Source organism: Pantoea sp. Fr-CA_6, assembly GCF_024520895.1.
Taxonomy (GTDB): domain Bacteria; phylum Pseudomonadota; class Gammaproteobacteria; order Enterobacterales; family Enterobacteriaceae; genus Pantoea; species Pantoea agglomerans.
The window spans coordinates 1-46,703 of sequence record NZ_JALNPO010000019.1; the positions used below are offsets into that span (position 1 = coordinate 1).

40 protein-coding genes and 1 other annotated feature are annotated in these 46,703 nt (G+C 57.8%); of the genes, 19 read left to right on the forward strand and 21 right to left on the reverse strand.

The features are described from left to right. Window positions 1–222: 222 nt before the first annotated feature. Window positions 223–1,368 (reverse strand): molecular chaperone DnaJ, encoded by a 1,146-nt coding sequence (dnaJ, locus tag NR201_RS21190; protein ID WP_010253699.1) that lies wholly within the window; start codon window positions 1,366–1,368, stop codon window positions 223–225. Window positions 1,369–1,472: 104 nt separating this feature from the next. After that, entirely contained in the window at window positions 1,473–3,383 is a 1,911-nt protein-coding gene (gene dnaK, locus NR201_RS21195) for a molecular chaperone DnaK (protein WP_010253698.1), read from the reverse strand. Window positions 3,384–3,685: 302 nt separating this feature from the next. Here dnaK and satP point away from each other — a divergent pair, with 302 nt between their 5' ends. Further along, window positions 3,686–4,255 carry an acetate uptake transporter gene (gene satP, locus NR201_RS21200; RefSeq protein WP_256850139.1) on the forward strand — a complete coding sequence of 190 codons (570 nt, stop codon included), beginning with the start codon at window positions 3,686–3,688 and terminating at the stop codon, window positions 4,253–4,255. 51 nt (window positions 4,256–4,306) lie between these two features. On the opposite strand, the gene NR201_RS21205 is transcribed toward satP, so the two are convergent. The 3 genes from NR201_RS21205 to tal form a co-directional block, all read right to left on the reverse strand. Next, a complete protein-coding gene (locus NR201_RS21205; RefSeq protein ID WP_256850140.1) occupies window positions 4,307–5,614 on the reverse strand; it encodes an MFS transporter in 1,308 nt (435 codons plus the stop codon). A gap of 106 nt (window positions 5,615–5,720) precedes the next feature. Further along, a complete protein-coding gene (gene mog, locus NR201_RS21210) occupies window positions 5,721–6,308 on the reverse strand; it encodes a molybdopterin adenylyltransferase (RefSeq protein ID WP_010253692.1) in 588 nt (195 codons plus the stop codon). Window positions 6,309–6,434: 126 nt separating this feature from the next. After that, window positions 6,435–7,388 (reverse strand): transaldolase, encoded by a 954-nt coding sequence (gene tal / locus NR201_RS21215; RefSeq protein WP_013356716.1) that lies wholly within the window; start codon window positions 7,386–7,388, stop codon window positions 6,435–6,437. Window positions 7,389–7,597: 209 nt separating this feature from the next. Here tal and yaaA point away from each other — a divergent pair, with 209 nt between their 5' ends. After that, window positions 7,598–8,371 (forward strand): peroxide stress protein YaaA, encoded by a 774-nt coding sequence (gene yaaA, locus NR201_RS21220; protein WP_050680513.1) that lies wholly within the window; start codon window positions 7,598–7,600, stop codon window positions 8,369–8,371. A 61-nt stretch (window positions 8,372–8,432) separates the two neighbouring features. Here the strand turns inward: yaaA and thrC are convergent, their stop codons facing one another. The 5 genes from thrC to NR201_RS21245 all read right to left on the reverse strand — a co-directional run bounded on the left by thrC (window position 8,433) and on the right by NR201_RS21245 (window position 14,159). Continuing rightward, window positions 8,433–9,716, reverse strand: a complete 1,284-nt coding sequence (gene thrC / locus NR201_RS21225; protein ID WP_033756508.1) for a threonine synthase — start codon at window positions 9,714–9,716, stop codon at window positions 8,433–8,435. Window positions 9,717–9,719: 3 nt separating this feature from the next. Next, window positions 9,720–10,649: a homoserine kinase gene (gene thrB, locus NR201_RS21230; protein ID WP_256850141.1), complete on the reverse strand. Its 930-nt coding sequence runs from the start codon at window positions 10,647–10,649 to the stop codon at window positions 9,720–9,722. A 2-nt stretch (window positions 10,650–10,651) separates the two neighbouring features. Further along, the gene (gene thrA / locus NR201_RS21235) at window positions 10,652–13,114 is read right to left on the reverse strand and encodes a bifunctional aspartate kinase/homoserine dehydrogenase I (RefSeq protein ID WP_061703622.1); all 2,463 of its coding nucleotides are present in this window, start codon (window positions 13,112–13,114) and stop codon (window positions 10,652–10,654) included. 26 nt (window positions 13,115–13,140) lie between these two features. Then, window positions 13,141–13,259, reverse strand: a sequence feature (Thr leader region). Then, window positions 13,198–13,266: a thr operon leader peptide gene (gene thrL, locus NR201_RS21240; RefSeq protein ID WP_071591720.1), complete on the reverse strand. Its 69-nt coding sequence runs from the start codon at window positions 13,264–13,266 to the stop codon at window positions 13,198–13,200. Its footprint overlaps the feature before it by 62 nt. A gap of 188 nt (window positions 13,267–13,454) precedes the next feature. Continuing rightward, on the reverse strand, window positions 13,455–14,159 hold the full coding sequence (locus tag NR201_RS21245; RefSeq protein ID WP_060679437.1) for a tRNA/rRNA methyltransferase: 705 nt from the start codon (window positions 14,157–14,159) through the stop codon (window positions 13,455–13,457). 609 nt (window positions 14,160–14,768) lie between these two features. On the opposite strand from NR201_RS21245, the gene arcA reads away from it, so the two are divergent. Next, complete coding sequence (gene arcA / locus NR201_RS21250) at window positions 14,769–15,485, forward strand: two-component system response regulator ArcA (RefSeq protein WP_010253677.1); 717 nt, start codon at window positions 14,769–14,771, stop codon at window positions 15,483–15,485. A 71-nt stretch (window positions 15,486–15,556) separates the two neighbouring features. Here the strand turns inward: arcA and creA are convergent, their stop codons facing one another. After that, complete coding sequence (gene creA, locus NR201_RS21255) at window positions 15,557–16,030, reverse strand: protein CreA (RefSeq protein WP_010253671.1); 474 nt, start codon at window positions 16,028–16,030, stop codon at window positions 15,557–15,559. 194 nt (window positions 16,031–16,224) lie between these two features. Here creA and robA point away from each other — a divergent pair, with 194 nt between their 5' ends. Beyond that, complete coding sequence (gene robA / locus NR201_RS21260) at window positions 16,225–17,106, forward strand: MDR efflux pump AcrAB transcriptional activator RobA (protein WP_033756504.1); 882 nt, start codon at window positions 16,225–16,227, stop codon at window positions 17,104–17,106. Between the two features lie 42 nt (window positions 17,107–17,148). Here robA and gpmB read toward each other — a convergent pair whose 3' ends face one another. Further along, window positions 17,149–17,796: a 2,3-diphosphoglycerate-dependent phosphoglycerate mutase GpmB gene (gene gpmB, locus NR201_RS21265; protein ID WP_010253664.1), complete on the reverse strand. Its 648-nt coding sequence runs from the start codon at window positions 17,794–17,796 to the stop codon at window positions 17,149–17,151. A 206-nt stretch (window positions 17,797–18,002) separates the two neighbouring features. Between gpmB and yjjX the strand changes: the two genes are divergently transcribed. Then, on the forward strand, window positions 18,003–18,521 hold the full coding sequence (yjjX, locus tag NR201_RS21270; RefSeq protein WP_010253660.1) for an inosine/xanthosine triphosphatase: 519 nt from the start codon (window positions 18,003–18,005) through the stop codon (window positions 18,519–18,521). Here the strand turns inward: yjjX and trpR are convergent, their stop codons facing one another. Together trpR and sltY are read right to left on the reverse strand one after the other, a co-directional pair. Further along, the gene (trpR, locus tag NR201_RS21275) at window positions 18,522–18,839 is read right to left on the reverse strand and encodes a trp operon repressor (protein ID WP_010253656.1); all 318 of its coding nucleotides are present in this window, start codon (window positions 18,837–18,839) and stop codon (window positions 18,522–18,524) included. A 45-nt stretch (window positions 18,840–18,884) separates the two neighbouring features. Beyond that, window positions 18,885–20,804: a murein transglycosylase gene (gene sltY / locus NR201_RS21280; protein WP_033756501.1), complete on the reverse strand. Its 1,920-nt coding sequence runs from the start codon at window positions 20,802–20,804 to the stop codon at window positions 18,885–18,887. A 269-nt stretch (window positions 20,805–21,073) separates the two neighbouring features. Here sltY and atzF point away from each other — a divergent pair, with 269 nt between their 5' ends. The 8 genes from atzF (at window position 21,074) to urtE (ending at window position 32,717) form a co-directional block, all read left to right on the forward strand. Further along, on the forward strand, window positions 21,074–22,870 hold the full coding sequence (atzF, locus tag NR201_RS21285) for an allophanate hydrolase (RefSeq protein ID WP_256850142.1): 1,797 nt from the start codon (window positions 21,074–21,076) through the stop codon (window positions 22,868–22,870). 2 nt (window positions 22,871–22,872) lie between these two features. Beyond that, window positions 22,873–26,490 (forward strand): urea carboxylase, encoded by a 3,618-nt coding sequence (uca, locus tag NR201_RS21290; RefSeq protein ID WP_256850143.1) that lies wholly within the window; start codon window positions 22,873–22,875, stop codon window positions 26,488–26,490. 9 nt (window positions 26,491–26,499) lie between these two features. Continuing rightward, window positions 26,500–27,201, forward strand: coding sequence for a GntR family transcriptional regulator (locus tag NR201_RS21295; protein WP_010671701.1), 702 nt, complete (start codon window positions 26,500–26,502; stop codon window positions 27,199–27,201). 28 nt (window positions 27,202–27,229) lie between these two features. Then, window positions 27,230–28,498 carry an urea ABC transporter substrate-binding protein gene (gene urtA / locus NR201_RS21300; protein WP_031292851.1) on the forward strand — a complete coding sequence of 423 codons (1,269 nt, stop codon included), beginning with the start codon at window positions 27,230–27,232 and terminating at the stop codon, window positions 28,496–28,498. Window positions 28,499–28,590: 92 nt separating this feature from the next. Beyond that, on the forward strand, window positions 28,591–30,156 hold the full coding sequence (gene urtB, locus NR201_RS21305; protein WP_256850144.1) for an urea ABC transporter permease subunit UrtB: 1,566 nt from the start codon (window positions 28,591–28,593) through the stop codon (window positions 30,154–30,156). Then, entirely contained in the window at window positions 30,156–31,229 is a 1,074-nt protein-coding gene (gene urtC, locus NR201_RS21310) for an urea ABC transporter permease subunit UrtC (protein WP_245115561.1), read from the forward strand. Before urtB ends, urtC begins: the two co-directional genes overlap by 1 nt. Beyond that, window positions 31,226–32,017 carry an urea ABC transporter ATP-binding protein UrtD gene (urtD, locus tag NR201_RS21315; RefSeq protein ID WP_256850145.1) on the forward strand — a complete coding sequence of 264 codons (792 nt, stop codon included), beginning with the start codon at window positions 31,226–31,228 and terminating at the stop codon, window positions 32,015–32,017. Before urtC ends, urtD begins: the two co-directional genes overlap by 4 nt. Before the next feature lies 1 nt (window position 32,018). Further along, a complete protein-coding gene (gene urtE, locus NR201_RS21320) occupies window positions 32,019–32,717 on the forward strand; it encodes an urea ABC transporter ATP-binding subunit UrtE (protein WP_010253632.1) in 699 nt (232 codons plus the stop codon). Window positions 32,718–32,724: 7 nt separating this feature from the next. Here urtE and NR201_RS21325 read toward each other — a convergent pair whose 3' ends face one another. Genes NR201_RS21325 through rbsK form a run of 3 tightly spaced genes read right to left on the reverse strand, consistent with a single transcriptional unit; the run spans window position 32,725 to window position 35,987 of the window. Continuing rightward, complete coding sequence (locus NR201_RS21325) at window positions 32,725–33,738, reverse strand: aldose 1-epimerase family protein (RefSeq protein ID WP_062759467.1); 1,014 nt, start codon at window positions 33,736–33,738, stop codon at window positions 32,725–32,727. Continuing rightward, on the reverse strand, window positions 33,735–35,060 hold the full coding sequence (gene fucP, locus NR201_RS21330; protein ID WP_022625375.1) for an L-fucose:H+ symporter permease: 1,326 nt from the start codon (window positions 35,058–35,060) through the stop codon (window positions 33,735–33,737). The genes NR201_RS21325 and fucP overlap by 4 nt, the downstream gene beginning before the upstream one ends. Before the next feature lie 9 nt (window positions 35,061–35,069). Further along, window positions 35,070–35,987, reverse strand: coding sequence for a ribokinase (gene rbsK, locus NR201_RS21335; RefSeq protein ID WP_033787409.1), 918 nt, complete (start codon window positions 35,985–35,987; stop codon window positions 35,070–35,072). Between the two features lie 392 nt (window positions 35,988–36,379). On the opposite strand from rbsK, the gene deoR reads away from it, so the two are divergent. The 4 genes from deoR to NR201_RS21355 all read left to right on the forward strand — a co-directional run bounded on the left by deoR (window position 36,380) and on the right by NR201_RS21355 (window position 39,847). Continuing rightward, on the forward strand, window positions 36,380–37,144 hold the full coding sequence (deoR, locus tag NR201_RS21340) for a DNA-binding transcriptional repressor DeoR (RefSeq protein ID WP_010253621.1): 765 nt from the start codon (window positions 36,380–36,382) through the stop codon (window positions 37,142–37,144). A gap of 191 nt (window positions 37,145–37,335) precedes the next feature. Next, the gene (gene ettA / locus NR201_RS21345; protein ID WP_256850146.1) at window positions 37,336–39,003 is read left to right on the forward strand and encodes an energy-dependent translational throttle protein EttA; all 1,668 of its coding nucleotides are present in this window, start codon (window positions 37,336–37,338) and stop codon (window positions 39,001–39,003) included. Window positions 39,004–39,067: 64 nt separating this feature from the next. Beyond that, window positions 39,068–39,232: a YhfG family protein gene (locus tag NR201_RS21350; RefSeq protein WP_109652447.1), complete on the forward strand. Its 165-nt coding sequence runs from the start codon at window positions 39,068–39,070 to the stop codon at window positions 39,230–39,232. Between the two features lie 12 nt (window positions 39,233–39,244). Next, on the forward strand, window positions 39,245–39,847 hold the full coding sequence (locus tag NR201_RS21355) for a putative adenosine monophosphate-protein transferase Fic (protein WP_033787411.1): 603 nt from the start codon (window positions 39,245–39,247) through the stop codon (window positions 39,845–39,847). Here the strand turns inward: NR201_RS21355 and NR201_RS21360 are convergent. Next, window positions 39,828–40,724, reverse strand: a complete 897-nt coding sequence (locus tag NR201_RS21360; protein ID WP_010253616.1) for a LysR family transcriptional regulator — start codon at window positions 40,722–40,724, stop codon at window positions 39,828–39,830. The genes NR201_RS21355 and NR201_RS21360 overlap by 20 nt on opposite strands. 204 nt (window positions 40,725–40,928) lie before the next feature. Between NR201_RS21360 and NR201_RS21365 the strand changes: the two genes are divergently transcribed. After that, on the forward strand, window positions 40,929–41,930 hold the full coding sequence (locus tag NR201_RS21365; protein WP_187492009.1) for a zinc-binding alcohol dehydrogenase family protein: 1,002 nt from the start codon (window positions 40,929–40,931) through the stop codon (window positions 41,928–41,930). Between the two features lie 45 nt (window positions 41,931–41,975). On the opposite strand, the gene nadR is transcribed toward NR201_RS21365, so the two are convergent. The 3 genes from nadR to serB all read right to left on the reverse strand — a co-directional run bounded on the left by nadR (window position 41,976) and on the right by serB (window position 45,666). Continuing rightward, complete coding sequence (gene nadR / locus NR201_RS21370) at window positions 41,976–43,217, reverse strand: multifunctional transcriptional regulator/nicotinamide-nucleotide adenylyltransferase/ribosylnicotinamide kinase NadR (protein ID WP_010253612.1); 1,242 nt, start codon at window positions 43,215–43,217, stop codon at window positions 41,976–41,978. Between the two features lie 75 nt (window positions 43,218–43,292). Continuing rightward, window positions 43,293–44,675: a DNA repair protein RadA gene (gene radA, locus NR201_RS21375; RefSeq protein ID WP_256850147.1), complete on the reverse strand. Its 1,383-nt coding sequence runs from the start codon at window positions 44,673–44,675 to the stop codon at window positions 43,293–43,295. A 13-nt stretch (window positions 44,676–44,688) separates the two neighbouring features. Next, complete coding sequence (gene serB, locus NR201_RS21380) at window positions 44,689–45,666, reverse strand: phosphoserine phosphatase (protein WP_010253608.1); 978 nt, start codon at window positions 45,664–45,666, stop codon at window positions 44,689–44,691. Window positions 45,667–45,773: 107 nt separating this feature from the next. Between serB and NR201_RS21385 the strand changes: the two genes are divergently transcribed. Then, window positions 45,774–46,424, forward strand: a complete 651-nt coding sequence (locus NR201_RS21385; RefSeq protein ID WP_010253606.1) for a YtjB family periplasmic protein — start codon at window positions 45,774–45,776, stop codon at window positions 46,422–46,424. Window positions 46,425–46,703 lie beyond the last annotated feature (279 nt).

The following is a 46,703-nucleotide window of genomic DNA, read 5'->3' on the forward strand; positions in this document are numbered from 1 at the left end:
CTGAACAGAATGAGTCTGCCAGGAGAGCCCGCAGGACGCGGGCGAAAGGCGGGGCGGCACAGGATGTGCCATCCCCGCCGGTCCGTCAGGCAGAGGAATGAAGTGAAGGAACCGCGCAGCGGCGCGAGGACCGCCAGCCCCTGCGCGGCACCAGACTGCGTTATCACCTGTCGCTTAACTGACTGGCATCAGAGCCGGGGCTCCACTTTTTATCAGGCAGACTTAACGAGTCAGATCATCAAAGAATTTTTTCACGCCGTCGAAAAAGCTCTTTGAGCGTGGGCTGTTATGCTCGCCGCTCGGGCCGCCAAAACTCTCTTCCAGTTCACGCAACAGCGCTTTCTGTTTCTCATTCAGGCTGACCGGTGTTTCCACCACGACACGACACAGCAGATCGCCGACCGCGCCGCCACGCACAGATTTCACGCCACGTCCGCGCATGCGGAACAGCTTGCCGGTCTGAGTTTCTGACGGCACTTTCAGCTTCACGCGACCATCCAGGGTCGGTACTTCAATCTCACCGCCCAGCGCTGCCATCGCAAAGTTGATCGGCACTTCACAGTAAAGATTGTTCTCTTCACGCTCGAAGATCGGGTGTTTCTTCACCGAGACCTGAACGTAGAGATCGCCTGCTGGTGCGCCCTGCTCGCCCGCTTCGCCTTCGCCGCTCAGACGAATGCGATCGCCGGTGTCGACCCCTGCCGGGATTTTCACTGACAGCGTTTTCGACTTCTCAACGCGGCCATGACCATGACAGGCGTTGCACGGATCTTTGATCACCGAGCCGCGACCATGACAGGTCGGACAGGCCTGCTGAACGGTGAAGAAGCCCTGGCGCATCTGCACCTGGCCTGCACCGTGACAGGTTGAACAGGTTTGTGGCTGCGTTCCCGCTTTCGCGCCGCTGCCGTGGCAGACATCACACTCTTCCAGCGTTGGAATGCGGATCTCTTTGGTCACGCCGCGTACCGCTTCTTCCAGCGACAGCTCCATGTTGTAGCGTAAATCGGCGCCACGGGAGGCGCGCTGACGGCGTCCACCACCAAAGATGTCACCGAACACGTCGCCAAAGATATCGCTGAAGTCTGCGCCGCCACCACCAAAGCCGCCGCCGCCGTATCCACCGCCACCCATACCGCCCTGTTCAAAGGCTGCATGACCATATTGATCGTAGGCCGCACGCTTCTGCGCATCGGTCAGGATTTCGTACGCTTCCTTGACCTCTTTGAATTTGGCTTCGGCTTCTTTGTCACCGGGATTACGGTCCGGGTGAAATTTCATTGCCAGGCGTTTGTAAGCCTTTTTGATTTCACGCTCGTCCGCGGATTTGGCGACGCCTAAAATCTCGTAGTAATCACTCTTCGCCATGTTTATTTAGCCCTTAACATGATCGCACGGGCGTGGAGAGATCTCCTACGCCCGTGCTGGTTTCAACGGCTGTCAGGCCAACCGTCGCGCCCGGTCAGGGGCAATTATTTCTTGTTGTCTTTCACTTCTTCGAATTCAGCATCGACAACGTCGTCATCTTTCTTCGCTGACGCGTCACCGGCATCCGCTGCTCCCGCCTGAGACTGCTGGGCTGCTTCCATCAGTTTGCCGGACACTTCCATCAGCGCCTGCATTTTGGCGTCGATTTCCGCTTTGTCTTCGCCTCTCAGCGCAGTTTCCAGCGCGGCCAGAGCGGCTTCGATTGGCGCTTTGTCATCAGCTGACAGTTTGTCGCCCGCTTCTTCCAGCTGCTTACGCGTGCTGTGGGCAATCTGATCGCCCTGGTTACGCGTCTGTACCAGCTCTTCGAACTTGCGGTCAGATTCAGCGTTCGCTTCCGCATCACGCACCATTTTCTGGATCTCTTCATCGCTCAGACCTGAAGAGGCTTTGATGGTGATTTTCTGCTCTTTACCGCTGTTCTTATCTTTCGCCGACACGTGCAGGATACCATCCGCATCGATGTCGAAGGTCACTTCGATCTGCGGCAGACCGCGTGGCGCGTTCTGGATACCGTCGAGGTTGAACTGGCCCAGTGACTTGTTGTCATTGGCGCGCTTACGCTCACCCTGCAGCACGTGAATGGTCACGGCTGACTGGTTATCTTCAGCAGTCGAGAAGACCTGGCTGTGCTTGGTTGGGATAGTGGTGTTCTTGCTGATCAGCGAAGTCATCACACCACCCATGGTTTCGATACCCAGTGACAGCGGGGTAACGTCCAGCAGCAGCACGTCTTTCACGTCGCCACCCAGTACACCACCCTGAACTGCAGCACCGACCGCGACCGCTTCATCCGGGTTCACGTCTTTACGTGGCTCTTTACCGAAGAACTCAGTCACTTTGGCCTGAACCAGTGGCATACGAGTCTGACCACCCACCAGGATAACGTCGTTGATGTCTGAAACAGACAGTCCGGCGTCCTGCAGCGCAACTTTCAGTGGCGCGATTGAGCGAGCAACCAGATCTTCAACCAGTGACTCCAGTTTAGAGCGGGTCACTTTGATGTTCAGGTGTTTAGGACCGGTCGCATCTGCCGTGATGTATGGCAGGTTAACGTCGGTCTGCTGTGCAGAAGAAAGTTCGATTTTCGCTTTCTCTGCCGCTTCTTTCAGACGCTGCATCGCCAGTGGATCGTTGTGCAGATCGATGCCCTGGTCTTTCTTGAATTCAGCAACCAGATAGTTAATCAGGCGGCTATCGAAGTCTTCACCACCCAGGTGGGTATCACCGTTGGTCGCCAGAACTTCAAAGGTTTTTTCGCCGTCAACTTCGTCGATCTCAATGATTGAGATATCGAAGGTACCGCCACCCAGGTCATAAACCGCGATGGTGCGGTTACCCTGGCCTTTATCCAGACCGTATGCCAGTGCAGCAGCAGTCGGTTCGTTAATGATACGTTTGACTTCCAGACCTGCGATACGGCCGGCGTCTTTGGTCGCCTGACGCTGCGCATCGTTGAAGTAAGCCGGTACGGTAATAACCGCTTCAGTCACTGGCTCACCGAGGTAATCTTCGGCGGTCTTTTTCATTTTCTTCAGCACTTCAGCAGAGATCTGCGGTGGTGCCATTCGCTGACCTTTCACTTCCAGCCATGCGTCGCCGTTGTCAGCGCCGGTAATTTTGTACGGCATGATTTTAATATCACGCTGTACTTCTTCGTCCTGGAAGCGACGACCGATCAGACGCTTAATTGCGAACAGGGTATTCTGCGGGTTGGTCACTGCCTGACGTTTAGCCGGTTGACCGACCAGAATTTCGCCATCCTGTGTATACGCAATAATTGAAGGCGTGGTGCGATCGCCCTCGGCATTTTCCAGCACGCGTGCTTTAGTGCCATCCATGATCGCAACACAAGAGTTGGTTGTACCCAGGTCAATACCAATAATCTTACCCATCTAAACATCTCCCACTTAAATTCGTTGCCAATTTGGGTTGTGAACCTTTTATGTGGGCGGGTTGTTTGCATTCAACTGCCAGCACATGCTTTTTTTCCAACGTTCACAACGCTCGATGACAAGTAAATGGGGCCGCTTCGATGCGCATCAAGGGCTAAACCAAAAAAAAATTTTTACCTTTGGCCCTGTCGGGATCAAAGAACGCTGCCACAACGCTGAATATGATGCGTCGCCTTGCTCCCCTCAGGGAGCAGGACGAAATCCGTTTATTACATCAACGATCATTTTACTGCCGAGGAACTATGGCAAATTCAACGCTGGCTAACCCTGCCCCGCTGGGATTAATGGGATTTGGCATGACGACCATTTTGCTGAACCTGCACAACACGGGTCTGTTTGCTATGGACGTGGCGATTTTAGCCATGGGCATTTTTTATGGCGGGATTGCGCAGGTGCTGGCCGGTCTGCTGGAGTTTAAAAAGAACAACACTTTCGGGCTGACCGCCTTTACCTCTTACGGCATGTTCTGGTTAAGCTTTGTGGCGATCCTGCTGTTACCTGAAATGGGACTGGCAAAAGTGCCAGACGAACGTTTCCTGGGGGCCTGGCTGGCACTGTGGGGCATTTTCACGCTGTTTATGTTCGTCGGTACGCTGAAAGGTGCGCGGATGCTGCAGTTTGTTTTCGGCTCGCTCACGCTGCTGTTTCTGCTGCTGGCCGTGGCTCATCTTATGCACCTGCCGGCGCTGGTGGTCTCCGCGGGCTGGGTCGGGATACTCTGTGGTGCCAGCGCCTGCTATCTGGCGATGGGTGAAGTGCTGAACGAAACCTTTGGCCGCACCATTCTGCCGATTGGCGCGAAACCACTCTAAGCCTGCCTTTACGCATAAAAAAGACGCGGAGCCTGGCTCCGCGTCCCCGCATTACAAAGAGTTAATCCCCTGCTGCAGGCCAGGCTCGTGGCTGACATCACGCCGCAGCCAGATCCCCGTCAACAATCCCACCAGCGCCAGCGCCATCACATACCAGCAGGGTGCCATCTCTGAGACGTTCATCAGCAGCGACACAAAGATCGGTGTCAGCCCGCCAAAGATCGCATAGGAGAGGTTGTAGGAAAATGAGAGTCCGGTAAAACGCACTTCTGCCGGAAAGGCGCGCACCATCACAAAGGGCACCACGCCGACGATACCGACGCTGAGACCCGCCACGCCATAAAGCAGGAAGAGCTGCTGTGGATAGAGGGCGGTCAGGTGATAAAACTGCCAGCTACAGATCGCCAGCAGCAGGCTGCCGACACACAGCGTACGACTGGCACCAAAGCGATCGGCCGCGAGTCCGGCAATAATGCAGCCAATGCAGAGCATCACGGTGGCGATGCTGTTGGCCTGCAGGGTCAGCGCGGGCGCGATGCCCTGCTGTTTTTGCAGCCAGACCGGCGACATCAGGATCACCACCACGATGCAGGCGGAGAGCAGCCAGGTCAGCAGCATAGAGATGACAATCGACTTTTTATGCTCTGCCAGCACGGTCTTCAGCGGCAGAGTTTCAACCAGCGCTTTACGCTGCTGCATCTCGATAAACACTGGCGTCTCATGCAGCCAGCGACGCAGGTACATCGCGATCAGCCCGAACACGCCGCCGAGGAAGAACGGGATGCGCCAGCCGCCATCATGGATCGCCTGCTGCGACATTGAGGTATTGATCAGCGTGGCCACCAGCGACCCCAGTAAAATGCCGATAGTCAGCCCGGCCGTCAGCGTGCCGCAGGCGATGCCGATACGTTTATAGGGCACGTGTTCCGCGACAAACACCCAGGCGCCCGGCACTTCACCGCCAATCGCCGCGCCCTGTAACATCCGCATCAGCAGCATCAGCAGTGGCGCAGCAATACCAATCGTCTGCCAGGTGGGTAAAGCGCCCATCATCAGGGTCGGCAGCGCCATCAGCAGAATGCTCAGGCTGAACATCTTTTTGCGCCCGAGCTTATCGCCAAAATGCGCCATCACGATGCCGCCCAGCGGACGAGCCAGATAGCCTGCGGCAAAAATGGCAAACGTCTGCAACTGACGCAGCCATTCCGGGATATCCGAAGGGAAAAAGAGTTCGCCAATCACGGTGGCGAAGAAGACGAAGATGATGAAGTCGTAGAATTCCAGCGCGCCGCCCAGCGCGGCCAGCGCCAGGGTCTTGTAATCCTTACCGGTCAGACGCTGAGTGTGAGTCGGATTCATAATATTCCAGAGGCAAAAGAGATAAGGTTGTAAAGATCTTATTACTATACCGTCAATTTTTTGCCACACCAGCAAGGCTATAGCTTATGCCTGAAATGGGGAATATTTAGTTATTTATCTCACGTATCGCGCTTTTAGGCCGAAATGCTGCTACTACGCTGGAATGCGTTTCGACGTAAGGCCCTTCCAGCAACTGTAAACAATAAGGTACAGATGCAAAGATGCCGTGAACTTTTACGTTGCCCTGCTCATCCTTCAGCCCTTCCAGCGTCTCTTTGATCGACTTCGGCTGACCAGGCAGATTGAGGATCAGCGATTGCTTGCGGATCACCCCGACCTGACGCGACAGAATCGCGGTCGGTACGAACTGCAGGCTGATCTGGCGCATCTGCTCACCAAAACCAGGCATTTCACGATCGGCAACGGCTAAGGTGGCATCGGGCGTGACATCGCGTCGGGCCGGACCGGTGCCGCCAGTGGTTAACACCAGATGGCAAAAACGTTCATCGACCAGTTCGCAAATCGCCTGCTCAATCATCGGCTGCTCGTCGGGCACCAGTCGGGACTCAATCTCAAACGGGCTGCTGATTGCGCTGCCGAGCCAGCTCTCCAGCGCGGGAATACCCTGATCCTGATAAATGCCGTTCGCGGCGCGATCGGAGACCGAGATCAGGCCAATGCGTAATGTATTCATGATTAGCTTCGCTGTGATTTACCGCGGTGCGGTTGGAGTAAAAGGGGAATAGCCGAGAGGATAATATAAAGTGAAAGGGTCGGAAAAGGGAAAACCGTGGCAGCCTGCGCCGCCACGGTCAACAGATTACAGCAGTTCTGCCAGCATCTTCTCAAGTTTGCCCTGATCAACGGCAAAATTGCGGATACCTTCTGCCAGCTTCGCAACCGCCATAGGATCCTGGTTGTGCTGCCACAGGAACTCAGACTCGGTCATGCGGGCCGGACGCGCTTTCACTTCGCCGCTGTAGCTCAGTTTACGCTCCAGGGTGCCTTCGCTCTCAGCCAGCTCTTTCAGTAGCGCAGGAGAAATGGTCAGACGGTCACAGCCAGCCAGCTCGATGATTTCGCCGACGTTACGGAAGCTGGCGCCCATCACCACGGTTTCATAGCCGTGCTGCTTGTAGTAGTTGTAGATTTCAGAAACTGAAACCACGCCTGGATCTTCGTGCGCGGCATACTCTTTCTTGTCGGTGTTGGCTTTGTACCAGTCGAGGATACGGCCAACAAACGGAGAGATCAGGAACACGCCCGCTTCAGCACAGGCACGCGCCTGAGCAAAGGAGAACAGCAGCGTCAGGTTACAGTTGATACCCTCTTTTTCCAGCTGCTCTGCAGCACGGATGCCCTGCCAGGTAGAGGCCAGTTTGATCAGGATGCGGTCGTTGCTGATACCGGCATCATTGTAGAGTTTGATCAGGCTGCGGGCTTTGGCGATGCTGCCTTCAGTGTCGTAAGAGAGACGCGCATCCACTTCCGTCGAGATGCGGCCTGGGATCAGTTTGAGAATTTCCAGACCAATGTTCACGGCCAGCTTGTCAGAAACCAGCTGCAGCTGCTCTTCTTTGTTGCTGCTCTGCTCACGCGCCCAGCCGATCGCTTCATCGATCAGTTTACGGTATTCAGGAATTTGCGCGGCGTTGAGAATCAGAGAAGGGTTGGTGGTGGCGTCTTGTGGCTGATACAGCTTCATGGCTGCAATATCACCGGTGTCGGCGACGACGGTGGTGAGCTGACGCAGGGAGGTAAGTTTGTCCGTCATGTTCTTTTCTCTTAGTTAACTGTCAGTGTGAAAAAAGGCTGTTGCGATAATATCACGCGGCAACGGTGGCGCAAGGTCAGGGAATGCCGTTTACGATAGCGCGAACAAATAGGTGTGATTCGTCATTCTTTGCGGCTTTTTTGGTACACTGCGAAGCCTGATAAGCAGCCAATGCCCTGTTAAACCAGGCATTAACCGAGGAAGCAACTATGTTGATGGTGATCTCTCCCGCCAAGACGCTGGATTATGAAAGCCCGCTGGCGACAACGCGTTTCACCCAGCCTGCGCTGTTAGAAAAGTCACAACAGCTGATTGAAATTGCGCGCGAGCTGTCACCCGCCAGCATCGCCTCGTTAATGGGCATCAGCGATAAACTGGCGCACCTCAATGCCGAGCGCTTCAACAGCTGGCAGCCCGATTTTTCCCCTAAGAATGCCCGTCAGGCGATCCTGGCGTTCAAAGGTGATGTCTACACCGGTTTACAGGCAGAGACCTTCAGCGATCAGGATTTCGATTTTGCTCAGCAGCACCTGCGTATGTTATCAGGCCTGTATGGCGTGCTGCGTCCACTCGATTTAATGCAGCCTTACCGTCTGGAGATGGGCATTCGCCTGGCGAATCCGGCGGGCAAAGATCTCTACACCTTCTGGGGCGATCTCATCACTGAAACGCTGAATGCTGCGCTGGCGGAACAGGGTGATGAGGTGCTGATCAACCTCGCCTCGGACGAATATTTCCGGGCCGTTAAGCCGAAGACGCTGCAGGCAAAGATGATTAAGCCGGTGTTCCTCGACGAAAAGAATGGCAGTTACAAAGTGATTAGCTTCTATGCCAAAAAGGCGCGTGGATTAATGAGTCGCTATGTGATTCAGCAGCGCCTGACGAAGCCGGAACAGCTAAAGGCGTTTGATCTGGATGGCTATCGTTTTGATGCAGCCAGCAGCAGCGAGAGCGAGCTGGTCTTTAAGCGCGCAGAGCAGTAACACCCCGCGCCCTCTGCTTTCCACAAACAGGCTTCCCGCAACCGGGAAGCCTTTCACAGGTTTACTTCAGCAGAAACGCCCGCAGCGAGGCGAAATCACCCTTCATCTGATGCGACAGCAGCGGCAGGTCGGCGCGCTCCGCTAACTCCGGCGGCAGCGTCAGGGTCTGTTCAAGGATCGCTTCCACACTTTCGCGGAATTTCGCCGGATGCGCGGTTCCCAGGAACACACCATACTCCCCTTCCTGCAGCTGATCGCGCAACAGACGCCAGGCAATGGCGGCATGCGGCTCGGAAATGTAGCCCATCTCAGCCAGTTCACGCATGGCGGCGCGCGTGGTCTCATCCGAGACCGCACCACAGGCCAGATCGGTTAAGCGCCAGGTTTTACGGCGGAACAGCTCTTCCACACGCGGCCAGTTATTAGGCTGGCTGACATCCATGGCATTCGACAGCGTAGAGACCGTCTGGTTTGGCTGCCACTCGCCGTTGCCCAGAAAGCGCGGCACCGTGTCGTTGGCGTTGGTGGCGGCGATAAAACGTTTGATCGGCAGGCCCAGCGATTTCGCCAGCAGACCGGCGGTCAAATCACCAAAGTTGCCGCTCGGCACTGACACCACCAGCTGATTACGTTTTTCCTGAGGCAGCTGTGCAACCGCTTCAAAGTAGTAGCAGATCTGCGCCAGCAGGCGGCTGATGTTGATGGAGTTAGCCGAGTTCAGGCCAATCGCGCGCTTCAGCTCTTCGTCATCAAACGCCTGTTTCACCAGCGACTGGCAGGCATCAAAATCGCCGTCGATAGAGATGGTTTCGATGTTGCCGCCCAGAGTACAGAAGAGTTTCTCCTGCAGCGGACTGATTTTGCCCTGCGGATAGAGGATCACCACGCGCACGTTCTTCATGCCGTAAAAGGCGTGCGCCACGGCCGCGCCGGTATCACCGGAGGTGGCGGTGAGAATGGTGATCTGCTCATCTGAGCCTGAAAAATACGACAGCATCTGCGCCATAAAACGGCCGCCGAAATCTTTAAACGCCAGCGTCGGGCCGTGGAACAGCTCCAGACAGGCGATATCTTCGCTGACGGCTTTCACCGGGGCCGGAAAAGCAAAAGCGGCTTTAACACGCTCATGCAGCTGCTGGGCCGGAATCTCGTCACCAATGAAAGCCGAGAGAATTTTGCTGCTGCGGCTGACAAAATCCATCTCCAGCATCGCGTCGATGTCGGTCAGTTCAAACTCCGGCAGTTCCAGCGGAAAGAACAGACCCTGCTGCGAACCCAGACCCTGTTTCACCGCCTGGGCGAAGCTGACCTGCTCGTTGTGATCCTTAAGATTGTAGAGTTTCATGCGTTATCCCAATTGTCGTGCGCCAGCCGTGTCGAGACGGCAGATATGGACGAAGCCTTCATCATTCTGCAGATAGTGCTGGCTCAGCCAGTCAGCCATCCGCTGTGCCGTTTCCATCTGATTGCAAACGGCGAAAAGTGTCGGACCAGAGCCTGAGATACCGCACGCCAGTGCGCCAATATCTTTCGCGGCCTGCCGCGCCTCGGTGAAGCCTGGCAGCAGCCGGGTCCGGTAAGGTTCGGCAATCACATCCTGCATAAGTTTAGCTGCCAGCTGCGGCTGACGCGTGTGGCAGGCGTGAATGAAGCCAGCCAGCAAGCGGCCATGCCTGATGCAGTCCTCTTTGCGGTACTGCGCCGGTAAAATGGCGCGCGCTTCTGCGGTTGAGACTTTAATGCCCGGATAGGCCATCACCCACAGCCAGTCATCAAAGCCCGGCACCGCCTGGCTGATAATGTCATTCTCCTGCAGCATCAGCTGAATGCCGCCGAGGAAGCAGGGGGCGACATTATCATAGTGCACGCTGCCCGAGATTCGCCCTTCCAGCTCGCCCATCAGGGTCAGTAACGTACTGTCGTTGAGAGGCTTGCCGCAAAACTCGTTCATCGCCATTAAACCGGCCACCACCGAGCAGGCGCTGGAACCCAGCCCGGAGCCGATGGGCATGTTCTTCTCCAGCGTCATCGCCACCGGGATCGCTTTGCCGATTTCCTGGCAGAAACGCTGCCAGCACTGGTAAACAATATTCTCTTTCGGATCGGTGGGCAGCTTACTGACAAAACGTCCGGCGTTGGTCAGTGAAAACTGCTCTGCCGCTTCCACGGAGACGCAGTCACCCAGCAGGGAGCCATCTACCGGCGAAACCGCCGCGCCCAGCACATCGAAGCCGACGCTGACGTTACCAATCGAGGCCGGTGCGTAAATTTTTACCATGATTAAACTCCCAACTTCCATGACAGTGTCCGCAGCAGGTCGGCAAAGACACCGGCCGCTGTGACATCATTTCCTGCACCGTATCCGCGCAGCACCAGCGGAATCGGTTGATAGTAGCGGCTGTAAAACGCCAGCGCATTCTCGCCGTTTTTCACCTTATAGAGTGGATCGTTGCCGTCAACGGCGTCGATCTTCACTTTGCAGATGCCGCCCTCTTCAATCACGCCAACATAGCGCAATACTTTGCCCTCATCCTGCGCCTGCGCAACCCGGGCGGCAAAAGCGTTATCCAGCTCAGGCAGACGCTGCATAAACTGCTCAATGTCCTGGATTTCGGTCAGGCTGGCGGGCAGCAGCGGCTCAATCTCAATGTCGCTCAGCTCCAGCTGATGACCCGCTTCACGGGCCAGGATCAGCAGCTTACGCGCCACATCGGTGCCGGAGAGGTCGTCACGCGGATCGGGCTCGGTAAAGCCCATCTCACGCGCCATCGTTGTCGCCTGCGACAGTGACATTCCGTCATCCAGCTGGCCGAAAATGTAGGACAGCGAGCCAGAGAGGATACCGGAGAAGCGCAGCAGCTCATCACCGGCGTTCATCAGGTTCTGCAGGTTTTCGATCACCGGCAGTCCGGCGCCGACGTTGGTATCATAGAGGAATTTACGCCGCGATTTGGCAGCGGCGGCGCGCATCTGCTGATAGTAATTCCAGGAGGAGGTGTTGGCCTTTTTGTTTGGCGTCACCACATGGAAACCTTCGCTGAGAAAGTCAGCATACTGATCGGCGACCGCCTGGCTGGAAGTACAATCCACAATCACCGGATTGAGCAGGTGATACTCTTTAACCAGACGGGTAAGACGACCGAGATTGAACGGCTCTTTCGCTTCGCCTAATGCCGCCTGCCAGTTGCTTAAATCGATGCCGTGGACGTGGGTTAACAGCGCACGGGAGTTAGCGATGCCGCAGACGCGCAGGTCGATATGCTTTTTCTTCAGCCACGCCTGCTGGCGATGTAACTGATCCAGCAGCGCGCCGCCGACGCCGCCGACGCCGACCACAAACACTTCGATTACCTGATCGGTGGCGAACAGCATCTGATGCACCACGCGAACCCCGGTGATCACTTCATCATTGTTCACCACCACCGAGATTGAACGCTCGGAGGAGCCCTGAGCAATCGCCACGATATTGATATTGGCGCGCGCCAGCGCCGAGAAGAATTTGGCTGAAATGCCGCGCAGCGTGCGCATGCCATCGCCCACCACCGAAATCACCGCCAGGTTTTCAATGATATCCAGCGGATCCAGCAGGCCATCTTTCAGCTCCAGGTAGAACTCCTCCTCCAGCACCTGACGCGCCCGCGCCAGCTCGCTCTGCGGCACGCAGAAACTGATGCTGTATTCGGAAGAGGATTGGGTGATCAGCACTACAGAGATGCCGGTGCGCGACATCGCCGCAAAGACTCTGGCCGCCATCCCGACCATCCCTTTCATGCCAGGACCGGAGACGTTGACCATCGCCATATTATTCAGGTTGGTGATGCCTTTTACCGGGTTCTCATCCTGTTCGCCTTCTGCTCCAATCAGGGTGCCGGGTGCCTGCGGATTGGCCGTGTTTTTGATCAGGCAGGGGATCTGGAACTGGGCAATGGGCGCGATGGTGCGGGGATGCAGCACTTTGGCGCCGAAATAGGAGAGCTCCATCGCCTCCTGATAGGACATCGACTTCAGCAGGCGCGCATCCGGCACCTGACGCGGATCGCAGGTATAGACGCCATCCACATCAGTCCAGATTTCACAGCAGTCGGCGCGCAGACAGGCGGCCAGCACAGCGGCTGAATAGTCAGAACCGTTACGGCCCAGTACGACCAGCTCGCCTCGCTCGTTACCAGCCGTGAAGCCTGCCATCAGGATCATGTTCTGCGGCGGAATCTGACTCGCTTCAATGCGGCGAGTTGATTCGGCGATATCAACAGTGGATTCAAGGTAGTGGCCGACCGCCAGCAATTTCTCCACCGGATCGATCACGCTGACCTCATGGCCGCGCGCCTGCAGCAGCGTTTCCATGATCGCAATCGAGAGTTTTTCACCGCGGCAGATAATCGCCGCGTTGACGCTGTCCGGGCACTGTCCCAGCAGGCTGATACCGTGCAGAACCTGCTTCAGCTGCGCAAACTCCAGGTCAACGCGGGTTTTCAGTCGATCGTACTCAAAGCCCGGCTGCGCGTCAGCCAGTCCCTGCAACAGCTCGCTGAAGATGCGTTCGGCGTCGCTGATATTCGGCAAAGCATCCTGACCACTGATGGTTTTTTCAATCATCGCCACCAGATGGTTAGTGATCTTTGCTGGCGCAGAGAGCACGGTTGCAACCTGTCCTTGTTGCGCATTACTTTCCAGAATGTCAGCGACGCGAAGAAACCGCTCCGCATTCGCTACCGAGGTCCCGCCGAATTTCAGCACTCGCATAATATAAACTCTCCTGAATTTAAGCCGAAAAAAAAGCCCGCACTGTTTAGGTGCGGGCTTATTTTCTGTTTTTCCTGTATGCGTCAGCCCGCACCGTTACCTGTGGTAATGGTGGTGGTAATAATTGTGGTGTTCAGGCTGATTTTACGCATTTAGATTTATTTTCTGTCTGTTTTTGTCTGTCCGTCTTGCTTCCAGAAGTAAAGCAAAGCGCACATTAAGTCAACCCGATTTGTCCGGCGGACAGATTTCCACCACTGCGCACAGCCACCGGTGAAAGCGTGAAACGCTGTTCGATCGGTTGCGATGCAGAAATTCCCTGCGATCTGTTGCTGTAAAATCAGCTTTTTGCCGAGGATTTATCTGTGAGTTTTTTTTCAATATCGTGCAGCAGACGATGCAGCATCGCACTGTCGCGCTGTTCCAGCAGCCCCACCCGCTGATCAATCCAGTCTGACAGCTTCTCATCATCACTGACCTCCAGTTGCACCAGCAGCTGATGGAAACGCTGACGCAGCGCCTGCAACTGCTGCCCATCCGCCGCAGAGGCTTTTGATGCCTCAACCTGATTCAGCTTCGACAGCTGATAGCAGTAGACCATCACCGCCTGTCCGAGATTGAGTGAAGGATAGTCATTCGCCATCGGGATGCCGGTCAGCAGGTCTACAAGCTCCAGCTCCTCGTTGGTCAGTCCGCTATCTTCGCGGCCAAACACCAGCGCCATACTGTTTACCCACTGGCGTTTCTCCAGCAGTTGCGTTTCAACCTGCTCCGGTGTGGCGTAATAACGAAACTTTGCCCGGCTGCGCGCGGTGGTCGCGACCGAAAAATCGATGTCCGCTAACGCGTCGGCCAGGGTTGCAAAGGTCTGAACGTTGTCGAGAATTTCGCCGGCACCATGTGCCACCCGGCGCGCGGCGGGATCCTGCCAGGCGTCACTGGCAACGATGCGCAGCTGACTGAATCCCATGGTTTTCATGGCACGCGCCGCAGCGCCGATATTTTCTGGCCGCGCGGGCGAGACGAGAATCAGGGGAAAAAGCATATTTATTCCATTGGTCCATTAACATAACGCCATATTAACATGGCTGTTAATGATTCAGTCGCCAGAAGGTAATAAGAAAATCGTGTGTTAACCATGTTAAAACTGGTTAAAAGTGATGGCCTGAATCTTTTTATCCCTGAAACGAGCTTTATTAAAGAAATCATTATTAAACCATTTAACTTCAACGAGATAGAATGTGATTTCCGGCGGGTTTTATTTTGGCCCGACTGCGTAAAATATGTAACGAAAATGATGCTTTTTGTGAGCTAAACAGGCAATCTGCGAGAAGTTTTTCACAAAAGTGTTAACGTGCTACAATTGCATTTGATATAAGTCAACGAAGCGTTGTTTTTATGCTTATCGGTTGTAGTTGGTGCTGTTAGGTTGCTGTTAATACAGTTAGGATATGCGCCATTATCATTAACGCCCGGGGCATGCAATTTTCATCCTGACTGGCTGAGCTAATACTGTTGTTGACGTTGATAGATGGCTTATCAAAATATGATTTCGTACAACGGTTCAGCGCGGCCCGCCGCTCTCGATGATGGAGAACGCCATACCGCTGTACGCCCTGTTTTCAATTTGTTGGCAAATTTTAGGTAGCTAAACATGCAGACCCCGCACATTCTTATCGTTGAAGACGAACTGGTCACGCGTAATACCCTCAAGAGTATTTTTGAGGCGGAAGGTTATGTGGTGTATGAGGCGACTGATGGTGCTGAAATGCATCAGGTGCTGACCGACAATGACGTTAACCTGGTCATCATGGACATCAACCTGCCCGGTAAAAACGGCCTGTTGCTGGCCCGTGAACTGCGTGAGCAGGCCAATGTCGCCCTGATGTTCCTGACCGGTCGTGACAACGAAGTCGATAAAATTCTTGGTCTGGAAATTGGCGCTGACGACTACATCACCAAACCGTTTAATCCGCGTGAGCTGACTATTCGTGCCCGCAACCTGCTGTCGCGCACCATGAATCTGGCCATGCCAGGCGAAGAGCGTCGTCAGGTAGAGAGCTACAAGTTCAACGGTTGGGAGCTGGATATCAACAGCCGCTCACTGATCAACCCGAACGGCGAGCACTACAAACTGCCACGCAGTGAGTTCCGCGCCATGCTGCACTTCTGCGAAAACCCGGGTAAAATTCAGACCCGTGCCGATCTGCTGAAAAAAATGACCGGCCGCGACCTCAAGCCACACGATCGCACTGTCGATGTCACCATCCGTCGTATTCGTAAGCATTTCGAATCAACGCCGGACACGCCAGAGATCATCGCCACCATTCATGGTGAAGGTTATCGCTTCTGCGGTGACCTGCAGGATTAAACCCCTGTCAGACGCGGCAAATAAAAAACGCCCCTGCGGGCGTTTTTTTTGTCCTTAGTGTGACGGCATGATCAGTGCCACGGCATAATTGGCACAGCGCTGATCGCATTTTTCGGTGAGCCATCAACCACTTTATCGGAATAGGTCAGATAGACCAGGGCGTTGCGCTTTTTGTCGAAGAAGCGTACAACCTGCAGCTTCTTGAAGATCAATGAGGTGCGCTGGCGGAATACCACTTCACCTTCTGCTTTACCCTGCGCGATTTTATCACTCAGTTCGACCGGACCCACCTGCTGACAGGAAATCGCGGCATCAGAGGTATCTTCTGCCAGACCCAGTCCGCCTTTAATACCCCCGGTTTTCGCCCGGCTGATATAACAGGTTACATTTTTAACGTCCGGATCATCGAAAGCCTCAACGACAATCTTGTGGTCAGGCCCGAATATCTTGAATACCGTATCAACAGAGCCAATCTGTTCGGCAAACAGCGGGCTGGAAAAGGTCAGCGTGGTCAGCGCAGCGATCATAAGTCGGAATATTGTCATGGAGTTACCATTGCAAATGGAATAGATGAGAATGTAATGTACTGTTAATCGAGTTAATGACCAAACCAAAACGGGTTGAAGCCCGTACTGATTTAGCACAACCTTCCCCGGAAAACGGCCCACGTCTTTTGAGCAATGAGTGCTAATATTCTTCGAATGCGTTTAGCTGCACCACCAGAGTATGAGGATGTTTTATGGACCAAGCCGGTATCATTCGCGATTTGCTTGTCTGGCTGGAGAGCCATCTGGATCAACCCCTTTCACTGGACAATGTTGCCCAGAAAGCCGGTTACTCTAAATGGCATTTACAGAGGATGTTTAAAGACGTAACCGGACACGCAATAGGTGCCTATATTCGTGCGCGTCGTCTGTCTAAAGCCGCCGTGGCGCTGCGCCTGACCAGCCGCCCGATTCTGGACATCGCACTACAGTATCGTTTTGATTCACAACAGACTTTTACTCGCGCATTCAAGAAGCAGTTTGCTCAGACACCGGCGTGGTATCGCCGCTCTTCTGACTGGAACTCATTCGGTATTCGCCCCCCTATTCGGCTGGACGATGAGACGCAGCCGGAACCGGCTTTCGTCACCTTACCGGAGACCGTGCTGGTAGGACAAACCCAGAACTACACCTGTATTCTGGAGCAGATTTCCAGCTACCGCGACGAAATGCGTATTCATTTCTGGAAGCAGTTCCTGCTGGAAACCGACACGGTGCCGCCGGTACTGTATGGCCTGCATCAGGTGCGCGCCAGCCAGGACAAAGATGATGAGCAGGAGATTCTCTACACCACGGCGGTGCCTGCTGACAGCGCGGTCAACCTGCACTCCGGGCAGAACGTGATTCTGGAAGCGGGCGACTACGTGCAGTTCACCTATACCGGCCCGCGCGTCAATCTGCAGGAGTTTATTCTGCTGCTCTATGGCACCTGCATGCCGACGCTGGGGCTGACCCGCCGTCAGGGACAGGACATCGAACGCTTTTACACCGATGGCGGTAAAAAACGCGCTGAGCCACCGACCGAGATCCGTTGCGAATATCTGATTCCTATTCGCCGCCAGACCGTAGCCAGCTGACGTTAAGGCTGCCGTCATCGCGACGGCAGCCTTTTAAGTAAATCAGCGTTGAAGCTCGTCGAGTGCAGGCGCATCCAGATGGGAAATATCCCCCGCCGTCTCGACAATCCAGCCTTCTGCCAGCCAGGCGCTCTGCTGATAATCAACACGTGAGAGTGAGCAGTTACGCAGACGCAGACGACGTTCCGCATAGGCAGGCAGACCGAGAATCGTGCTGACCAGCGCCCCCAGCGCCATACCGTGACTGACGAGCAGTGGACGGCTTCCGGCTGGAAGATCAAGACAGGCATTCAGCGCGGCGTGCATGCGCGTCGCCATCTCAGTCATCGACTCCCCTTCAGGAATACGGCCCCCTTCGGTGCCGTTGACCAGCGTGGCGCGCCACTGCTCTTCTTCCGCGGTTAAGCCATCCAGCGGACGCTTCTCCAGCACCCCCATATTCAGCTCACGCAACCGCGGATCAAGCGTGACTGAGCAACCGCAGGCATCCGCAATAATCTCCGCGGTGCGGCGCGTACGCCCCAGATCGCTGGCAATAATGTGCGTAATGCCCAGATGTTTCACGCGCTCACCCACCTGCCAGGCTTGCTGCTCACCTTTTTCCGTCAGCGGACTGTCGGACTGACCCTGAATGCGACGCTCCGCATTCCATACCGTTTCACCGTGACGAACAAGATAGACCTGTAGCATGTTAGTTTCCGTTATACTGCGACAAAAATCGCTTTAGAGCTTACCCCATCAGGCGTCATTGTTGCAGTCAGTCTGCACACGGAGAGCGCGAAACAACCGGCGCGTACAGAAAGTACGTGAGGATTGTGAGCACTGCCCGGGTTCAGAATGACAAATCATACAGCCCGATGGACCAGGCGCTTAATCACCTGAGGGTTCAACCAATTATGTACCATGTTGTCGCAGCCACCACCAATCCAGCGAAAATTCATGCGATTGCTCAGGCATTCAACGACGTTTTCGGCGAGGGATCCTGCCATATTGAAGGGGTCGAGGTCGATAGCGGCGTAGCAGCACAACCGTTAACCCATCTCGAAACGCGAACTGGCGCACGTCAGCGCGTGATGAATGCCCGGCAGGTCCGGCCAGAAGCGGCGTTCTGGGTAGCGATTGAGGCGGGCATCGAAGATGACAGCGCGTTTGCCTGGATGGTGGTAGAAAATCAGAAGCAGCGCGGCGAATCGCGCTCGGCCAGTTTCACCCTGCCGCCGGTGGTGCTGGCGGGTCTGCGTGAAGGGCGGGAGCTGGGCGAAGAGATGGCGCGGTTAACCGGCATCGAAAATATTAAACACCAGGGTGGCGCTATCGGGGCGTTCACAAACGGCCTGCTCAGCCGCTCCAGTGTCTATCATCAGGCACTGATTCTGGCGCTCTGCCCGTTCATCCATCCGCTTTACCAGCAGTGATCAGGCGCGTCCCAGACGCGCCTCCAGCCAGCGTTTCAGCTCCGGCGGCGCCTCTTTCAGGCTGTTCGAGCCACGTGTAATGGTCGCGATGCCGACGCCAAGCTCATTTTTCAGTTCACGCTGGCTCATCTCGCCGTTCATTAACTCTTCGATAATCCGCAGGCGGGTGCCGAACGCTTCCCGCTCGTCGGGCGTCATCATCAGTTGCATCAGTGGCAGCGCATGACCATCAGCAAAGGCCTGCTGCATCAGCACGACAAAGCGTTGCCAGCTATCTTCTGCCGGATGCGCATCGGTGGGGGAATCAGAATGGGTCATGAAGAGGCTTCCGTACTCGCTAAAGAGTACGGAAGCTTAGCACAGCTAGTAACGGCGATTCCACTCAGCATCTGACAGGATCTTGTCAGGCTTGCCCATGAAGTGACGATAGTAGGCGTCGTACGCCAGCACATTCTTCACATAGCCGCGCGTTTCAGAGAACGGGATGGTCTCGATAAACGCGACGGCATCAAGATTGCCCGCACTGGTTTTCTGCCAGCTTCGCACCCGGCCCGGCCCGGCATTGTAGGCCGCCGAGGCGAAAATCCGGTTCTGATTGAACTGCTGATAGACATATTCCAGATACTGGGTGCCGATCTGAATATTGGTTTCCGGATCGAGTAGCTGGCTGGTGTTGCTGTAGCCAGGGATGTTATACATCTTCACGGTATGCGCCGCCGTGGCAGGCATAATCTGCATCAGACCGCTGGCGCCGACCGGTGAACGCGCTTTCGGATTCCAGGCGCTCTCCTGACGCGAAATCGCCATCGCATAGCTCGGCGGGATCTGCTTCACCGCGGTATTGCGCTCATAGACGCTCTGCCACGCCAGCGGGAAACGCTCTTTCAGGCTGTCCCACATTTTGGCAGTGATGGTCGCCTGCACGCTGAGATCCCACCAGTCCTGCTCATTGGCGTAGCGCGCCAGCATCTGCTGCTGCGTGTGCGTACGGCTGCCGATCAGATTGCTCCACTCGCTGCGCGCCAGGTTATCCAGTCCCCAGTACATCAGCTCGCGAACGCGGGCCAGCTCCGGTCCCTGCACCGTGGCACTGTCAGGCTTCGGCGCTTCATCCACCTGCAACGGGTAGTCAACGCCCAGCCGCTGCGCGGCCACCATTGGATAGAAGCCACGCGCCTGCATCAGTTTGCGCAGGATCTCTTCCGCTTCCTCTTTACGATCTTTCTCAAACAGCAGATCGGCCTGCCAGTACTGCCACTCATCTTTCTCTTTGGCTTCCAGCGGCAGACGGGCGATCCAGGTGTTGAGGCCGCGTCGGTCATGCTGAGAGAGTGCCAGTCGTACCCGGCGTTCTACCAGCGCGGTAGACTCGCTGTTCATCACCACCGCATCGCGCCAGCGTGCCTGCTCAGAGGTGAGATCGCTGCCCATCATGCGCCAGACCACAATCTCCTTCAGCGCCTGCTCATCCTCCGGTCCCATCTTCTGCGCCCGGACCAGGATCGGAATCAGGCTGCGGGCATTTTCCATGTCCTGCCGCGCCACACGCGTAAAGGCGTAAATCGTCGCCTGGCGGGTAAAGTCGGTTGGCCCGACGGCGCTGGCGAAGGTGCTGACCGTTAACGGGTCCTGCTGCAGGGCCTGTATCGCGTCAGACATGGTCTGATAGTCAGTTGGCAACGTTTTCGCCAGATAGCTCACCAGGCTGTCGTTGCCTGCTTTCATCGCCAGCCGGATACGCTCCAGGATCGTAATTGGCGAAATCTGACCGGACGCCTGCCAGACCGAAAAGAGCTTATCGCAGTCCGCGGGCAGCGCCGTGCCACGCAGCCAGATCTGCTTCGCGCCGTCAAACGCGGCCTGCTGCTGACCGGTGGCCCATTTGGCGTAATACCAGTTACAGCGTGCCTGCACCGGCTTAGGTTCGGTCGGACTGAAGTTCAGCACACCCTGCCAGTCCTGTCGGTAAGCCAGCACATTAATAAAGCGGGTGCTGAGCGAACGCGCGGGTGGCAACGTTGGATACTGGCGAATAAAGTTCTGTACCGCCAGGGTGGTCTCCTGATCGAGATCCTGTGCCAGCAGGCGATATTGCAGATAAGGATAGAGCGGATAATCCTGTAGCGTGGGCAACAGCTGATCCACGGTGGCCATCTGATTGCTGTCCCAGGCCTGTTTAATTTGTTGATAACGTTGCCGTTGTTGATCAAGCGAATCGGCCCATGCGCTGCTGGCCGTGCCGGCCATGCAGATCCCTATTATCCAGTTACGCCACTTCACCACGTAAATCTCCTCTGTTGCTGGGGCCGGCGAGTTGCCAGACAGTCTTCATGCTAACCAGGCCACCGGACTCTTGCCATGTTCTTCACAAAATTTACGCATACGAAAGGTAAACGCACCGTCATCGTTCAGCGTGCGCGCCGTAATTGTGCAAATTATCATCAGAAAATCTTATCACTGCACGCATTAAACTGTTGAATCATTGCGTTAAAAAAGTGGCACAGCCTTTGCTCTGTTGAATTCCATCTTGTATACCAGCTGGAATTCTTCGTATGACTTCAACCTTTGGCCTGACGCTTCACGCCTGGCAGCAGCGCTATCAGCAGGCGCCGCAACAGATTACCTCACTGCTGAACGCCCACCTGGCGGCTCTCGACACACACGATAATGCCTGGATCTATCTGGCGACACCGGAGCAGTTAGCAGCTCAGATTGAGCCACTGCTGGCGCACTATCAGCGCGATCCCGGATCGCTGCCGCTGTTTGGTGTTCCCTTCGCCGTCAAAGACAACATTGATGTGGCGGGCTGGCCGACCAGCGCCGCCTGCCCCGCCTTTACCTATACCGCCAGCGAAGACGCGGTAGCGGTCGCCCGCCTGAAAGCCGCCGGCGCGATAGTCATCGGCAAAACCAACCTCGATCAGTTCGCTACCGGCCTGGTGGGCACCCGCTCCCCGTTTGGCGCGGTCAGTAACACCTTTGATGCCGATTACGTCAGTGGCGGCTCCAGCTCCGGCTCCGCGTCGGTGCTGGCGCGCGGGCTGGTCGCCTTTTCACTGGGCACCGATACTGCGGGATCGGGCCGTGTTCCGGCGGGCTTTAACAATATTGTCGGACTGAAGCCGACCAAGGGCTGGTTCTCTGCACGCGGCGTGGTGCCCGCCTGCCGCCTCAACGACACGATTTCCGTGTTTGCGCTGACGGCAGAAGATGCCTTTAGCGTCGCCAGCGTCATGGGTGGCTATGATGCCGGTGACGCCTATTCGCGCATTAATCCGCGCACCGCCCCGACCAGCCTGCCCGTCCATCCCCATTTTGCGGTACCTTTGAACCCGGAGTTTTTTGATGATGCCGCCGCCGAAGCCGCCTGGGACCAGGCGCTGGAGGCGTTGCAGGCGGGTGGCGTGACGCTACACCCCATCGACTTCACCCCGTTCAGGAAGCTGGCTGAACAGCTTTACTACGGTGCCTGGGTCGCTGAACGCACGGCGGCGGTGGGCGGAATGCTCGATCGCCCGGCGGAGATGGATCCGGTGGTACACGAGATTATCGCCAGCGGCCTGAAATACAGCGCAGTCGATGCCTATAAGGCGGAGTATCTGCGGGCCGAACTGACGCGTCAGATTCAGCAGACGCTGGCACAGTTTGACGCGCTGGTGGTGCCGACCTCGCCCACGATTCATACCCTGGAGGAGATGAAGCAGGAGCCGATTCACTTCAACTCGCAGTTCGGCACCTATACCAACTTTACCAACCTTGCCGACCTCGCCGCGCTGGCGCTGCCCGCACCGTTTCGCAATGACGATCTCCCGGCAGGCATCACGCTGATTGCGCCAGCCTGGCACGATCGGGCGCTGGCTGAGTTTGGCATTCGCTGGCAGCAGCAGCTTGCTCTGCCGCTGGGCGCGACCGGCCAGCCCTGCCCTGCCTGGCGCACCAGCCTGCCCGCCTCCGCCGACCATGTCCGGCTGGCGGTAGTGGGCGCGCATCTCACCGGAATGCCGCTAAATTTCCAGCTCACCGATCGCCATGCCGTCTGGGTGGAAGAGACGAAAACCGCGCCACACTATCGCCTGTTTGCCCTGCTGGAGGGCGCGATCAAAAAACCCGGCCTGATGCGTGACGAACAGGGCGCCGCTATCACCGTGGAGCTGTGGGATATCCCGCTGGCGCGCTTTGGTGAGTTTGTAGCGGAGATTCCCGCACCGCTGGGCATCGGCAGTCTGACGCTGGCGGATGGGCGGGTGGTGAAAGGCTTTATCTGCGAAGGCGCGGCGCTGAACAACGCGCTGGAGATTACTGAGACGGGCGGCTGGCGCAACTGGCTGGCATCACAGGGGAGTCACTGATCATGTTCACCACCGTACTGATTGCCAACCGCGGCGAAATCGCCTGCCGCGCCATTCGGACGCTGAAGCGCCTGGGCGTCAAAAGTGTCGCGGTATATTCAGATGCTGACCGCAACGCGCAGCACGTTAAGCAGGCGGATATCGCTATCGCGCTGGGCGGCGATAAAGCCAGCGACAGCTATCTGCGCATCGACAAAATTCTGGCGGCGGCTCAGCAGAGCGGCGCCCAGGCTATCTGGCCGGGCTACGGTTTTCTTTCAGAAAGCCAGCCGTTTGCCGAAGCCTGTGAAGCGGCAGGGATCGCCTTTGTCGGCCCCACCGCGCAGCAGATTGGTGAGTTCGGCCTTAAGCACCGTGCCCGTGAGCTGGCAGCCAGTGCAGGTGTACCGATGACGCCAGGCACACCGCTGCTTGCGTCGCTGGAGGAGGCAATACAGGCGGCCGATAAGATCGGCTATCCGGTGATGCTGAAAAGCACGGCGGGCGGCGGCGGCATTGGCCTTACGCGCTGCGCCGACGCCGGAGCGCTCGCCAGCGCCTGGGAGAGCGTACGCCGTCTTGGCGAGCAGTTCTTCAGTGATGCGGGCGTGTTTCTGGAGCGCTGCATCGATCGCGCCCGCCACGTAGAAGTGCAGATTTTTGGTGACGGTAACGGCACTGTGGTCGCGCTGGGTGAACGCGACTGCTCACTGCAGCGCCGCAATCAGAAGGTGGTGGAAGAGACGCCCGCGCCCGGTCTGTCTCCGGCGACGCGTGACGCCCTGCTCGCCTCGGCGGTGCGGCTCGGCGAGCGGGTAAACTACCGCAGCGCAGGCACCGTGGAGTATATCTACGACGTCGACCAGCAGGCCTTTTACTTTCTGGAAGTGAACACCCGCCTGCAGGTGGAGCATCCGGTCACTGAGTGCGTCACCGGACTCGATCTGGTGGAGTGCATGTTGCTGGTGGCGGCGGGCGATGCGGTTGACTGGTCACGTCTGCAGCAGGCGCCGCAGGGCGCCGCCATTGAAGTGCGGCTCTATGCGGAAGATCCACTCAAGAACTTTCAGCCCAGCCCCGGCCTGCTAACCGGCGTAACTTTCCCTGACGGCGTGCGGGTCGACAGCGGCATCGAAACCGGCAGCGAGGTCTCCAGCTTCTACGATCCGATGATCGCCAAACTGATCGTGCATGCCGACACCCGCGATGCGGCGCTGGAAAAACTTCACCATGCGCTGCATGCCACTCAACTGCACGGCATCGCCACCAACCTCGACTATCTGCGCCAGATTACCGCCAGCGACGCGTTTCGCAGCGGCAACGTCTGGACGCGCTACCTCGACAGCGTGTTGCCTGCCTCCTCCGTGGTGGAAGTGCTGCAACCTGGTACCTTCAGTTCGGTTCAGGACTATCCAGGCCGCCTCGGCTACTGGGATATCGGCGTGCCGCCTTCCGGCCCGATGGATGACTTCGCTTTCCGGCTGGCTAACCGCATCGTCGGTAATCATGACGCGGCGGCGGGGCTGGAATTTACCCTGCAGGGGCCGACGCTGCGTTTCCACTGTGATGCCATCGTGGCGCTGACCGGTGCTGACTGCGACGCCACGCTGGAGGGCGAACCGGTCAGCACCTGGCAGCCGCTGGCGGTGAAAGCGGGAGAGACTCTGGTGCTGGGACGCGCCCGGACGGGCTGCCGCAGCTATCTGGCCGTGCGTAACGGCTTCGACGTGCCGGCGTATCTGGGCAGCCGCAGCACCTTTTCGCTGGGCCAGTTTGGCGGTCACGCCGGACGCACCCTGCGGGTTGCCGATATGCTGGCGATCTCCCAGCCTGAGCGGGCAGCCTGCACCACGCCTGCCCCGGTCAGCGATCCGCAGCCGCTCGATGCGGCGCTGATTCCGCACTACGGCAGCGAGTGGCGCATCGGCGTGCTTTACGGCCCGCACGGCGCACCGGATTTCTTCACCCAGGCCGCCATCGATGCGTTCTTTGCCAGTGACTGGCAGGTGCACTACAACTCCAACCGCCTCGGCGTGCGGCTGGTCGGCCCGAAACCGACCTGGACCCGCGCCAACGGCGGCGAAGCGGGCCTGCATCCCTCCAACGTTCACGACTGTGAATATGCCATTGGTGCGGTCAATTTCACCGGCGACTTCCCGGTGATCCTGACGCACGACGGCCCAAGCCTCGGCGGCTTTGTCTGTCCGGTGACCATCGCCAAAGCCGAGCTGTGGAAAGTAGGCCAGGTTAAACCTGGCGACACCATCCGCTTCCACCCCATCACCGCAGACGATGCGCTGGCGCGGGAAAAAGCGCAGATGCATCTGATTGAGACATTGCGGCCTGAGCATCCGCCCACGTTTGCCGTGCCGTCACTGGCCGAAACCGCCCACGGCTCCGCCACGATTCTGGCCGCTCTGGAGGCCACCGCCGGCACGCCAAAAGTGGTCTATCGCCAGGCGGGCGACAAATATGTGCTGATTGAGTATGGCGACAATGTACTGGATCTGGCGCTGCGTCTGCGTGTCCATCTGCTGATGAATGCGCTGACGGCGCAGGCGGAGCCTGGCGTAGAGGAGCTATCGCCTGGCGTGCGTTCGCTGCAGGTGCGCTACGACAGCCGCATCATTCACCAGTCCGGGCTGATGTCGCTGCTGCTGGCGCTGGAAGCGACGCTGGGCGACGTCAGCACGCTGAAAGTGCCCTCCCGCGTGGTGTGGATGCCGATGGCATTTGAAGACAGCGCCACGCTGGGCGCCGTCAGCCGCTATCAGGAGACGGTGCGCGCCAGCGCCCCCTGGCTGCCCAACAACGTGGACTTTATCCAGCGGATTAATGGCTTAAGCAGCCGCGATGAGGTGCGCGATACCCTGTTCAACGCCAGCTATCTGGTGCTGGGGCTGGGCGACGTCTACCTTGGCGCGCCCTGTGCCGTTCCGATCGATCCACGCCATCGCCTGCTGAGTTCCAAATACAGTCCGGCGCGCACCTTCACCGCCGAAGGTACCGTAGGGATCGGCGGCATGTACATGTGCATCTACGGCATGGATTCGCCCGGTGGCTATCAGCTGGTGGGCCGCACGCTGCCCATCTGGAACACCTTCCTGAAAAATCCGCAGTTCGCTACCGATGCGCCGTGGCTGCTGCGCTTCTTCGATCAGGTGCGCTTCTATCCGGTGAGTGAAACCGAACTGACCCAGCTGCGCGAAGATTTCCGCGAAGGCCGCGCCAGCCTGCGTATTGAAGAGACTCAGTTTGATTTTGCCGCCCACCAGCAGTTCCTCGCCGACCACGCCGCTGAAATTGCAGCGTTCCGCCAGCGCCAGGCCGCCGCCTTTGAACAGGAAGTGCAGCTATGGGCGCAGGAAGAGCAGAACGCGCCGCCGGAGGATGAAACGCGCGCCAGCGTCAGCGAAGAGGAGGAGAACGGGCTGGCGGTGCAGGCGGATCTCAATGGCAACATCTGGAAAGTGCTGGTGCAGCCGGGCGACGAGGTCAGCGCCGGGCAGACGCTGATTATCGTAGAGGCGATGAAGATGGAGCTGGCGATTGTCGCCCCGCAGGCCGGTCGTGTGACGCGGATTGCCTGCCAGGCGGGCCGTCCGGTCAGTCCTGGCGATAACCTGCTGTGGCTGGAATAAGGAGCGGTAATGACAACGCAACCCCACTCCCCTAAAGCCCGCCCGGAAGCGCTGGCGGAACGGGTTTATCAGGCGCTGAAGGACGATATCTTCGCCTTTCGCCTGATGCCCGGCGATCGCTTCAGTGAAAGCGAAATCGCCGGACGGATGGCGGTCAGCCGCACCCCGGTCCGTCAGGCGCTGTTCCGGCTGGAACGCGAAGGCTTTGTCGACGTCTGGTTTCGCAGCGGCTGGCAGATTAAGAACTTCGATTTCGCCTGGTTCGAATCGCTGTATGACCTGCGCACCGTGCTGGAGTGCGAGGCGGTCAAACGCCTCTGCGCCCTGCCCGCGCCGCAGTGTGCCGCGCTGTTAAACGAACTGAACCAGTTCTGGTGCGAGGCGGAGCCGCTTACAGAGGGCCTGGTGGTATCGCAGCATGACGAGGCATTTCACATGACGCTGGTGGCGGCAGCGGGTAACCCGGAGATGGCACGCATTCACGCCGAACTCACCGAGAAGATCCGCATTATCCGTCGGCTCGACTTCACTCGCGACGATCGCATCTGTGCCACTTATCAGGAACATGCACAGATTTTACAGGCGATTTTTCAGCAGCAGACCGCCGGGGCGCAACGCATCCTGACCGATCACATCGCCGTGAGTAAGGCGGAGGTCAGAAAGATCACGCTGCACCGTCTTCAGCAGGCCCGGCTCCAGCTCACCGAATAACACAACAACTACTCAGGGGTTTCAGATGATGAAAAGACGTTCGTTGATCAAGGCTTTCGCCCTCTCCGCCACCGTTGTCAGCATGGGGTTCGCCTGGAGTGCGCAGGCGGCTGACACCATCAAAGTGGGGATCATGCATTCGCTCTCCGGCACCATGGCGATTTCAGAAACGCCGCTGAAGGATGTGGCGCTGATGACCATCGATGAGATCAACGCCAAAGGGGGCGTGCTGGGGAAAAAGCTGGAGCCGGTGGTGGTCGATCCCGCCTCTAACTGGCCGCTGTTTGCCGAGAAGGCGCGGCAGCTGCTGACTCAGGATAAGGCGGCGGTGGTGTTTGGCTGCTGGACCTCGGTGTCGCGCAAATCGGTGCTGCCGGTGTTTGAAGAGCTGAACGGCCTGCTGTTCTATCCGGTGCAGTATGAAGGGGAAGAGATGTCACCCAACGTCTTCTACACCGGCGCTGCGCCTAACCAGCAGGCGATTCCGGCGGTGGAGTACCTGATGAGCGAAGATGGCGGCAGCGCGAAACGCTTCTTCCTGCTTGGTACCGACTATGTCTATCCGCGTACTACCAACAAGATCCTGCGCGCCTTCCTGCACAGCAAAGGCGTGGCGGATAAAGATATCGAAGAGGTCTACACGCCGTTTGGTTACAGCGACTACCAGACCATTGTCTCCAACATCAAAAAGTTTGCGGCTGGCGGCAAAACGGCAGTGGTTTCCACGATCAACGGCGACTCCAACGTGCCGTTCTACAAAGAGCTGGCGAACCAGGGGATCAAAGCCACTGACATTCCGGTGGTCGCCTTCTCGGTGGGCGAAGAGGAGCTGCGCGGCATCGATACCAAACCGCTGGTGGGTCAGTTAGCCGCCTGGAACTATTTCGAGTCTATTGATAATCCGACCAACGCGAAGTTTGTCGCCGACTACCGCGCATATGCCAAAGCACATAACCTGCCGAACGCCGCCACCGTCGTCACCAACGACCCGATGGAAGCGACCTATGTTGGCATTCATATGTGGGCGCAGGCGGTGGAAAAAGCGGGCACCACGGATGTGGACAAAGTGCGGGCGGCGATGGCCGGTCAGACCTTTAAAGCGCCGGATGGCTTTACCCTGACCATGGATCAGACCAACCATCATCTGCATAAGCCGGTCATGATTGGCGAAGTGGAAGAGAACGGCCAGTTCAGCGTGGTGTGGCAGACCGATCAGCCGGTACGCGCGCAGCCGTGGAGCCCGTACATTGCCGGTAACGACAAAAAACCCGATCACCCGGTGAAGACCGCGCAGTAATCGCGCGTTGCTGATAGATACGCAGCGTCACCCGCTGTGAAGCGGCAGCACGGCACCCCGCCGTGCTGCCCTCCCCTGACGAGGCTCCTTTTATGAATCTATGTCGCTGCTTTTTCAGCCTGCTGCTGCTGATGCCGCTGTTGGCCAGTGCCGGACCGGCGGCTGACTTTGCCGCCGCCAGCCGCAGTCAGCAGGCCACGCTGCTGCAGCATTGGGCCGCCGCACCGGACAGCCATCGCCTGCCGCTGCTGGAAGCGCTGCATGCCGAAACGGTGGTCATCGACCAGAATAAACAGCCGTTCAGCCAGCAGGGATCCACGCTGCAGCCGCTGGATGCGGTGGCGCAGCCCACGGGAAACCTGAAAAAGCTGTTTATGAACAATCGCCTGCGCGTGCTGGTTAACAACGCGCTGGCCGCCCACCAGCTGGTGAGCAGCGATACGGCCCTGCGTCTGCGCGCAGCGCAGCAGCTGCAAAGTGAGGGCGTTGCCGACCAGCTGCCGCTGCTGGAGCAGCGTTTTGCCGCCGAGCAGGACAGCCGGGTTCATGCCGCACTGGCGCTGGCGCTGGCGAACCTGCAACTGGCGGATGGCGAGCCGATGGTGCGCCTGCGGGCGGTGAAACTGCTGGGTGAGTCCAGCGATCCCAATACGCAGGCCAGCCTGCAACGCCTGACCCAGCCCGCGAATGAGCCGGACGACACGGTACGGGCCGCCGCGGCGGAAAGTCTGCAACAGATTCAGAAACGGCTGATGTGGGGCGATCTGCTGGGGCAGGCCTTCAGCGGCCTGTCGCTGGGTTCCATCCTGCTGCTGGCCGCGCTGGGCCTGGCGATCACCTATGGCCTGCTCGGGGTGATCAACATGGCGCACGGTGAAATGCTGATGCTCGGTGCTTACGCCACCTGGTGGGTACAGAGCCTGTTTCAGCAGTTTGCGCCGCACTATTTAGCCTGGTATCCGCTGCTGGCGCTGCCGGTTGCCTTTCTGGTTACCGCCGCCATCGGCATGGCGCTGGAACGCACGGTGATCCGCCATCTCTATGGCCGTCCGCTGGAGACGCTGCTCGCCACCTGGGGGATCAGCCTGATGCTGATCCAGCTGGTGCGGGTGCTGTTCGGGGCGCAAAACCTGGAGGTGGCGAATCCGGCGTGGCTCTCCGGCGGCTTGCAGTTGCTGCCCAATCTGGTGCTGCCGTGGAACCGCATCGCGGTGATCCTGTTTGTGGTGTTTGTGCTGGCGCTCACCTGGTTGCTGCTGAACCGGACCCGCCTTGGCATGAACGTGCGCGCCGTGACCCAGAACCGCGCCATGGCGGATTGCTGCGGCGTGCCGACCGGCCGCGTCGATATGCTGGCGTTTGGCCTTGGCTCGGGGATTGCCGGGCTGGGCGGCGTGGCGCTGTCGCAGCTCGGTAACGTCGGGCCGGAGCTGGGCCAGGGCTACATTATCGACTCGTTCCTGGTAGTGGTGCTGGGTGGCGTCGGTCAGCTGGCGGGCACCGTGGTTGCCGCGTTCAGCCTGGGCATTCTCAACAAAGTGCTGGAGCCGCAGATTGGCGCCGTGCTGGGCAAGATCCTGATTCTGGTGATTATCGTGCTGTTTATTCAGAAACGTCCGCAGGGGCTGTTTGCGGTAAAAGGAAGGGTGACTGACTGATGACGCAACCCATCACGCTTCGCGTGGCGCGCACCGCGCCGCGCCTGACCATCAGCATCGGCCTGGCGATCACCGTGGCGCTCCTGGTGATGCCGTTTCTGGCCCTGCTGCCCGCCACGCATCCGCTGGCGATCTCCACCTATACCCTGACGCTGGTCGGCAAAATCCTCTGCTACGCGGTGGTCGCGGTGGCGCTGGATCTGGTGTGGGGCTACGCCGGACTGCTGTCGCTGGGCCACGGCCTCTTTTTCGCCCTGGGTGGATATGCCATGGGCATGTATCTGATGCGCCAGGCCGCAGGCGAGGGTTTACCCGCCTTTATGTCCTTTCTCTCCTGGCGGGAACTGCCCTGGTTCTGGACCGGCACCGACTATTTCGTCTGGGCGCTCTGCCTGAGCATGCTGGTGCCGGGCCTGCTGGCGCTGATTTTTGGCTTTTTTGCCTTTCGCTCGAAGATCAAAGGCGTCTACTTCTCCATCATGACCCAGGCGCTGACCTACGCCGGGATGCTGCTGTTCTTCCGTAACGAAACCGGTTTTGGCGGCAACAATGGCTTTACCGGCTTTACCACCCTGCTCGGCTTTTCGGTGACGGCAATCCCCACCCGTATCGGGCTGTTTATCGCCACGGTGCTGCTGCTGCTGCTGAGCCTGGCGATCGGCTTCGCCCTTGCGCGCAGCAAATTTGGCCGGGTGCTGACTGCGGTGCGGGATGCGGAGAACCGCCTGATGTTCTGTGGTTACGACCCGCGCGGTTTCAAGCTGTTTGTCTGGACGCTCTCCGCCGTGCTGTGCGGCCTGGCCGGGGCGCTCTATGTGCCGCAGGTCGGCATTATCAATCCGGGTGAGATGTCACCGGCCAACTCGATTGAAGCGGCGATCTGGGTGGCGCTGGGCGGACGCGGCACGCTGATTGGCCCGCTGCTGGGCGCGGCGATTGTTAACGGCGCACGCAGCTTCTTCACCGTCGCCTTTCCCGAATACTGGCTCTTTTTCCTGGGGCTGATGTTTATCCTGGTCACGCTGTTTCTGCCGCACGGCGTGATTGGCCTGCTGCGCCGGAGGAAAAAATGAGTGATGCCCTGTTTACCCAAACTCAGCTGGCGGATCGCCATCGGGTGCAGCGCGATCCGGTGCTGCAACTGGAGAAGATCAGCGTGTCGTTTGAAGGCTTCCGGGCGCTGACCGATCTTTCGCTGCAGATCGGCGTCGGGGAACTGCGCTGCGTGATCGGCCCCAACGGCGCGGGCAAAACCACGCTGATGGATGTGATCACCGGCAAAACCCGGCCCGATGCCGGCCAGGTGATCTACGACCAGGACAGCGATCTGACCCGTCTCTCACCGGTTGAGATCGCCCGCGCCGGGATCGGCCGCAAGTTCCAGAAGCCCACGGTGTTTGAGGCGTTAACCGTGTTCGAAAATCTGGAGATCGCGCTTAAAGCCGATAAATCGGTCTGGGCCAGCCTGCGCGCCCGCCTCAGCGGCGAACAGCGTGATCGCATTGATGAGGTGCTGAAACTGCTGCGGCTGGGCGGCGAACGCCAGCGTCGCGCGGGCCTGCTGTCGCATGGCCAGAAGCAGTTTCTGGAGATCGGCATGCTGCTGGTGCAGGAGCCGCATCTGCTGCTGCTGGATGAACCGGCCGCGGGCATGACCGATGCCGAAACGGACTACACCGCCGAGCTGTTCCGCAGCCTGGCGGGCAAGCATTCGCTGATGGTGGTGGAGCATGACATGGGCTTTGTCGAAACCATTGCCGACCACGTGACGGTGCTGCATCAGGGTCAGGTGCTGGCCGAGGGTTCGCTGCGCGACGTACAGGCCAACGAGCAGGTTATCGACGTTTATCTGGGGCGCTGAAATGTTACAGGTTACTGAACTGAATCAATATTATGGCGGCAGTCATATTCTGCGCGGCCTGTCGTTTGAGGTAAAGATTGGCGAAATTACCTGTCTGCTGGGGCGCAATGGCGTGGGGAAGACCACGCTGCTGAAATGCCTGATGGGGCTGATCCCGGCGAAATCGGGCGAGATTCACTGGCAGCAGCAGCGCATGAATGGCCGCAAGCCGCACCAGCGGGTGCAGGCTGGCATCGCCTGGGTGCCCCAGGGGCGGGAAATCTTTCCGCGTCTGACGGTGGAAGAGAATCTGCTGATGGGGCTGTCACGCTTTCCGGCTGCGCAGGCGCGTGAAGTGCCGGAGGAGATCTACCAGCTCTTTCCGGTGCTGCTGGCGATGAAGTCACGCCGGGGCGGCGACCTCTCTGGCGGTCAGCAGCAGCAGCTGGCAATTGGCCGGGCGCTGGCCTGTCGGCCCCAGCTGTTGATCCTTGATGAGCCGACCGAAGGGATCCAGCCTTCGGTGATCAAAGAGATCGGCGCGGTGATCCGCCAGCTGGCGCAACGGGGAGATATGGCGATCCTGCTGGTGGAGCAGTTTTATGATTTCGCGGCGGAGCTGGCGGACAGCTATCTGGTGATGTCGCGCGGAGAAATTGTGCAGCGTGGCCGCGGCGACACCATGGAAGCAGAGGGTGTGCGCGGCCTGGTGGCAATTTAAACCCGGCTCAGAGTAAGCCGGTCTCGACAGAAAAGTGGCGCTGTTCACCGTGCGCCAGGATGATCAGCGTGCCAGCCTGCTGCGCGGCAAGAAAGCCCTCTGGCCGGCAGGTGGCGGGCAGAATATAGGCCGCCACCTGCTGATCGTGGTTGTGCAGCAGCCAGCGAGTGGCGTGCGGGAACTGTGCGGTAGAGAAGCGCGTCATCAGCGCATAGCCCTGCGGCGAATGCAGCTCAAACTGCACCTCATCGCCATACTGCGGCAGATCGTCCGCGAAGAAGACGATCTCCGGATCGCAAAGCTGCGGCTGATCGAGCTGCTGTAACGCCTGCGGATCGCGCGCCAGCCGATCGGTGTAATCCCCCCAGGCGGGCGTCGGTCGCAGATGCGCCGGGATCGAGCGACGCAGCTGGAATGCCTGTTCGGGGATCGACTGCCGGAAGCGGCCCTGATCGATCCACGCGCTGTTAAGGTGACACATATACTGCAACGGCATCGGCGCGCCAGCCAGATTAGTGACGGTCATTTCAATCGTCAGCCGGGGCTGATCGGCCGGAATGCGGACGGCGGGTGCGGCCAGGTAGTGATGGCCGAAGCCTTTGACATATTCACACTCCCCTTCCAGCGACAGCGTCTGATCCTCCAGCACCAGCCAGGCGCTGTCCATGCGGGCGCAGGCCATCTCACCGTGCAGCGGATGATCGTCCTCTGGTGAGGGACAGCCGTTGGCCAGCAGTCCCGAATGAAACGCGAAACAGCCATAGGTGTCGATGATCGAATTTGCGGGCAGTGGCTGCTTAAAGCTGTGGCCCATGGTCAGGTTATGATCGTCGAACTCTGCGTCCCAGATCATCTGCCCGAGAAACGGCAGCACGGTCACGCTGCCGCGTCGGTTATGAATGCGCACCGCCTCAATGCCCGCCGGATAACGAAACAGCTCAACCCGGAAATCATCGCTCTCCAGCAGCACCCAGGGTGTGGTGTGAAACTGTTCACGCGCTAAGGGTAAACGGGTTTTCATGGTAACTCCTCCGCCAGACGACCGGTCGCAACCGGCTGTTTTTTATGGCGCAGTTCGCCATAGAAGTAGAATCCGACCCAGGCGAAACAGAGCAGCGAGACGCCAAATGCCAGCTGCATAGAACCCAGTGAGTCCGAAACCAGGCCCTGCAGCGCCGGGACAAAGGCCGCACCGACAATCGCCATCACGATAAACGCGCCCGCGACTTCGGTGTATTTGTTATCGACCGTCGCCAGCGTTCCCGCGTAGATCGTCGCCCAGCAGGGACCAAACAGCACGCTGACAAAGACGGCAGCGTAGACGGCGGTAAAGTTCGGCACCAGCATCACATAAGCCAGCGTCAGCACGCCCAGCACCGAATAGGCAATCAGCACCTTCTCTGCGCGGAAACGGGTCATCAGGAAGTTCGCCACGAACTTGCCGATAAAGAAGCAGATGAAGCTGTAGATCATAAAGTTCGAGGCGTGACGTTCATTAGTCGCCCCCAGCGTCAGCGCCAGACGAATGGTAAACGACCAGACGGCCACCTGCATGCCGACATAGAGGAACTGGGTCACAATTCCGCGTTTAAAGTGTCGGTTGCCAGCCAGATAGCGGAAAGTCTCGCCCAGCGAGGGGCGCGACATCTCGCTGCTTTCGGGTTTACAGCGCGGATAGCGGGTGAACATAAACAGCAGCATCACCACCACCAGCACCATCACCAGATATTTGTAGGGCTCCAGCGTGTGTTCCAGCATCGTCAGGCGGAACGCATGTGCCTGCTCTGCCGTCATGGTCGCCATCTGACTCTCCAGGCTGTCGCCATCCTGGAACACCAGATATTTGCCCAGCACAATCCCCATCAGCGCACCGATCGGATAGAAGGTCTGGCTGACGTTGAGGCGGAGCGTGGCGTGATCACGATGGCCAATCATCGAGCTGTAGGTGTTGGCGGCGGTTTCCAGGAAACTCAGGCCGATGGCGATGGCAAATATCGCCGCCAGGAACATGGTGTAGGTCGCCATGTGCGAGGCGGGATAGAAGGCGATACAGCCGGCAATGTAGAGCGCCAGGCCGATCATGATCGCCATCTTGTAACTGGTCTTGCGGATCACCAGCGACGCGGGGATCGCAATCAGAAAATAGCCGCCATAAAAGGCACTCTGCACCAGCGCACTGGCAAAGTCGCTCAGGGCAAATACGCTTTTAAACTGGGTGATCAGGATATCGTTAAGACTCGCCGCACAGCCCCAGAGCGGAAAGAGGCACGACAGCAGGATGAACTGGAACAGCGGCGTTTTATTCAGATAGCCATCAGATTGCTGAACAATTTTCTGTTGCATGGCAGACCCTCAGTTACGGTTGAGAAAGCGCTGGAAACTCTCTGCGTCGGGATAGGCGCGCTGGGTGCCGCGCCCGGTGACGCTGCAGGCGGCATAGGCAGACGCCTGGGTCATGGCGGCGGCCACATCGCCGGTTTCCACCAGCAGATACGCAAAGCAGCCGATAAAGGCATCGCCCGCGCCGCTGGTGTCGACCGCCTGAACCGGTGTGGCATCCACGCGATGGATCTCGTCGCCGCTCATCCAGACCGATCCCCGGCTGCCCAGGGTGATGATCAGATTTTTAAGGCCGCGCTTCAGCAGCGACTGTCCGGCGAGGATCACCTCTTCATCGCTGCTGACCGGCAGACCGGTGAGGATCTCCAGCTCGGTTTCGTTGGGCATAAAGAAGTCGCATTTGCAGGCGTAATCAATATCAAGCGTGGCGACGGCCGGCGCCGGATTAAGGATCACTGTGATCTGATGCTGGCGGGCAAAATCGATGGCGTAATAGACCGTCTCCAGTGGGATCTCCAGCTGCAGGATGATCAGCTGGCAGGCTTTCAGCGCCTCTGCCGCGTCGTCGATATCGGCCGGTTTCAGCTGCTGGTTAGCACCTTTGATAATCAGAATCCGGTTCTGCGACTGGTCATCGACAAAAATCGGTGCCACGCCGCTGGAGGTGCCCGGTGCGGTGGTGACGAAGCGCGTGTCCACGCCCTGCTGTTGAAGATTTGCAACGGTGTTCGGAGCAAAGAGATCGTCACCGACCTTGCTGACCATCATCACGTTGCCGCCCATTTTTGCCGCCGCGACCGCCTGGTTGGCCCCTTTACCGCCGCAGCCAATGGCAAAGTCGGGCGCTTCAAGGGTTTCGCCCGCTTTCGGCAGGCTGTTGGTATAGGTAATCAGATCGACCATGTTTGAGCCGATGACCGCAATTGTCATGACCTTTTCTCCCGGATGTTTTTTAAACTTAAAATGTTATTAAAGTAACAATAACAATTCTTAAAGGTTAAATATGTGACAAAAACCACATCCTGAGGCGGTAAGAATAGGCAAATTACGCCATAAAATGGGATTTTCAGTGTTATTATTATAACAAGCTAACATCACTGAACGCGCTGTATGAAAGCCACAACCGCCTGTGGTGACGTGCCGATATCACCACGCGCTGACAGCACGGCGGAGGTTTGCGGCCCTCACGGAATGCGGGTAAGATTGACTGCCAGCCTGGCGGATGAGACGCAACTCATTCAAATCTGTGAGGTTTGTAGCGTATTGACGTCGATCCCGGCGTCTTTCATCCGCACTGCAGGATAGGGAACAGAGAGATGACCATGGAAACCCGGCGCGACGAACGCATTCACAAGCTGACGCAGGCGCTGAAACGCACCGACAAACTGCATCTGAAAGATGCGGCCCAGCTGCTTGGCGTCTCAGAGATGACGGTTCGCCGCGATTTAACCGAGCCGGGCTCCAGCGTGGTCCTGCTGGGCGGCTATATCGTCAGCGATCCGAAAAGTCATGCCAGCCACTATTTTGTCAGCGATCAGCATGGCCAGAATGCCGCCAGAAAGCAGCGACTGGCACAGGCGGCCGCCAGCCTGATCAACGAGAACGATACGGTCTTTTTTGACTGCGGCACCACCCTGCCCTACATCGTGGATGCGATTCCCGACACCCTGTCGTTTACCGCCATCTGCTGCGCCATGAATACCTTTCTGACGCTGAAAGAGAAACCGGCCTGTAACGTGATTCTCAGCGGCGGTGAATTTCATGCCGACAACGCCCTGTTTACGCCGATTGGCGTGCATACCATCCTTGACGATCTCTGCCCGACGCTGGCCTTTATCTCTGCAGCGGGCATCGACAAAGATCAGGGCGCAACCTGCTACAACACCAATGAGCTGATGATGAAGCATCACGCCATGCTGCGCGCCCGAAAGTCGGTGCTGGTGGCTGACAGCAGTAAATATGGCAAGGTGCTGCCTGCCCGCATCGCCGAGCTGCAGCGCTTTGATCTGCTGGTGAGTGACAGCGCGCCCGATCAGGCGTTGCAAAACTGGCTGGCCCAGCAGGCGATCCCGCTGCGCCTGCCCTGACGCCTCTTTCTGACATCCTCTCCTGACCCTGTCAGCGATTGAGCGTGGAAATCAGTCAGTTATGCCTGGCATCGCCCGGCATCGGCTCCGCCACGCTAATATTCGCCGCCCCCCGGCTGGGATTAAACGGTGAAAAAGGCTAAACTTCGACATCATTCAAACGACCAACAGACCCAGAGGCTCAAACCAACGTGGCTCAATTCGTCTATAGCATGCATCGCGTCGGCAAAGTGGTTCCGCCGAAGCGACATATCCTGAAAAACATCTCGCTCAGCTTCTTCCCTGGCGCAAAAATTGGCGTACTCGGCCTGAACGGCGCGGGTAAATCTACCCTGCTGCGCATCATGGCCGGCATCGATAAAGATATCGAAGGGGAAGCGCGTCCGCAGCCAGGCCTCAAGATTGGCTACCTGCCGCAGGAACCGCAGCTTAACCTTGAACACACCGTGCGTGAGTCGGTAGAAGAAGCGCTGTCAGAAGTCGTTGGCGCACTGAAGCGTCTCGACGAAGTCTATGCGCTCTATGCTGAAGAAGGTGCAGACTTCGACAAACTGGCCGCTGAACAGGGCCGTCTGGAAGAGATCATCCAGGCTCACGATGGTCACAACCTGAATACCCAGCTGGAACGTGCTGCCGATGCGCTGCGCCTGCCTGACTGGGACGCGAAAATCGCCACCCTTTCCGGTGGTGAACGTCGTCGCGTCGCCCTCTGCCGCCTGCTGCTGGAAAAACCAGACATGCTGCTGCTGGACGAACCGACGAACCACCTGGACGCCGAATCTGTCGCCTGGCTGGAGCGCTTCCTGCACGACTTCGAAGGCACCGTCGTCGCGATTACGCATGACCGTTACTTCCTGGATAACGTTGCAGGCTGGATTCTGGAACTTGACCGCGGCGAAGGGATTCCGTGGGAAGGTAACTACTCCTCCTGGCTGGAGCAGAAAGATGCGCGTCTGGCGCAGGAAGCCTCCTCTGAAGCCGCTCGTCGCAAGTCGATTGAGAAAGAGCTGGAGTGGGTGCGCAAAGGGCCAAAAGGCCAGCAGTCTAAAGGCAAAGCCCGTCTGGCACGCTTTGAAGAGCTGAACAACACCGACTACCAGAAGCGTAACGAAACCAACGAACTGTTCATTCCGCCAGGTGCCCGTCTGGGTGACAAAGTGCTGGAAGTCAGCAATCTGCGTAAGTCTTATGGCGACCGTGTGCTGATTGACGATCTCTCGTTCTCGGTACCGAAAGGTGCGATTGTCGGGATTATCGGTCCGAACGGCGCGGGTAAATCAACGCTGTTCCGCATGATGTCTGGTCAGGAACAACCTGATTCCGGTGAGATTGTACTGGGTGAAACCGTCAAGCTGGCCTCTGTGGATCAGTTCCGCGACAGCATGGATAACGCCAAAACCGTGTGGGAAGAGGTTTCCAGCGGTCAGGACATCATGCGCATCGGTAACACCGAGATGCCAAGCCGCGCCTATGTCGGCCGCTTTAACTTTAAAGGCGTCGATCAGGGCAAACGCGTAGGCGAACTGTCGGGTGGTGAGCGTGGTCGTCTGCACCTCGCGAAGCTGCTGCAGGTTGGCGGCAACATGCTGTTGCTCGATGAACCAACCAACGACCTGGACATTGAAACCCTGCGCGCGCTGGAAAACGCCCTGCTGGAGTTCCCGGGTTGTGCCATGGTGATCTCGCATGACCGCTGGTTCCTGGACCGTATCGCCACGCACATCCTGGATTATCAGGATGAGGGCAACATCGAATTCTTCGAAGGTAACTTTACCGAATATGAAGAGTACAAGAAGCGTACTCTCGGCGCCGAAGCGCTGGAGCCGAAGCGCATCAAGTATAAGCGTATGACGAAGTAACGATGTCAGGGGGAGGCTCAGGCCTCCTCCTGCTTCACCAGTGACGTTTTAAGGGCTGAACGCAATGAAGAAAAAAGCTGAGCGGCCAGTGGCTAAAAAAGCTGAAGCGATTTATGAAGCCACTAAAGTCGCAAACTTTGCCGCAAGTTCCCTGCTGGAGGGGATACGTATTTCAGCAGATGCTGAGTTATCGACCCTGGAACAGGTTCGACGTCGCTATAAGCAGTAACAGGAAGCCAACGTGAATCGTTATCTTGTCTGGCGAGATCACTACTGTTATCCCGATTCCGATGTGCTGATCAATCGCTATGATATCCGCGAACAAACCCTGCTGGATCAGGCTGAGCGTGCTGTTACCGCGCTGACCATTCACACCATTAAGCTCTCTCATCCTCCTTTTACCCTTCAGTCACTGTGTCACATTCATTACTGCCTGTTTAACGAGCTTTATAGCTGGGCGGGGCAGATACGTGATATCTCTATCAGCAAAGGAGAGACCCGCTTTTGCCAGCCCGCTTTTATTCTGCGTGAAGCGGAGAAATTATGTGCAAAACTGGCGTGCGAAAGATGGCTGGAGCAGGCTGACCATGAAGCTTTTTGTCATCAGGTTGCCTGGTATTACTGCGAGTTCAATATTCTGCACCCCTTTCGGGAAGGAAACGGCCGGGCATTACGCATTCTGTTCGAACATATCATTCTTCACGCAGGCTATCAGGTGAACTGGGAAGGCGTGAGCCCCAGCGACTGGTTAGCGGCAAATATCGCGGGTTACCAGAGTGGCCCGGAAAAAATGGCGGCACTGTTCCTGCGCCACATTGTACCGGTCAGCGATAAAACTCCCTGAACACCGGTGACTGCAGCGCGAATTCAATAAACCGCGCCAGCGCAGGTGAATTCAGTTTACGGCCCGGATAGACCAGCCACAGCTCATTCCCCTCGATTTCCCATTCCGGCAGTACCGGCACCAGCCGGGGATCAGCCATCGCCCCATCGGTCAGAAAGTGCGGCAGCAGCGTAATGCCCGCATCGCCCAGCGCAGATTCGCGCGCATAGAGTAAATTGTCCGTGAGATGGCCTGGCGGCAGCAGCCAGCGATAGAACTCGTCATCGCGCTGCAACACCCATTCATTCCAGGCACGATGCGCAATACAGCGGTGGGCAGACAGCTGCTGTGGATGAACCAGCGGCGGATGCTGATCAAGATAGCGCTGTGAAGCGACCAGCAGTCGCGGGCAGTTGCCTATCCGGCGGCCAATCAGCGAGGACTCCTGCGGCTGACCGGTGCGCAGCGCCACATCAAAGCCCTCCTGCACCAGATCACGCATCTCATCGGAGATCGAGACATCCAGCGTCACATCGGGATAGAGACGTAAAAACGCCGCGTTACAGCGCGCCAGCAGCGTGGCACCAATCCCCGCCGGGCTGGTGATACGCAGACGCCCGCTGGGATTTTCACGCAGGCTGGCGATCGCCTGATCGGCGCGTTCACTGGCCTGCATCATCTCCTGGCAATGCAGCAGATAGCGCTCACCGGCAAAGGTCAGATTGAGCTGGCGGGTGGTGCGGTTCAGCAACCGAATTCCCAGCCGCTGCTCCAGCTGGCTGATGCGCTGACTGACGCTCGATTTTGGCAGCCCTGCACGTTCTGCCGCGCCGGTAAAGCTGCCGCACTCCGCCACCAGCGCAAACAGTGCCATATCCTGCCACTGGCGAAATGCCATTGTTCACCTCAGACGAACACTCTATGAAAGATTGTCCATCTTATCACTGCTAAAATCAGGTTCTACACTTAAAGCCTGTTCCGAATCATCAGCCAGTCAGCCACGGACAGCGTGGCACAGCCCCTGCGGAGTGTGAGCACTCTTCAGGGCCAGAATGGCAACCACCAGATCCAGGCTTCCAGCCTGACTAAACAGGAAAAATGTATGTCTATTCGCGCTATCGCAATTAATCCGGAAAGTCCTGAAAACTTCACTGAAATTTTCCCTGAAACCCCAGCGCCAGGGGAGTATGACCTGCGGGTCGAAGTCAAAGCCGCATCGGTAAATCCGGTCGATACCAAGGTTCACAAAGGGGCGAAGAAGAACGGATTAGAGCAGCCACGCATCCTCGGCTGGGATGCCAGCGGTGTGGTGCTGGAAGTGGGCAGCAAAGTCAGCAACTTTAAGCCAGGCGATAAAGTTTTTTATGCGGGTGACCTGACCCGTCCTGGCAGTAACAGCACCGAGCAGCTGGTTGACTCACGCATTACCGGTCACAAGCCAGAGAGCCTGGACTGGGCGCAGTCCGCCGCGATCCCGCTGACGGCCCTGACCGCCTGGGAAGGACTGTTTGAGCGACTGAACCTGGAGTCAGCAACGGAAGATCAGACGCTGCTGATCGTGGGCGGCGCAGGCGGCGTCGGATCGCTGGCGATCCCGCTGGCAAAACTGCGCAGCAAGGTGAAGATCATTGCCACCGCTTCGCGTGAAGATTCCGCGCAGTGGTGCCGCGATCGTGGTGCCGATCTGGTGATCAACTACAAAGATATGATTGGAGAGCTGGAAAAACAGAGCATTAAGCAGGTCGATTATATCTTCTGCCTGAATGATACCGACGGTCACTGGGAAACCATGGCAAAGCTTATTGCCCCGCAGGGTCATATCTGCACCATCGTGGAAAACGAACATCCGCTGTCGATGGATCAGCTGAAGCTGAAGAGTGCTGCCCTGCATTTCGAGCTGATGTACACCCGCAGCATGTTTAACACGCCGGATATGGCGCGTCAGGGCGAGATTCTGGATGCCGTCTCGGCGTTGCTGGATGAAGGTAAGCTGCAAACCACACTGAGCGAGACGCTGCACGGCTTAAGCGTTGAGACCTTAACCGCCGCCCATCAGCGCGTACTGGAAGGCCACATGCGCGGCAAAGTAGTGATGGTGTATTAATGCGCTGACCCGGCTGCCCTGCGGCAGACCGGGTTACAGCATGCGTTACGGCTGGGCGTTTTTCTCGCCCAGCATCGCTTTCACCAGTTCAATGCAGCGCAGGAAACGGGTGTCATAATCATCTTCCTGCACGTGCAGGAATTCGATGTTGTTTTCCCGCAGCATCGTCACCAGCATCGACTGAAACTCCCGTCGATCCACGGAACTGCCCAGGCTGCGCAAGCCATCGGCAACCCACGGCACGTTGTTCTCCAGCAGGATCACCAGATCAAAGCGATATTCATCGATCAGTGCCTGCACAAACGGATGTTCACGCCCCTCATACTTCAGACAAAACGCCTGCGTGGTCACAAAGTCGGTGTCGATAAAGGCCACTTTATTGGCATATTTAACCGCGAAATCGATGTACTGCGCCTGGCCCAGCGCGATCTTGTCGTAATCTGAATATTGCAGCGCCATTTCATCACCGCCCAGGTGGGAGAAGACATAGTCGCGGCCATATTCCCAGGCACTGGTGGTATTGAAGATGTTGGCGAGTTTATTCACCAGCGTCGATTTACCGCTCGACTCCCCGCCGAGGATCGCCACGGTGCGCACAAAGAAAGGTTTCACTTCGGTCGGGATATAATCCCAGAAGCGGAAAGGATCCTGACGGATCTGCGCGCCGCTGATGCTCATAAAGGATCGGCTGGGATCGACCAGTACGGTCTGAATGCCAAGATGCTGTTGATACATCTCCGCATCGGGCGCTTCGCTGGTGTAGATGCAATCCGGCGCAATACCGTGCTCGCTGAGAAACGCGCTGACGCCCTTACTCCAGACATCCCAGCCGTGCGGATAGGGCTCAATCCCCTCCTCATCAAAGGCGTGAATGCGGATATTTTTCTGATACTTAAAGGTCTGCAGCAGCCAGCGCAGGCGATCGCTGACCGTGGGCTGTTGTGACATCGCGCTGTTCTCAAACAGTTCGCGGTCACGTGGCTCGTCGTAGCCCATAATGATATGCAGCTCATCGACCTGGCTACAGGCGCGCTGAATCAGATAGATATGGCCGGTGTGCAGCGGATAGAATTTACCAAACACCACGCCGACCGTTTTATCGCGGCGCGGAAACTCCAGACCCAGAAAACGGTGCAGCGCCTCCAGCTTTTGCGCGCTGGGGCTTTTGATTTTGGCATTGAGCAACTGGCTCAGATAGCCTTTGGTCATGCCGCTGGCATCAGCGACCTGTTGCAGCGTGTGACCCTGCTGGCGAATGGCCGTTTTCAGATAATCAAACGACGACATGTCGTGCCTCCTGCATCAATGCGGTTAAGGTGGGAGCGGCCTGCCAGCGGCTTTTCGCTAACGGCCGCAGGCGCGTTACAGATCGTCCAGAATCGCCAGCGCATCGGCCAGCTTCTTCGCGCTGAAAACCTGCATCCCGGCAATCGGTTTTTTCGGTGCATTCCCTGCCGGCACAATGGCGCGTTTGAAGCCATGCTTCGCCGCTTCAGCGATGCGTTCCTGACCGCTGGGCACCGGACGGATTTCGCCCGCCAGTCCCACTTCGCCGAAGATCACCAGATCCTGCGGCAACGGACGATCGCGCAGGCTCGACACTATAGACAGCATCAGCGCCAGGTCAGCACTGGTTTCGGTGACTTTGACGCCGCCGACCACGTTGACGAACACATCCTGATCCGCCATCTGCAATCCGCCGTGACGGTGCAATACTGCCAGCAGAATCGCCAGGCGGTTCTGCTCCAGACCTACCGCCACGCGGCGTGGATTGCCCATCATCGAGTGATCGACCAGCGCCTGAATCTCCACCAGCAGCGGTCGCGTTCCCTCCCACAGCACCATCACCGAACTGCCCGAGGTGACCTCTTCGCCGCGCGACAGGAAAATAGCTGACGGGTTGCTGACTTCACGCATGCCCTGCTCGGTCATGGCAAACACACCCAGTTCATTGACCGCGCCGAAGCGGTTTTTATGACTGCGCAGGGTGCGGAAGCGGGAATCGGCATCGCCATCCAGCAGCACTGAACAGTCGATACAGTGTTCCAGCACTTTCGGTCCGGCCAGGGAGCCATCTTTGGTGACGTGACCGACCATGATGATCGCCACGCCGCGCGTCTTGGCGAAGCGCGTCAGGTAAGCGGCGGTTTCACGCACCTGGGCGACGCTGCCGGGCGATGACTGGATCTCCGCCATGTGCATTACCTGGATCGAGTCGATCACCATCAGTTGCGGCTGCTCCTGTTCGGCGATCAGGCAGATCTGCTCAATGCTGGTTTCCGACAGCATATTCACATTTTCGGTGGGTAATCCCAGACGATGGGCGCGCATCGCCACCTGCTGCAGTGACTCTTCACCGGTGACATACAGGGTTTTCATCCCCTCTGACAACCGGCACATCACCTGCAGCAGCAGCGTGGATTTGCCTGCGCCGGGGCTGCCGCCAATCAGAATGGCGCTGCCCGGCACCACCCCGCCGCCCAGCACCCGGTCAAACTCTTTGAAGCTGGTAGAGAAGCGCGGTAACGCCTCCAGGCTGATTTCAGAGAGCTTCTGCACCCGGCTGGTTCCGGCGCTGCCGGCATAGCCACTCAGGCGCTCGTTACGCGCAGCCGCGGGCGAGGCGGCAATGCGCACCTCGGTGATGGTGTTCCAGGCGTGACAGGCGCTGCACTGCCCCTGCCAGCGTGGGTAATCTGCGCCACATTCGTTACAGACAAATGCGCGTTTTGCCGCTTTGGCCAAATCAATACCTCAGTTAACGCTCTTCGTGGATCAGGCTGCCGGTGAGGATGCAGAACACCCCCATTAAATCGGCATGGCGAATGGTGACCGCAGTCTGCTCATTCACCTTAGGTTTAGCATGGAACGCAATGCCCAGTGCTGAGGCTTTGATCATCAGCAGGTCATTGGCACCATCGCCGATCGCCACCGTCTGTTCCGGCGCGATGTCAAAACGCTGCGCCAGCTTCTTCAGGGTATCGGCTTTGTATTGTGCATCGACAATTGGTCCCAGCACGTTGCCGGTCAGTTTGCCGTCGCGAATTTCGAGTTCATTAGCCACCACCGCCGACAGATGCAGCTTGTCGCGCAGGTATTCGGCGTAGTAGGTAAAGCCGCCAGACGCGATGGCAACCTGCCAGCCCAGCGCCTGCAGCTTCTGCGTCAGGGTGGTTAAGCCTGGCATCAGCGGCAGGGCATCACGCACCTGTTTCAGAATATTGGCGTCCGCGCCCTGCAGCGTAGCCACGCGCTGACGCAGGCTGGCGGTGAAGTCGAGTTCGCCGCGCATCGCGCGTTCCGTGACTTCCGCCACCTGCTCGCCGCAGCCCGCCAGTTTTGCAATCTCATCGATGCACTCGATCTGAATCGCGGTGGAGTCCATATCCATCACCAGCAGGCCTGGCGTTTTGAGATGCGGAATTCTGCCCAGCGGCGCAACATCCAGGCCAGCGTCGTGCGCCAGCTTGCTGGCAAACGGCGTCAGCGATCCCGCCAGGCGAATCACCTGATACTCATCGACGTTCCAGGCGCTGACGATCACCATGGCGGCACCCAGCTGATGCTGGTAATCGGTCAGCCGCTGCTTATCCAGCCCGCGACCATACAGCAGCCAGCCGGTACGGCCAGCGCGATAATCCAGCGGCATCACTTCATCACCGCTAAGAGAAAGGGGCAAACCCGGCCAGAGAGAGACATCGGCGGGAAGATCGCACCAGGTTAAACGATTTGGCATCAGAGCTCCTGTAGGGACAACAAAACCACGCAAGAGGCTACCTTGTCTGCGCCGCTTCTGGCAACATAATCTCCAGGCTTTCTGTTGTGATATGACCCGGATGATTAATGGCTAAAACCGCACTAAAATTTCGCTTACATCGTACCGTGATCGTTCTCATCTCGATGGCGCTGCTGGTCGTGCTGATGCAGGGCGCATCCTGGTTCAGCCTCGGCCATCAGGCGGCGCGCTCTGAACAGGTCGAGGAGCTGGCGCATACGCTGACCAGCCAGGTGGCGTTCAGCCTTAAGCCATTGATGGACAACAGTGAAAATAACCGGACTCAGATAGAAGCCATTCTTAATCAGATGACGGCTAACAGCCGTATTCTGGATGCATCGGTCTATGACGGCGACGGCAGCCTGGTGGCGCACAGTGGTGAAAACATCAATGTCCGCGATCGGCTGGCGCTCGACGGCCAGCGCGCGGGCAGCTATTTCAACCATCAGATTGTGCAGCCGCTGGCCGGAAACGAGGGTCCGCTGGGCTTTTTACGCGTGACGCTGGATACCCACGTGCTGGTCACCGACTCGCATCAGGTCGATAACACCACCAATATTCTGCGTCTGATGATGCTGCTGGCGCTGGCAATTGGCATTATTCTCTCACGCACCCTGCTGCGCCACCGCCGCACCCGCTGGCAGCAGTCGCCTTTCCTGCTCACCGCCAGTACACCGGTGAAAGAGGATCGGGATGAGGACGACGAGAAGAAAGAGTAACGCTCCGGCTGCGGTAAAGATAAAACAAAAAAGGCCCGCACAACGGTAATGCTGGTCAGTTAAGATTAGATTTGTAAAGGCTGTCACGGTCAGACGTGGCAGCTTTTTTTATGGGCGAGCGAGCCTCAGTGCGGGCCAGCGCACCTCTGCTGCTGCCGGGCCGTCCTCGCGCCGCTCACGCGGTACCTTCGGCTTTGACGTTGTGCCGACGAACCGTTCGGGGATCGGCCCTCCCTGGCCGGCCCCGACCTGTCCACGCTTCCCGGCGTGGACTTCTGG

Coding starts and splice junctions, on each gene's coding strand:
- dnaJ (WP_010253699.1), bottom strand. CDS start 1,368: ATGGCGAAGAGTGATTACTACGAGATTTTAGGCGTCGCCAAATCCGCG.
- dnaK (WP_010253698.1), bottom strand. CDS start 3,383: ATGGGTAAGATTATTGGTATTGACCTGGGTACAACCAACTCTTGTGTT.
- satP (WP_256850139.1), top strand. CDS start 3,686: ATGGCAAATTCAACGCTGGCTAACCCTGCCCCGCTGGGATTAATGGGA.
- NR201_RS21205 (WP_256850140.1), bottom strand. CDS start 5,614: ATGAATCCGACTCACACTCAGCGTCTGACCGGTAAGGATTACAAGACC.
- mog (WP_010253692.1), bottom strand. CDS start 6,308: ATGAATACATTACGCATTGGCCTGATCTCGGTCTCCGATCGCGCCGCG.
- tal (WP_013356716.1), bottom strand. CDS start 7,388: ATGACGGACAAACTTACCTCCCTGCGTCAGCTCACCACCGTCGTCGCC.
- yaaA (WP_050680513.1), top strand. CDS start 7,598: ATGTTGATGGTGATCTCTCCCGCCAAGACGCTGGATTATGAAAGCCCG.
- thrC (WP_033756508.1), bottom strand. CDS start 9,716: ATGAAACTCTACAATCTTAAGGATCACAACGAGCAGGTCAGCTTCGCC.
- thrB (WP_256850141.1), bottom strand. CDS start 10,649: ATGGTAAAAATTTACGCACCGGCCTCGATTGGTAACGTCAGCGTCGGC.
- thrA (WP_061703622.1), bottom strand. CDS start 13,114: ATGCGAGTGCTGAAATTCGGCGGGACCTCGGTAGCGAATGCGGAGCGG.
- NR201_RS21245 (WP_060679437.1), bottom strand. CDS start 14,159: ATGCTTTTTCCCCTGATTCTCGTCTCGCCCGCGCGGCCAGAAAATATC.
- arcA (WP_010253677.1), top strand. CDS start 14,769: ATGCAGACCCCGCACATTCTTATCGTTGAAGACGAACTGGTCACGCGT.
- creA (WP_010253671.1), bottom strand. CDS start 16,030: ATGACAATATTCCGACTTATGATCGCTGCGCTGACCACGCTGACCTTT.
- robA (WP_033756504.1), top strand. CDS start 16,225: ATGGACCAAGCCGGTATCATTCGCGATTTGCTTGTCTGGCTGGAGAGC.
- gpmB (WP_010253664.1), bottom strand. CDS start 17,796: ATGCTACAGGTCTATCTTGTTCGTCACGGTGAAACGGTATGGAATGCG.
- yjjX (WP_010253660.1), top strand. CDS start 18,003: ATGTACCATGTTGTCGCAGCCACCACCAATCCAGCGAAAATTCATGCG.
- trpR (WP_010253656.1), bottom strand. CDS start 18,839: ATGACCCATTCTGATTCCCCCACCGATGCGCATCCGGCAGAAGATAGC.
- atzF (WP_256850142.1), top strand. CDS start 21,074: ATGACTTCAACCTTTGGCCTGACGCTTCACGCCTGGCAGCAGCGCTAT.
- uca (WP_256850143.1), top strand. CDS start 22,873: ATGTTCACCACCGTACTGATTGCCAACCGCGGCGAAATCGCCTGCCGC.
- NR201_RS21295 (WP_010671701.1), top strand. CDS start 26,500: ATGACAACGCAACCCCACTCCCCTAAAGCCCGCCCGGAAGCGCTGGCG.
- urtA (WP_031292851.1), top strand. CDS start 27,230: ATGAAAAGACGTTCGTTGATCAAGGCTTTCGCCCTCTCCGCCACCGTT.
- urtB (WP_256850144.1), top strand. CDS start 28,591: ATGAATCTATGTCGCTGCTTTTTCAGCCTGCTGCTGCTGATGCCGCTG.
- urtC (WP_245115561.1), top strand. CDS start 30,156: ATGACGCAACCCATCACGCTTCGCGTGGCGCGCACCGCGCCGCGCCTG.
- urtD (WP_256850145.1), top strand. CDS start 31,226: ATGAGTGATGCCCTGTTTACCCAAACTCAGCTGGCGGATCGCCATCGG.
- urtE (WP_010253632.1), top strand. CDS start 32,019: ATGTTACAGGTTACTGAACTGAATCAATATTATGGCGGCAGTCATATT.
- NR201_RS21325 (WP_062759467.1), bottom strand. CDS start 33,738: ATGAAAACCCGTTTACCCTTAGCGCGTGAACAGTTTCACACCACACCC.
- fucP (WP_022625375.1), bottom strand. CDS start 35,060: ATGCAACAGAAAATTGTTCAGCAATCTGATGGCTATCTGAATAAAACG.
- rbsK (WP_033787409.1), bottom strand. CDS start 35,987: ATGACAATTGCGGTCATCGGCTCAAACATGGTCGATCTGATTACCTAT.
- deoR (WP_010253621.1), top strand. CDS start 36,380: ATGGAAACCCGGCGCGACGAACGCATTCACAAGCTGACGCAGGCGCTG.
- NR201_RS21350 (WP_109652447.1), top strand. CDS start 39,068: ATGAAGAAAAAAGCTGAGCGGCCAGTGGCTAAAAAAGCTGAAGCGATT.
- NR201_RS21360 (WP_010253616.1), bottom strand. CDS start 40,724: ATGGCATTTCGCCAGTGGCAGGATATGGCACTGTTTGCGCTGGTGGCG.
- NR201_RS21365 (WP_187492009.1), top strand. CDS start 40,929: ATGTCTATTCGCGCTATCGCAATTAATCCGGAAAGTCCTGAAAACTTC.
- nadR (WP_010253612.1), bottom strand. CDS start 43,217: ATGTCGTCGTTTGATTATCTGAAAACGGCCATTCGCCAGCAGGGTCAC.
- serB (WP_010253608.1), bottom strand. CDS start 45,666: ATGCCAAATCGTTTAACCTGGTGCGATCTTCCCGCCGATGTCTCTCTC.
- NR201_RS21385 (WP_010253606.1), top strand. CDS start 45,774: ATGGCTAAAACCGCACTAAAATTTCGCTTACATCGTACCGTGATCGTT.